Origin of the sequence: Photobacterium carnosum, assembly GCF_021236965.1 — a bacterium.
Classification (GTDB): Bacteria; Pseudomonadota; Gammaproteobacteria; order Enterobacterales; family Vibrionaceae; genus Photobacterium; species Photobacterium carnosum.
On record NZ_WMDN01000012.1, the window covers coordinates 1 to 57,671 of the forward strand.

Consider the following 57,671-nt stretch of genomic DNA (forward strand, 5'->3'; position numbering starts at 1 on the left):
AGTGCGCATTATGTATATTATGTTAAATAGGATATCAAGTAACGATATCCTTGTGTGGGATCCTATAAATCGCTCTTTCCATGCTCCTCTCTTAACTTTTGCGTTATCAGATTAGTTAAGAATGCCTATTTAACAGTATTCTCGATTTACCATAAAATAGGCAATTAACACTAAATTAAAATACGTCCTACACATTACACATATTCATTTTGCTTGAGACTTAAATTTATCATTAATTACTTATAGACAAAAAAATGGACAGCTTTAATGGCTATCCATTTTTATCAACCTAACGCGAATATTATAATTTATTCGTTGTTTCTTCCTTTAGGTTTTGATATTTACTTAGTATTAAATCTAGTTCTTCAGGCTGTATTGGTTTAGCTAAAAAGCCATTCATACCAACTTGATGATAAAGAAATTGATCATCAAGCATTACATTTGCTGTTAATGCCACTATTGGAGTGTTGATATTGAGCTTTCTTATCTGTTTAGTTGCTTCTAACCCATCTAAAATAGGCATTGATATGTCCATAAGCACTAAATCAAACAATTCGTGACACTGTAACAGTTTTAGTATGGCTTCTTTACCATGGTTAGTTATCGTTACCTTGTGCCCACGTCGTTCTAGCATTAATTTAGCAACGAGTTGATTTGTTGGGCTATCTTCTGCGAGTAATATATTAAGAGAAAAATTTGATGGTATTATTTTTTCCTTTGCTGGATTTGGTGTTTGATAAATTGCAGTAACTATTGGAAACGTTACTTTAAAACAACTACCAACATCCATCTTACTCTCGAGGCTAATATTACCATGCATTTTTTTGATCAATAATTCGCTAATAGTTAATCCTAACCCTGTGCCACCATACTTACGTGTAATGCTGCCATCAGCCTGATGGAATGGGTTGAAAAGATTATCTTGTGCATCCTTAGAAATACCAATGCCCGTATCAAAGACAGACACTTCAATATTATTATCTATTTTATTCGCGACGATTTTAACTGAACCAATATCTGTAAACTTAATCGCGTTACCAATAAGGTTAAACATGATTTGAACAATTCGATTTTTATCAGAAAAAATATATTCTGGAATTGAATTATCAATATAACACTCTAATAGTATGCTTTTTTTATCAGCTTCTGGTTGAAGCTGATTTTTTACTAGTGTAATGCTCTCTAAAAGGCTTATGTTACTATTAAATAATTCGAAACTACCTGATTCAATACGAGATAAATCAAGGATGTCATTAATGATGGTCAAGAGTAAATGTGCTGATTGCTCCATTTGTCCCAACCATTGTTGTTGCTCATTCTCTAGGCCTGAAGAAGACAACATATCCATAAAACCTAGTACGGCATTTAGTGGTGTGCGAATTTCATGGCTCATCATTGCGATAAATTGAGACTTTGCTTTGTTAGCTGCTTCGGCTTGTTGACGAGCTTGCTGTAAATCAAATAATCGTTTTTTTCTTACGCTTATATTTTTTACAGTACCGCGATAACCAAGCAATAAGCCATGTTTATTATAATAAGGTGTACCACTAAAACTGAGCCATTGTTCTTTTTTATCAATAACTAGATGCCACTCTAAATCTTCAAATGATTCGTTTTTTTGTAATTGTGAACAGAATTTTTGTTTAAAATCCTCATGACCATCAAAAAAATCTAAAATATTATTCTTATCTATTAAATGGTTAGCGATTTGAGATGCTGAAATATAACTAAACTTATAATCGGTATCAATTTCCCAGAACCAGTCACCCACAGTACGAGCAAAGTCTTTAAACCGTTGTTGGCTATATGTTAATTCCTGAGTACGTACAGTAACTAATGATTGTAATCGTTCTCGGTAGTCAATATCAATGATTGCACGTTCAAGTAATGGTCTGAATCTATTAAGAACACGACGGCAACTGGTTGTGAAATGTCCTTTTTCACAGCTCATTAAAATAATCATCGCATCGCCAGAACTGATTTTTACACCCGTAATTAAACTCGAATGACAAATATTCAACAAATCAGGACTTTTATTTTTAAATTCTTCAATATCTTTAGGTGAATATAAAGCGATACATTCACCATTTATACAGCGATTAAACGTACTACTGACTTGCCAATGATTAAAATCAAATGTAGAAACAGTACTCATTAATACTTGTAAATCAGATGCTTCATCATCCCGAGTTAAAACGATTGCGTTATCAAAGGCAATGAATTTTCTTAATACTTCTAATAAGCTATTAAAAACTTGACGCTTATTATTCGCGCCAGCCATTGCTGAAACACCTTCAAGGATCGCTGCATTTTCTATACGTAACTGACTTTCTCTTTCTTGTGTTCGCTGAAGATCTAACAATGTTTCTTGCAGTTTCTCTGCGTCAAAACCAATCATTCAATTAGTCCCTATGAAAAACAACAGCAGAAATCATCAAATTTCCATGAGCATTTTCACCCGTAATAAATTGCCCTTGTTCACCAAAAGTGAAGGGACAAACAAAGGGTTTATTATGCATTGCTATATTTACAAATGATGCGACTTCTTTCATTCGCTTTTGAACTTTAAGCATACAGCCCGCGCAATAGATTGTTATCCCTCCAATTGGATTTAATTTAGTTCCATTTGTTGCAGTAATAACACGTCCAGCCCTGGTTATTAAACGCTCATCGGTGCCCGACATAAAATATAAACGCTCCCCTTCAATAATTGAGGCAAACATTTTTAATCCATTAGTTTGAGTGACCATTAAAGGATGCGCTAATTTAAAATATGGTAAATCATGAATAGTCCCAACCAAACGGCCTAGAGGATTTAAGCTACTTTCATTAATAATACTGCTATTTGTTTCAAACTTTTGTTTTATCCATTTTTGATAGACATCAGCTGCAGGTTCATAATCTAGTTCAATAAGTTCACGACCACGGACTTTTGTCGCAATAGCTGAATGTGCCGTTGCTGCATAACCAGAATGGAAGGAAAAACTCACCTCACAGTTTGGATAAAAAACAGCAATACCTATACCCTTTTGTGTTTGTTGTTCTTGGTTAAATATTTGCCATTTACCCTGAACATTATCATCAGCAGCACTACCACCAATGATTGCAATATTTTTCCCAACAACATCTTCTATACCTCGAATGACTTCTTCTTCATTACCAGGGGTTGCATGAAGTAATATTAATGTTGGTGATTCACCAAGGCGTCCACTATTATTAATTGCTTTTAGAATAGCTTGTCGGGCAATATTAAAAATAGATCCATTAGAAGAAACAATAGATGTTCCATAAGCGCCAGATATATCATTGATAGCCCAAAGAGCAATTCCTTGTCCATTAATATACCCATCTTCTGTCATGAATCCCTGACAAGATGAACATGCAAGAAATCGTGTATCTGGATAGCGTTTGGTTAATACTGATTGTAAAATATCGTAATTATAATCTTCCGAAAAATACAACAATAATAATGAAGGCGGTGCTATCTTTTCATCCAATATATTGATTGCGTCAACTATTGCATCATAAGAATCATCTAATACTGAAAAGCTTGTTGCAATATCCATAGCCATATCTTTTTATATTTTTCCTTATCATAATCATTTTTTCGAATACAATCAGTAGGCAAATCATTTTTATTTGTTATTTTTCCCCTTATCATTAATAATTAACCTGTTATCTCCTATCATAGTACAGTTAATAGACTCATCGAGTGTTATATTACATTCAATTGTTCAAAATGTTATCTTGGTTACAACTAACACTAGCAGTATTGAAAATATTTACACTTGAAAATATTAAGTAATCGTCATTGATATTAATGCAATACATCAACTTATTGCTGACAAGTCTAAAGTACATTTTTGACCAGTAGATATTGCTAATAAAAATAACAATCATGTTTATTATAAATGATGTTATTGCACTCAAGTCGGATTTATTACAGGATGGATTTTAGAGATTGATGGCAGAATACCAAGAAAAACAAAATAACATCGTTTATTTTATTTAGTAACGGTGAATTCAGATGAATAGATATTCTGGTTAATTTTAATATCAATGTTCCATGTCATCTTATTATGAGTAGATTGAGGAACGGTAAACTTCCCAACCCAACCATTCTTTTGTTGCGTAAATATAATAGGTAAGATCCCCATATTCATAGTAACACCACTAACGCTTGCACTTGGATTAATATCAACTGGGTTAATATATAATTCTACTAATGTATTTGCTTGTAGTTTTGTTTGAGACAAACTTACTATTATCTTCTTATTATTAATATTAAAGAAACAATTACCTGTATTTAAATTACAGACACTTCTTTGTACTGTAGTCTTTGACTTATATGTCACTGTTCTCCAAACAAAAGCACTAATCAAAATAATCATTAAAATAATAATTTGAATTAATCGTCCTCGAGTTAATTTTTGTGCTGCCATCTTGTATTTATTCCTTTTTATTCTTTTGGAGAAATGCTTGAACTAAAAATATGCCACATCTGATATTAACAACTAATCTTATAAGACGCTGATATTTTTCTTATTTAATTACATAGGTATAATAATAAATAATATTAACTAGTATAACATTACCAATGATTAAAGGTTATTATCATTGTAGTGAACCCATACCTATAAACCTCACTTTAACATAAAGATTCAAGGTGAAATATTAAAGCTTTAACAATAGATATGGATATTCCTGCTTCTATTGTTTTGTTGTTTATTTATAGTACAAGCTTATATGCTACGTTTACTAAACAAGCCGAAGTATATTTTGAATCAATCTTTGAGTTTACTATCCCTCATCATTGGTCGATTTTTAGAAATGGATACTCATCGACATGTAGTAGTTATGAGCGCTAATTTATTAAAACTTGTCCCAACAATGGCACTCTTACGTTTGATAAACAGATTATAACTAGATCATCAAAAAGTGACATTGTCACTGTTTTACAAAAAAATATCTACCGGCTGATGGGCGTTCTTATTAAAGGATTAACCACTATAGACAAATCAATGTTAACCGGTGCATTCTAAATGTTAGGATATTAACATGTGTTAGAAATAATGCATAAAGTGAATTATGTCATTGTTGTTCCCTATATTATAGTTATAGGAGTGCCAGCAAAATCAATTATTTTGTATCAAATTATTTAAGATTATTTAAATAAATGGCAAATATTTACATGTTAATGCCTCTTTAACTCTTATTTTTATCTTACTATTACTGTTTGTTATGGGCTGTACTGAGTAATAAATTTAAGAATTTAGATTATCAAGGTCACAATATTTTGCTTGATGATGGTAGAAGAAAGCCTCAAAATCCACCTCAAAACATGATAAAAGATAAGGTTATATTGCTAACATCTGCTCATAATCGAACTGATTTTTTTAACAACATTGCTTAACCAGAGCTGGTTATTGTATTAGTCTACACAGTAGCATTGCTGCAGTTGTTACAATAGGAATGCTAAATAAGCGGTAATATTATTAGGTGTATTTATTATATTACAACATAGGTAGAATAATTTTTCACATGATGGCATGCTTATTATAAGTCCCATTTTTTAAGTTACCACATTAAGCTAGTCAAATAATTCATTGATTTTAATGCAAATTTTTACTTATCTGATGATAATTATCTTAGGATTATACATTGAAAAATGGTGGGTATGCCTTACTTAGATTGAACGTATTGGACATCTATTATGGTATTTTATTTTTTATAACCAAATATTCCTTACCCTTATCCTACCCGTTTAAAACAATCCCTTGGGGGTGATTAGGTCTATTTTATTTTCATATGGGTTGCCATTTATAGAGGTGCTATATATGAAGTGATAATCATGTTTGCTCTTTGTCGAGGAATATTACCCACTAAGTTAGCAATTAGATCTATAGTCGATAAACTAAAATTTTCATTAAATATACTGACATCAAGCGAATAAATGGATTTTTTATCATCATTTATAGAGCCCATACTGGTTATATTGCAATCAATCAAATATGGTAAGGTTTTTAATACTCGTAATATTGCTTCATAATATGTTAAAATATTGACCTACATCAAATTGGTTAGACAGGCATATGATCTCAGACAAATTTACTACAAAACGTATTCAATCAGGTGGATGTGCTATTCACTGTCAAGATTGCAGTATTAGCCAGCTATGTATTCCATTCACTTTGAATGAATCTGAGTTAGATCAACTGGATCAAATCATCGAACGTAAAAAGCCAATCCAGAAAGGTCAAGAATTATTCAAAGCAGGAGATGAACTGAAATCATTGTATGCTATTCGTTCAGGTACAATTAAAAGTTATACCATTACAGAGCAAGGTGATGAGCAGATCACTGCATTTCATTTAGCTGGTGATTTGGTTGGATTTGATGCTATTAATGAAATGCAACACCCTAGTTTTGCACAATCACTAGAAACATCAATGGTATGTGAAATACCTTTTGAAATTCTTGATGATTTAGCAGGTAAAATGCCGAAGCTTCGCCAACAAATCATGCGACTAATGAGCAGTGAAATTAAAGGCGATCAAGAAATGATTTTATTGTTGTCTAAGAAAAATGCTGAAGAACGTTTAGCTGCTTTTCTTTACAACTTATCATTACGTTTTTCTCAACGTGGCTTTTCACCTCGCGAATTTCGCTTAACAATGACACGTGGTGATATTGGTAACTACTTAGGCTTAACTGTCGAAACAATCAGTCGTTTATTAGGCCGTTTCCAAAAGTCTGAAATGTTAAGTGTTAAAGGTAAATATATTACAATATTAGATCATGATGAATTAGCAAAGCTTGCTGGTGTAAGTAAGAATAATAATTTATAAGTCTATAATATCCTACCTAACCTCTTTATAAGCAGGTACTTTTTAGTACCTGTTTTTGTATCCACATATAACCGTTTATTATCCCATTTTTACATTTTATTTCTCAAACTACTCCCCATATTGATTACTTTAGAGTACAGTAAATAACATGTTATTTTTTAATCACTTGATTTAAAAGTGTATCTGATAAATACAATGGTAAATGTGTTTTTTTATTCTTATTCATTAAGAAAAGAGATTATGCCGTAGGGAGACATTATTATGCAAAAATATAAAAACATACTTGTTGTCGCAGATCCTGAACGAGAACAACAACCTGCAATATCTCGTGCTATTCATTTAGCAAAAGCTTGTAATGATGTAAAGATTATTGTTTTCCTCGCTATTTATGATTTTTCTTATGAAATGACATCAATGCTTTCTTCTGATGAACGTGACGCAATGCGTCGTGGTGTCGTTATGCAACGAGAAGAATGGCTAAAAGAAATCATACAACCACACATAGACCAAGGCATTAATATCGAAATTAAAGTCGTATGGCACAACCGTCCTTACGAGTCCATTATTGCCGATGTTTTCAGTCAAGAGATTGATCTACTAATTAAAGCAACGCATGAACATCCAAAATTGGGATCTGTTATCTTTACACCAACAGATTGGCATTTATTACGAAAATGTCCAATTCCTGTATTATTGGTAAAAGGCGAAAACTGGCCAACCAATGGTAATGTTATCGCTTGTGTGAATTTATCAGCAGAAGATGAAACACATGAAGATCTTAATGACAAGATAGTAAAAGAAGCGATTGCCTTCTCATCGATTACTCATGCTAATGTTAATTTAGTTAATGCTTATCCTGCTACCCCCGTTAACATTACCATTGAATTACCAGAGTTTGATCCTGCTTCATATACAGATGCTGTTCGTGGTCATCATCTAATGACAATGAAAGCTTTACGCCAAAAGTATGCTATTGATGAAGAACAAACCTATGTTATAGAAGGTTTGGCTGAAGATGTAATTCCACAAGTTGCAGATAAAATCAATGCAGAGCTTGTGATCCTTGGTACGATAGGACGTACAGGATTATCAGCCGTATTTATTGGTAACACTGCAGAAAATACAATCGATAGTCTAAATTGTGACTTACTGGCTTTAAAACCTGATGGTTATATTAGTCCATTAGCGCCAACGTCTATTGATGAGTAAAGGCGACTATCAATAACAAAACGGCACCGACTCAATGAAGAGTAAGGTGCCATTTTTACTGACTTTTTTTGCCACTAACGGTAATTAAATGTTAGTAACATCAATGAACATACTTTCATCAATATTTGTTGATGATACTGTTGCTTCAGTGAAAGCATACTCCGCTCTCTCACCTTCACGATCCAATGGCAGATTAACAAAATCAAACAAGTTTTTATCTGCTAATTGGCTTGGGCTGATATTCTGAGTTGATTTAAAAATCGCATCAACACGACCAGGTGTCTTTTCATCCCAATCCATCAACATTGCTTTAATGCTTTGACGTTGTAGATTCTCTTGTGAACCACAAAGGTTACAAGGAATGATCGGGAACTGCTTATATTCAGCGTATTTGATTAGATCTTTTTCACGACAGTATGTCAATGGACGGATAACAACGTTACGACCATCATCAGAGCGTAATTTAGGTGGCATTGCTTTTAAGCGTGACCCGTGGAACATATTTAAGAATAATGTCTCAACGATATCATCTAAATGGTGCCCTAATGCAATTTTAGTTGCACCAATTGTTTCAGCAAAAGAATACAGCGTACCACGACGTAAACGAGAGCATAAGCCACACGTTGTTTTGCCTTCTTCTACTTTTGCCTTAACCACTGAATAAGTATCTTTATCGACAATGTAGTAAGGAATATTTAAGCTTTGAAAATACTCAGGCAAAATATGCTCAGGAAAGCCGGGTTGCTTTTGATCAAGGTTAACCGCGACAACGTCAAAATTAATTGGCGCTGCTTTCTTTAAATTAAGCAGAATATCCAGCATCGCAAATGAATCTTTGCCACCACTAATGCAGGCCATAACAACATCACCTTCTTCGATCATGTTGTAATCAATGATGGCGTTACCCATATTGCGGCGAAGACGTTTTTGCAGTTTGTTATATTCAAGTGTTTCTTTATGGTTATCTGTCTGATTCATTACTACTTCTCGAACTACCGACGACATCGATAGTAGAATTGCGGGATAAGAATTTATAGGGCATGAATTATACGTATTTTATTGTTGACTGGAAATAGCTATCCACAATAAAAAAGCCCAGCACACAATGGCTGGACTTTTTTACGATAAATAAATCAGTAGTTACTTAAAAAAACTCATTACAAATTTCTTAACTTGATCAATCAAACGACTAAAGAAGCTGCCTTGTTCAACTGGTTCTAATGCAACAAGTGGTTGTTTACCTACTTGTTTATCATCAACTGAATAAATGATTTCACCAACTTGTTGGCCTTTCGTTATTGGCGCTTCAAGTTCACTGTTCAATTCAACGCTAGCTGTTAGTTTTTTAGTGTCATTGCGTGACAGCGTCACATAACTTGTTTTATCTACACCTAATTTAATTTGGTCTTTATCACCAAACCATACTTGCTCAGTAATGATCTCATCACCCGCTTTATGAGGCGTTACTGTTTCAAAAAAACGGAAACCGTAATTTAATAATTGCTTACTTTCAATTTCACGTGTTTTGGTACTTTTTGTTCCCATAACTACGGCAATTAAACGCATGTCACCTTCAGTGGCTGAACTGGTTAAGCTATAACCGGCCCCACTGGTGTAACCGGTCTTCATACCATCAACATTCATGCTTGGATCGTAAAGCAAGCCATTACGGTTACGTTGCGTAATATTGTTATAGGTGAATGATTTTTCACTATACAATGGGTAAATGCTTGGCAAATCACGAATTAGCGCCTGACCCAATAAAGCAATATCATAAGGCGTGGTATATAAATCATCATTATCTAAGCCATGTGGGTTGGCAAAATTAGAATTGTTCATCCCTAATTTTTTCGCCCATGAATTCATTAAACTTACAAATGATTGTTCAGAACCTGCCACGTGTTCTGCAATAGCTACACTGGCATCGTTACCTGACTGAATAATCAAGCCTCGAAACAAATCCATTAGAGGAACTTCACTACCCACTTCAATAAACATTTTTGATGAATCAGGGAAGTTTTTTGCCCACGCATTACGGCTAATAACAACAAGATCTTTCGCATTAATATTACCTTGTTTCATTTCTTGGCCCGCAACATAACTTGTCATGAGTTTCGTTAAACTTGCAGGATTTAATTTTTCGTTTGCATCCTTCTCTACTAAGATTTTACCTGTATTGTAATCCATCAATACATAGCCTTTTGCACTTAATGTTGGTGCATCAGGTACAACGGTTGGCATTGCAGCAAACGCTGAAGATGATAAAGAGTAAAGCGCTGTAGCACCGACAAGCGACAAAAACCGAGTAGTCTTTTCCATGAGAGGCAAAATTCCTTTAAAAAACGATAAAATCAATCTACATAGCTATTAAGGACTTGCAGAAACCTAATAGGTATTGAGATTGGCAGCCAGTATATCGAAAAAATATAATAAAACAGGTCTTAGTAACATTGTCTTACCAATTCCTATCACTGATTACATTTATCACGTTAATTACTTTAAATATAAATCATTACGAGTAATTAACTACTTCTTATTTGATTTTTAATTAATAAATACTGCAGTGTTCGCATTTTTATTACTGAAGTAACAGAGTATCTCTATTAAATAGTTAAAGGTTGAGTTAAATTTATTGTATTGCTGTTTATCAATTAGGAACAAGTATGAATAATTACAATAAATTAGAACGTCATGCTAAGAAACTATCTCGACTTGGCCATCTTAATGCTATTTGTGGTTGGGATCAGGCTGCAATGATGCCTAATGGTGGTGCACAAGCACGTTCAGAAGCGATGGCTGAGCTTGCTGTTATTTCACATGAATTAGCCACTGCTCCTTACTTAGATAATTGGTTTGCAGACGCAGAAAAAGAACATCTTACCGCAGAACAACGCGTCAGCCTTGCAACCCTTAAACGTAATTGGATGATGCGGAATATTTTACCTGCCGATCTCGTTGAACAACAATCACTTACAGGTTCTCAATGTGAACATGCTTGGCGCTCACAACGTAAAGAAAACGATTGGGAAGGCTTTAAAGCCAACTTAAAGCCTGTGGTTGAGTTAGCTCGCCAAGAAGCGGCTATTCGCTCACAAGCCACAGGTTTAAGCCGTTATGATGCCCTACTGGACATTTATGAGCCAGGAATGACATCAGCGGTACTCGACGGTATTTTTGCTGACGTAAAATCATGGTTACCTCAACTCATTCAACAAGTCGAAGCTAAACAAGCGACAGAAGAAATATTACCGTTACCTACTCCGTTTGCTATTGATAAACAACAAGCACTAAGCCTTGATGCAATGACATTATTGGGATTTGATTTTGACCACGGACGACTAGATATTAGTACTCACCCATTTTGTGGTGGCGTACCAACGGATGTTCGTATTACGACTCGCTATGATGAAAATGATTTCACTTCTGCATTGATGGGCGTCATTCATGAAACAGGCCATGCACGTTATGAGCAAGGCTTACCACAACAATGGCGTGATCTTCCTATTGGCGAAGCTCGTTCAATGGGCATTCATGAATCACAAAGCTTATTTTGTGAAATGCAGTTAGCGCGTAGTCCTGCATTTAGCGGTTTATTAGCCCCAATGGTACAAAAATCGTTTAATTCCACAGAAGCGTCATTATCAGCAGAAAACCTTCGACTCATTAATACGCGTGTAAAACCGGGATTTATTCGTGTGGACGCAGACGAAGTCACCTATCCTGCACATGTTATTTTACGTTATGAAATTGAACGTGACTTAATTGAAGGTAAGATTGAGGTTGATGATATTCCAACAATTTGGGATCAGAAAATGACCCAATATCTTGGTGTTTCAACACAAGGAAACTTCACTGATGGCTGTATGCAAGATATTCACTGGACTGACGGTAGTTTTGGCTATTTCCCAAGTTATACCCTTGGTGCAATGTATGCTGCTCAATTTATGGCAACCATTAATAAAGAAATGAATGTTGAACAGCTTGTCGCTCAACGTAACCTAACGCCAATCTTTGAATGGTTACATGATAATATTTGGAGCAAAGGCTCAACGTTATCAACCGATGAACTAGTAGAAAAAGCAACTGGGGAAACATTAAATCCAGATCACTTTAAAAAGCACTTAATGGAACGTTATTTAAGTAAGTAACCATTATATTTTTCGAACCACACACAAAAATACATTATTTATTTTACTTAATTGTAATCTTTAGCAAAATAATATCGGTTAGATCACGGTTTCATCATCATTGTTTTTTATACTCTTTATCAACAAAGAGAAAGATAACCATTAAAGGATTTAAGAATGACGTATAAAGCAGCGGATCTAAATTACCATGGCGAAAATTGTGGTGTACATAACTGGATCACAGATGGCGGCCAATCATTCTATTGGCATCCGGATTGGCTACATATTGCTGAAGATGAAACTGGTCTTCATAGTAAGCATGAGATCGAAGTTGAGAAAGGCGGCGAAATTACTAAAGGTCACGCTGTTCATGCTATTTTAAAGCGTTTAAATGAAATGCTTAGTAACGATCACGACTAAATAATCAATCTGAAATAATAAACATTGCATTCTATTAGAGAAGCCACTATTAACGAGAAATAGATCGTTGATAGTGGCTTTTATTTTAATGGTTAGCGAGAAAAATTAGGCGTATCGATTTGCTGTGTTTTCTGCAACTTTTACAATCACTTTGACTGCAAGTTCCATTCCTTCAACAGTAATAAACTCATGAATACCATGGAAGTTATAACCACCAGTAAAGATGTTAGGGCAAGGTAAGCCCATAAATGATAGTCGAGCACCATCTGTACCGCCACGAATTGGCTTTATTTCAGGCTGAACATCACAATCAATCATCGCTTGCTGAGCAATCTCAATAATGTGAGAGAATGGTTCAACCATTTCACGCATATTATAATAAGAATCCGTTAGAATAAGCTCTACTCTACCTTGTGTCAGCTTGTTGTTCAGCTCGTCCACTTTTTGTTGCATGAATGCTTTACGCTTCTCTTGACCATCACGATCAAAATCACGAATGATGTAGCCCAATTCAGTGCGAGCAACCGATGGTTCCATTGATTTAAGGTGATAAAAACCTTGGTAGCCATCAGTACATTCTGGTGTTTCATCTGCAGGCATCATTAATTGAAATTGTGCAGCAATATTCATGGAATTAACCATTTTGTTTTTTGCTGTACCTGGATGAACGTTGACACCATGACAAATAACATCAGCAGAAGTTGCATTGAAATTTTCATATTCCAACTCACCAATCGGACCACCATCAATTGTATAAGCCCACTGCGCGCCAAACTTTTCAACATCGAATAAGTTTGCGCCACGACCAATTTCTTCATCTGGTGTAAAACCAATACAAATATTGCCATGTTTGATTTCAGGGTTAGCAATAAGATAAGCGATAGCCGTCATGATTTCAGCAACCCCCGCTTTATTATCAGCACCAAGCAGTGTAGTACCATCTGTCGTGATAATATTGTGACCGTGTAACTTATTAAGGTCTGGATACTGGAATGGAGACAGGATTTCATCACCTATTCCTAATGCGATATCACCACCACGATAGCTTTCAACAAGTTGTGGTCGAACATTTTTTCCTGATGCGTCAGGTGCTGTATCCATATGAGCGATAAAGCCAATTGTAGGAATATCACCATCTACGTTTGCTGGTAGTCGCGCTGTAAGGTAACCGTTACTATCGAGAGTAACGTTACTTAGTCCAAGAGCAAGCATCTCTGATTGAAGAACTTCCGCAAATACACGCTGCCCTACAGTACTAGGGCAAGAAGAAACTGCACCGTTAGATTGAGTGTCAAAACTTACATATTGTAAAAAACGTTCTATTAACTTATCCATAAAGTTACCTTTCTTGCTTGAGCTGACAGTTTATACCATCACTATTTATTATTAATCATATTATGATCCTATCGTAACGAAATGAAATTGAGATACATCATCATTAATGTTTATTTTTATTAGAGATATCCCTATTTTTGAATATAGATAGGAGGTTTATTTAGAAAGCGATTGAATGGGAATGTTAAAGATATTGATCTTATGATTTTAGATGTAATGTATAAAGTTATAGTGCATTAGAAGTAATACTTAAAAAAAACTCCTTATCTAAAGGAGCTTTTCTCATATTTTGATATGAAATTACGCATTAAACGTATCATTATCAATCGGCTCACTGACATTAGCATCAGCTTTTGATTCGGGTTTATTATCATCCGCATTAGGTACAGATGTAACCTGCAATGTAATGCCAAACATATTCCGATAAATAATTGCTTTCACATTAAAGAAAAAAGGTAATGTCCAAAGTAATCCAATTCCAGCCGTTATAATCGATATAAAAAAGAAAATCATGATGACTAAATAAATAGCGGTCATTGGCATCACTTTACGAATAGTTGCCATGAATGAATATTGAATTGCTCTAATTGGAGTTACTCGCTTCTCACACACAAGTAGAATGGCCATACTTAAAGCCATTGTTAAAAATAACCCCACTAGAGGAAAAATACTACTACCAATCCCCTGAATTGAAGAAATTAATAACATTGTAATGATAGAGACTAATGTGAATGAAAAACCTTTAATAATTTGACTTGGTTTAGTTGGTAGCCCGACAGAGTGATTAAGCGCCATTAAACTTACACCAACATACAAAGGCGCAATTAGTACATCAGACCAAAAGTTAGCCATAAAGCCGGCTTTTAAAATCTCAGCGGTAAACCCCTTCCCTGTAATAAAAGCATCAAAAAATACACTTGGATTTCCTAATTGTACTTTTAGGCTTAATAGCAACAATGCGATCTGTGCAATAAACAAACAAATAACAGCAGGTAAAAATTTAGTAAAATTCTTTGCTGTTATCTTAAACGCTTCTTGAAGAACAGCTATTGGTTGTAGATCAACATCGCCAACCATTGCTTTTTCAATTGAACCGCCAACGTGAAAACTTTTTTTAGTTGTCTCTTTCATACTCATATCATCATTATTCGGGTATATGTATTGTACGTTACTCATCATTGTACAAAAACACTATTCACGTAAAAATTTATTTCAATACCTCATTGCTGTATGAAAAACAAACAATAAATAACAAGTAAGGCGATATGTACTGCTTTCCCCTGTTTTATTATAAATAGTCATCCACGATTATTGAACGTAAGTAATAATTTTTTGAGCTTAAACATAAAACATTCTTATTATTACTTTAATCGTAATTTATTTTTTCAATATTATTTGTAATAGCGGCCATATTGCTATGAATCAACGTGCTATCATTAAAGAAAGTAGCTGTTAATCTGTAAATTTAGTAAGAAAATGCTTTAAATTGAAAGACTACAGGTCTATTATGCGCCCCTAAATTTAGCCAAAATATTGGGGCATAACCAATCAGTCCCAAGGTGGAGATAACGTAGAATTGAACGTTGTAAAAACATCTAAGAAACCTGTAATTCAGCTGAAGGGTCTTTGTAAAAGCTTTGACGGTAAGCAAATCATTACAGGTTTGGATCTAGACGTAAACGATGGTGAATTTTTAACCATTTTAGGTCCATCAGGCTGTGGTAAAACCACAGTGCTTCGTCTTATTGCTGGCTTTGAAACTGCCGATGACGGTCAGATCACCATTGCCAATAAAGATGTTACTGACATTCCAGCTGAACAACGTCTCGTTAATACGGTGTTTCAGAGTTATGCACTGTTCCCACATATGACAGTGTTTGAGAACGTCGCGTTTGGTTTACGCATGCAAAAAGTGCCATCGAGTGATATTGAACCTCGAGTTATGGAAGCATTGCGTATGGTGCAACTTGATAAGTTTGCCCCTCGTAAACCTCATCAATTGTCTGGTGGCCAGCAACAACGCGTTGCTATTGCCCGTGCAGTTGTTAATAAACCAAAAGTTCTTTTGCTTGATGAATCACTTTCTGCGCTTGATTACAAATTACGTAAACAAATGCAGCTTGAACTGAAACAACTTCAGCGAAAACTTGGTATTACTTTTATTTTCGTAACTCACGATCAAGAAGAAGCACTATCTATGTCCGATCGTATTATCGTTATGCGCGATGGTTATATTGAACAGGATGGCAGCCCTCGTGAAATTTATGAAGAACCGACCAACCTCTTTGTCGCTCACTTTATCGGCGAAATCAACGTGTTTGATGCTATCGTTAAAGAACGCTTAGACAGTAAGCGTATTATGGCTGATGTAGAAGGTCGTCACTCTTTAATCCACTGTGATCTTGATGTTGCCATTGGCGACAAAGTGAAAGTGCTATTACGCCCAGAAGATATTCGTATTGAAGAAATTTATAACGGTGATCAGACAACGGGTATTTTAGGCAAAGTTAAAGAGCGTACTTATAAAGGTATGACGCTTGATTCTGTGGTACAGCTAGATTCTGGGAAATCGGTAATGGTTAGTGAATTCTTCAACGAAGATGATCCTGACGTAGACCACTCTCTTGATCAAAAAGTTGCCATTACTTGGGTTGAAAGTTGGGAAGTGGTGCTAGCAGATGAGCAAGAAGTTTAATCTCCAAAACATCATCATAACGATTGTTGTAAGTTGGTTACTACTGTTTGTATTTGTACCCAACCTTATGATTATCGGCACGAGTTTTTTAACCCGTGATGATGCAAATCTAATCAAGATGGTGTTCACATTAGACAACTATGAACGCCTTTTTGATCCAATGTATGCAAGAGTACTCTTGCATTCATTCAATATGGCAATTACAGCAACTATTTTCTGTTTGTTGATTGGCTACCCTTTTGCGTATGCCATTGCTAAGATGCCAGAAAAATGGCGTCCCTTTATGCTATTTATGGTCATTGTACCCTTTTGGACTAACTCGTTAATCCGTACATATGGCTTAAAGCTGATGCTCGGTACTCGGGGAATTCTAAATAATGCGTTGATGTATTTCGATATTATTGAAAAGCCTATTCGTATTATGTACACCGAGTATGCCGTAATGATCGGCTTAGTTTATATACTATTGCCATTTATGGTGCTGCCTTTGTACTCCGCGATTGAAAAGCTTGATAATAACTATATTGAAGCTGCTCGCGATTTAGGGGCAAATAAGCTTCAAACATTTATTAAAGTTATTTTCCCATTAACAATGCCAGGTATTATTGCTGGTTGTTTATTGGTATTACTACCCGCTCTCGGTATGTTCTATGTATCTGATTTGCTTGGTGGTGCGAAAAACTTATTGATTGGTAACGTGATTAAGAGTCAAGTACTCAACGCTCGTGACTGGCCATTTGGCTCTGCAACCAGTATTGCACTGACGTTAGCAATGGCAATTATGTTGTATGCCTACTATCGAGCAGGAAAATTACTGAATAAAAAAGTGGAGCTTGAATAATGGGTCGTTTCTTTAAATTCAGCTTTATGTCAGTGGTATATACTTTTTTGTATGCCCCTATTGTTATTCTGATTATTAACTCATTTAATGCCAGTAAGTTCGGTATGAAATGGGGCGGATTTACGACCAAATGGTATGAAGATCTGTTTAATAATGATAGTTTGATGCAAGCTGCTGGCCACTCAATTACGATTGCTGTTATTTCAGCAACAGCTGCGTCATTGATTGGTAGTTTAACGGCTGTTGCCCTATTTCGTTATAACTTCAAGGGCAAGAAGTTTGTATCTGGCATGCTATTTTTAGTCATGATGTCACCTGATATTGTAATGGCAATTTCATTATTGGCGTTATTCCTATTAATTGGTGCTAATCTCGGATTCTTAACGTTATTACTATCACATATTACTTTCTGTCTGCCGTTTGTTGTCGTCACTGTATACAGTCGCTTAAAAGGCTTTGATGTAAAAATGCTTGAAGCAGCTCGTGACTTAGGTGCAAGTGAGTGGGTAATTTTAAAACAAATTATTCTACCACTGGCTAAACCTGCGGTTGCTGCAGGTTGGTTATTAAGCTTTACATTATCACTTGATGACGTAATTGTAAGTTCGTTCGTTACAGGACCTAGCTATGAAATTTTACCTTTAAAAATTTACTCGATGGTTAAAGTCGGTATTTCACCAGAGGTAAATGCATTAGCAACTATCATGCTGATAATTTCATTGTTCCTTGTGATTTGTTCGCAATTACTTGCAAGAGAAAAAAAGTAACATAAACAGTTTTAACGAACATTAAATGGCTAACTTACATAAAGTTAGCCATTTTTTTTACCTGCGGTTTTATCACACTATTTTCAGCTTTAATTAATCGTGATATTTATTTGTATAACAATATCATCCAAACGTTAACTACTTGTTATTAATCAATGCTCTATAAATAAATATTTTATCTATGTGTTCATATTTGTGATAGCAGTATGATTTTATCTGCTATAATAATCACGTTTACCAATTCATATTTGTTTAAAAGCACATTTTTAAAAGCGCTTTATAAACAACATAAAATTAGGAGAGGCGGTTCAAATCCGCTAGAGAACACTCTCGATATCCTGTTTAGTTAGGAGCTAACAATAATGAAAAAATGGTCTTTAATGATGGCCGGTACAGTTTGTGCAATGTCAATGTATTCAAATATTGCTACTGCTGCAGATTCAGATAGTAATGAATTATACTTTTACAACTGGTCTGAATATATTCCAAATGATGTATTAGAACAGTTCACAAAAGAAACCGGTATTAAAGTGATTTATTCGACTTACGAGTCGAATGAGACCATGTACGCTAAATTAAAAACTTATGATAAAGGCTACGATTTAATTGTTCCTTCAACTTACTACGTTTCTAAAATGAGTAAGGAAGGCATGCTTAAAAAGATCGACAAATCAAAAATTCCTAATTTTGCGGGTATCGATAAAAACTATTTAGATAAGCCTTTTGATCCTAACAATGACTATTCTGTTCCTTACATTTGGGGTGCAACAGGTATCGGCGTTAACACTGATGTAATCGATAAATCAAAAATCACAAGCTGGGCTGATTTATGGGATCCTAAGTGGCAGGGTCAGTTAATGATGATGGATGATGCACGTGAAGTGTTCCACATTGCATTACGTAAGCTAGGCTACTCTGCTAACACACAAGATCCAAAGCAAATTAAAGCAGCTTACGAAGAGCTTAAAAAACTAATGCCTAATGTTTTAGTCTTTAACTCTGACTTCCCTGCTAATCCTTACATGGCAGGTGAAACATCACTAGGTATGTTGTGGAATGGTTCTGCATATATGGCGCGTAAAGAAGGTGCTCCAATTGATATCGTATGGCCAAAAGAAGGTGCTATCTTCTGGATGGACAGTCTAGCGATTCCAATTAATGCGAAGCACGTTGATAACGCATACAAGATGATCAACTTCTTACTTCGTCCTGATATTGCAGCAAAAATTGCACTGCAAATTGGTTACCCAACACCCGTAGCCGCAGCGAAGAAATTACTACCTGCTGATTTCGTTAACGATCCAAGCATCTACCCACCACAATCAGTAATGGATGCGGGTGAATGGCAGAACAGCGTTGGCGCAGCAAGTGAACTATACGAGCAATATTACCAAAAGCTAAAAGCTGGCGAGTAATAGTTGTCATTAAACAAATAAAAAACCGAGCTAAAAAGCTCGGTTTTTTTATAACTCATATATATAAAGTACTACTCTATTGTTGTGCTTTTAGTAATTCAGCAACATACGCAGGTACAAGCACTGATGCTTTACCATAACGTTTTTCTTCAAACTCATTTCCAACATTACTTGGTTCTAAATTAAGCTCTACTGTATGTGCGCCTTGCAATGATGCTTCATGCACAAAACCCGCAGCAGGATACACATTGCCTGATGTACCAATCGCAATGAACAAATCAGCCTTCACAATCGCGTCATGGATTTTATCCATACCAATTGGCATTTCCCCAAACCATACAATATTAGGGCGTAATGGTGCTGGTATTTGGCAGCAATGGCAACGATCACCAGTATGTAAATCCCCTTTCCATTCGACCGTTTGACCTGATTCACAACAACGCGCTTTTAATAACTCACCATGCATGTGAATTACATTATGGCTACCGGCTCGTTCATGAAGATTATCGATATTTTGAGTCACAATCGTTACTGTGCCATCTAATTCAGCTTCTAGCTTTGCTAATGCATAATGAGCAGCGTTAGGGGCAACAGATCCATTTTCTATTTGTGCTCGACGTGCATTATAAAACGCTTGTACTAATTCAGGATCACGCTGATAGCCTTCAGGCGTAGCGACATCTTCAACTCGATGTTCTTCCCACAACCCGTCTGCCGCCCGAAAAGTACGTATCCCTGATTCAGCAGAAATACCCGCCCCTGTTAATACGACAATATTTTTGTAAGGAAATAACATAACAATATTCCTATGGTGATAATAATAGTTAACCTTATACTCTATTTATACCACTGATTTTATATGGTTTAACGGTGTTTTTTATTAGTGGTTAGTCTGAAAGGTTGTGTATTGCCATGAATCATAAATTATGCTCATAAAAAAAGCCGATACACTTTCAATAACAAAGTGTATCGGCCTTTATTTAATGTTTAATCGTTAACGATCCAGAGATGATGTCGGTTTTTCCACATTCTGCTTGTCAGGCTCATAACCTGGTTGATTTTCAGGTAAATCTTTTACCTCATCAAACCATAAGTTATGGTGTTCACGCGCCCATGTTTCATCAACTTCGCCAGTTACCATGCCATCAAGACCCGCTTCCATGCCAAATAAACCAATATAGATATGGAATATAAAGCCACAGATTAAAATCAATGCCGATAACATATGGAGTAAGTTTGATAGCTCCATATCACGACGGGTTTGATCGAAAATTGGGAAATCTAACACAAAGCCACTGGCTGCAATCGAGAAACCAAACACGATCAATAGCCAAAAGATAACTTTCTCACCACCATTAGAGAAACCGGCTGATGGATGTGATCCTTTATGTTTACCCACCATGCCGCCCATCTTTTTAAACCACTCAAGATCGACTTTATTAAAGGTACTTTTACGCCACCACTTGATCAATACAGCAAGTAATAGAATCGCAAAAATAGGTCCCATGTAGTTATGGTATTGCTTGGCAGCAAGAATGATCCATCCCCAAATCTCACTAGGAACAATGGGCTTAATAAAATGTTTACCATAAACTAACGTTAAGCCACTGAATCCTAATGTAAGGAAAGTGAATGCCATGCTCCAGTGCAATGCACGATCAATACGGCTCCAACGTTTGATTTTACGACCCGTTTTAGGCTGACTTAACTTTAGCGGTCCAATGACCACATAAGCTAACGTTACCATTACTAGGCTACCAAAAATCGCTAAAGCACCTAATGGTGACATCCACTTTTCTTTAAGGATATACCACGTTTGTCCTGGCACACTGATTAAAACATCATGCTCAGGCCAACCAGATGTGGTGTAACCTTTCTCGCCATCTTTTACCATACGCCAGTAATCAGCCCCAGCAAAACCGATCACTTCTTTTTTAACTACGGCTTCACCAGCGGTGGTTGTATCACTACCACTCGCCATTGTGGATACTGAAAACACCATCATTAAAGCAGTAACTATGATAGTTAACCAGCGTTGAATTCGCTTAGTCATTAAAGCTCCTATCCACTTTAAAAAGCAGATTAATTGGCACACCTATTACAACAGTGTGCCTAACTATTACACGAGTCGATAAATGGACTTAACATTCCTCGTTAAATCCATTTAAAGATGATTAAGCTTTACGTACTTTACTTGCGTCGTAAGCTAGATCATCAGTACTTGCCCAGCCCGCATCTTTAGCACCACGGGCCACAACACGCTTACTGAAAATTTCAGAGATTTTTTCAGCATCACCCGCAAGTAATGATTTAGTCGAACACATTGAAGCACACATTGGTAACTTACCTTCTGCGATACGGTTTGCACCATAAAGCAGGCGTTCTTTTTCAGAACCAGGCTCTGTATTTGGGCCGCCAGAACAATAAGTGCACTTATCCATTTTGCCACGTTCAGCAAAAGCATCTTGCTTAGGAAATTGTGGTGCACCAAATGGACAAGCAAATAAGCAATAACCACAGCCGATACATAAATCTTTATCGTGCTGCACTATGCCATCTTCTGTTTGGCTAAAACAATCAGCAGGACATACCGCCATACAAGGCGCATCACTACAGTGCATACAAGCCACTGAGATTGATGTCTCCCCTGGAAGACCATCGTTTAAGGTCACAACGCGACGACGTTGAATGCCCCAACCAACCGCTTCTGAATTGGCGTTTTTACAAGCTGTTACACAACCATTGCACTCAATACAACGCTTAGAGTCACAAAGAAATTTCATACGTGCCATCAGGTGACTCCTTACGCTTTAGTGATTTTACACAAAGTAACTTTGGTTTCTTGCATTTGGGTAACAGGATCATAGCCATACGTTGTTGCCGTATTGGCCGCTTCACCTGAAACATAAGGCGCACAACCTTCAGGGTAATGCTCACGTAGACTCACACCCTCAAATTCACCACCAAAGTGGAACGGTAAGAAAGCCAATCCTTCACGAACACGTGGGGTTACCATCGCCTTCACTTTAATTCGGCCTTTTTCTGCACCTTCAACCCACACCATCTCACCATCTTTAATGCCAATATCGTTGGCATCTTTGAGGTTGACTTCAACAAACATTTCTTTTTGAAGTTCAGCAAGCCATGGGTTTGAACGGGTTTCTTCGCCGCCACCTTCATATTCAACAAGACGACCTGACGTTAGAATAATTGGGTATTCTTTTGAAACGTCTTTTTCTTGAATTGAACGGAATAATGTTGGCAAACGGAACATCGCTTTGCTGTCGTCCCATGTTTGGTACTCAGGCAATAAATCACGACGCGGTGTGTACAACGGCTCACGGTGAATAGGCACAGCATCAGGGAATGTCCATACAACAGTACGGGCTTTCGCGTTACCAAATGGAATACAACCGTGTTTAATCGCAACACGCTGAATACCACCAGACAAGTCTGTCTTCCAGTTTTTACCTTCAGCTGCCACTTTTTCAGTTGCAGTTAGGTCATCCCACCATCCAAGTTGCTTTAGCATCTTCGCGGTAAATTCTGGGTAACCATCTTCAAGTTCACAGCCTAATGAATAACTATCATCAGCCAGCATACTGACACCATTACGCTCAACACCAAAACGGGCACGGAAATTACCTCCACCTTCTGCGACTGTTTTTGACGTATCGTAAAGAATATGTGTACCTGGGTGCTTCATTTCTGGCGTACCCCAACATGGCCATGGTAGACCATAGGTTTCACCGTTCACCGGCCCGCCAATAGCTTCAAGGGTAGTGAAATCAAACGTACCCCAGTTTTTCTGATGCTCTTTCAAACGCTCAGGGCTTTGACCTGTATAACCAATTGTCCACATACCCTTGTTGTATTCACGAGTAATGTCTTCAATGTTTGGTTTATTATTCTCCACTTTGATGTGTTTAAATAATTGATCAGAGAAACCCAAACGCTTAGTCAATAAGTACATGATTTCATGATCGGGTTTAGCATCAAACAACGGTTCAATTACCTGATCACGCCACTGAATCGAACGGTTAGTTGCAGTTACTGAACCATACGTTTCAAACTGTGTGGTTGCAGGGAAAAGATAGACGTTATCAGTACGACCATTCATCACCGCAGCGACGCCTGGGTATGGGTCGACAATCACCATCATATCCAGTTTACCCATCGCGGTTTTCATTTCAGGTCCACGCGTCTGTGAGTTAACGGCATGACCCCAATAGAACATCGCACGAATGTTATCGCGTTGTTCGATATTATCTTTATTTTCTAAAACACCATCAATCCAACGAGAAACAGGAATACCTGCGCTGTTCATTGGCTTTTTACCGTTATAGGTATTTTGATCAAAACGGCCTTGTAGCCATGAGTAATCAATATCCCATACTTCAGCCCAGTGCTTCCAAGCACCTTCTGATAAACCGTAATAGCCTGGTAAGTTATCAGATAACACGCCAAAGTCAGTTGCACCCTGAACGTTATCATGACCACGGAAAATGTTTGCACCGCCACCTGATTTACCCATGTTGCCAAGGGCTAATTCAAGAATACAGTAAGCACGGGTGTTGTTATTACCTGTTGTATGTTGAGTACCACCCATACACCAAACAACACAGCCAGGACGGTTTTCAGACAGCATTTTTGCCGTTTGATAAACTTGATCTTCAGGTACACCCGTTACGCGTTCAACTTCTTTCGGGTTCCACTTCGCCACTTGTTCACGCACTTCTTCCATGCCATAAACACGTTGACGAATAAATTCTTTGTCTTCCCAGCCATTATTGAAGATGTGATATAGCACACCCCAAACAAAGGCAACATCCGTACCCGGACGTAAAGAAACAAAGTGATCAGCTTTTGCCGCCGTACGTGTACGACGAGGATCAACCACTACAATCTTACAACCGTTGGTTTCTTTAGCGATCAGAATATGCTGCATTGCTACTGGGTGAGCTTCTGCGGGGTTAGAACCAATAAACAGAATCGACTTACAATTATGCATGTCGTTCAGTGAGTTGGTCATTGCACCATAGCCCCACGTATTTGCTACACCTGCAACTGTGGTTGAGTGACAAATACGCGCTTGGTGATCGACGTTATTTGAACCCCATAGCGACACCATTTTACGGAACAAATACGCTTGTTCGTTGTTGTGCTTTGCTGAACCTAAAAAGTAAACAGAATCTGGACCTGATTCTTGACGAATTTTAAGTACCTGCTGGCTAACTTCGTCTAATGCTTGTTCCCAACTTAATTTTTTCCACTTACCATTGACCAACTTCATTGGGTATTTTACGCGCTTAGCACCATGGCCATGCTCACGTAATGCCGCCCCTTTTGCACAATGTCCACCAGCGTTAAAAGGATGATCGAAAGCGGGTTCCTGATGGGTCCATACACCATCTTGCGTTTCAGCATAAATGCCGCAACCAACAGAACAGTGAGAACAAATGGTACGTTTAACCACTTTAGGTGCGTTGTAATCAGCTTCAGGGAAAGCTTCTGCCTTGCGCATAAAACCAGGTGCAAAAAGGCTTGCACCTGCAACACCACCAGCGGCAGCAAGAGAAGAATTACGAATAAAAGAACGACGAGAAATACCTAGTTGGTTTTCATCTTTGCTCACTTTATCGGAACGTTTAGTCAGTTTCATTTCAGGCTCCGCTTATAGGGTATTGTAGTAATCACGAATATGTTGGGTTTCGTGATACCCTTTTTTTGTTTTAGGATCTTTCTTTTCGGTGTCTGTTGTTGAAGCTTGAACGGCAGTTGTCGTTCCCGCTACTACAGCACCAGCCGCTACCGTTAAACCAATGTTTTTTAACAATTGGCGACGGCTATCATTTGTTTTTTGCTCACTCATTGCGTTTGCTCCTCTATCGACATTCTTATGAACAGATGTCGATTTTTTATTATCGCGAGTATCTTTTTACTGGGACTCTAAAAAACGGGTCTTTTCTATTGTCAAAAATTGCCAAGCTAATTCACCAACAGCGGTATAAAACACAGCACTTTTAGCCGCTTTTAAATCGGTACAAAATTTTTCACACCATTGGGAAAGATGACGATTAAAAAATGTCTGTTGAAGGTGTTCATCACCACCTTCCACCAGCATAGCCATAACCTCTAACAATGCGGATATATGATCTTCTGGTTCAATAACAGATTGAGCACGTTCAAAACCCATTTGTTTTAAGTCTTGACGTAAATAAGCCAGAGGCATTTCCATTAAAGACCCGGTTAAATACCATGATCCAAATGGAATAACTTCCCCACGACCAATACCAATAAATACATCTTGATATTCTTCTTCAACACTCAATAATGTCGTTTTCTGAGCCGCTAATTTTAATAAAGGCCAAGCTGAAGCCATGGTTTTACGTTGAAATGTTTGCGCCGTATCAACATCTAGATCAGCAAGAAATTCAAGCGCAGATTGTTCAGGGGCTTGACGACATAAATGTGCCAACATGTTATAAATTTCAATACGTAGCAAATCATCTTGATCAGCAGGATTAGTGTGAGCATTCATAGCTGCGTTTTCCATATAATGACCTTATACCCTTGTCTGACTTTGTGGATCTTGTTCCATCTTTTCGAAAATATCGCGAACACGACAATCTTCACACATAGATAAACGACGAATAGCTTCTCCTTGAAAATGTGAATGACTTTGAAGTTTTTCTGTCAACATTTTCACCATAGATGCTGGGGCAAAAGGTTTTCCACAACTAATACAACATGCAGCAGGTTCTTCATGAACAAGTTTATCGGCTTTACGTGTTTGCCAATCCCAATTAAAACCGGCTTCTAGGGTAATCACTTTCTCAGGACATGCGGTTTCACACATACCACATTGAATACAATCTTGTTCTACAAATAGTAAGCCTGGGCGATCACCAATGGCATGTAAGGCACGGGTTGGACAAACCGCTACACAACTCATACATAATGTACAATCATCTGTCTTACATGTTACAGAGCCATAAGGGGCATTAGCCGCTACAGCTGAATGGGTTGGTTGAGCTGGACTTGTCTGATTAAGCGCTTCTAAAACAGTAAATAGTTTTTCACGCTTAGTGCCTGTTAGTGCCGTTTCAATCGGATCAACAAGGGCTGCTTCATAACATTTAAAATTCGCACTATCAGCAAAATCAAATAAACAAATACGATCAGCGTCATAACCCAATTCAGTTAAGAAGTTTTGAGCAATCGTTAGTTCATTAGTTAATACAGCATCAATCGTTGCGGGAATGTATGTAGTATTGGTTGCTAATAGAACTTGATGTGCACCATAAGCTAAGGCACTAAACCAAGTATCAATCCCTACAGTTGCCAATTCTTCTAATGCAATCGTAATAACAGACGTTGGAAATACAGCAAGAGCCTTTTTAACCGCAGCTGTATCACGATCACCATAAAGTAACAGTGTCGGAGATTGACCACCTTCTTGCTTATAACGCGCTAAAACACTATGAACAAAATTTTGCGTAATTTGAGGATCAGGTAAGGCATAACTGATCGCTTCCGTTGGACATGCCGTCGCACATGTTCCTACTCCCTGACAAAGGTAAGGATCAATTGCAATTGCAATACCGTCTGAACTTAATGCTCCCGCAGGACACGCATCAATACAACGATCACAACCTTTTACACTTCGTGATGAATGCGCACATAAATCAGGATTTAGACGAAAATATTTAGGCTTATCAAATGTCCCTATCATAGAAGGGAGATCTTCCACCAGCGTCGCTAGTTTTTCAGCAACACGTTTTTTTGATGCTTGAGATGCAGAACCTTGACCAACGGCATAATAACCCGCTGCTGGAATTTCAACATTCATAACCCCAGTTGCTGTCATATCAAGCACAATATCAAAGCATTGACGTCCAATAGCTATTTTCGCTAAGTTCGTTTCAAGTGCATTAATATCAAGGGCTGTCGCGTCATGCCCTATACGGCAATGAACATCAAATGCACCCAGATATCCTTTTACGGTAATTGATTGACTGTAATACAAGGTATGCGCTGTTTTGGTTTCGCATGTCTTTGAATCTGTCGCCAGTAACGTCACACTGTTTAGTGCTTCAAATTGATCGGCAACGTGAAGTAGTTGTTCAGCTTCACCAATGATCAATAAATTACCACGACTTTCATACGTCACTGTTGGCGGAATAAGATTGGCAAGTTCTACTGTTCCTGTAATGGCAGCAGCTCGTGCGACACCATTAATATCAGTAAATGCATTTAATGTACTTTTTAACATTGTTATTCCTGTTTGCTCACTACCGCTAATCAGTGTCGTTAGAAAATAATGACTTTTCTTCTACTCTATATAGAGCAATAACCGATCCAACTTTTCACGGAATAAAATGACCTAAAAGGAACTAAAATCATAACAAGGATATTGCGTTATAAACAAATGAGACATTTTGTCTTACCTGTAGCGAACTAACGCGCCAAATTGTCTCTCTTTACGATTTTATTGATCTTCCCTTTTTGTCCCAGTCTGTTTTTATGATTAGTATTAATAATTCTCAAACGCTTTTATTTTTTCGCGTTAGGATTTCTGTTCATCACTTTTAATGTCACGATCAATAATAGGCGTTAACGATAAATCAGCCGTAGGGATAACCTCTTCATCGATATGTGTTGTATCTACATGATTAACGAGCCCATCATTCGCTGTATCCTCACTGGCTATGGCTATATGGTTAGCTGGCAAATCAACGGTTGTAGAATCAGCCGTATTAATCTCAGCCGTTGATGTTAATGCTGTTATTCCATCATCTTTGAGTGCTTCAGTTGCTGTCTCCGTGACGGTATTAATCCAACCCCGCATTTGTGATGCAATTTCTGGTGCTAAACCTTGCATATTACTGAAGTCTTCAGTGCTATCATCCATGTCACTGATATAATTAAACTCTTCAGAATGAAACAATTTACGTAATGCCGCCTTTTTCACGGACTTAGTCACTTGTTGTTGCATAAATGACGCAACTCCCGAGTCATAAGTCACGTTATCAGCATCATTAATCGTCAATTCAATAACAGACTCTTCTGCTATAGCATCTGGTGATGTTGCTGGGGAAACTGATGTCGCAGAAGAAACAATTGATGTTTGTTCACTATCACGGGTATTAGTGACGTCCTCTACAGCAGTATCTAAAACATTAAGAGCCAGTGGATCATCAACTGCTTCAGTCTCAGTCATCGTTTCTGTATTAGTGCTTTCTGTATTATCAACAGGGGTTAACTTACGGCTTGACCAACGTTGAAAGAAATTAGTTGCCACTTGAACGTCCTTTTTTCTTATCGCCGCCACGTTTACGTTTAAATTCAAACAATTCACCATGCCGACCTAAGAATGCTTCCATCCATGCTTGAATCGCTAATGGAATATCTATATGTAGAACCACATAATCACCATCCATATAACGTGCCGCGACACCTTGCGCAGCAGTGACTAAAACAGGTTTTAATTGCTCGTCCTCTTCAGCACAAATAAAGAATAAATGTGGGCTTTGCGAATTTAAGTTAAACCGATATTCCATCCGTTCATCACGAAAAAGTTCTAGAGGCATCATGTAGTTACCAGCCCCTATATCAGCAATTGTCATATCAACAGCAAGATCTTCTTCATACAAACAAATATCTTCAATTGTCCATGCATGAGTTGTCCAACGACCTACTTGGCGTTCTTCAGCTTGCAAGCGAAAATTAATTGGCCAAACATGTTCATTTTTCTTTAATTCAAGTTCTGCTTGTTTTGGCACATTCACTCCTACTGGCGGGTTCTATTCCGCCTTTATCTTGTTATTGAAAACTGTTGATGTGAAACGGCATTTCACTTATTAAGATTTCACGTATTAAGGAGCTATAAGCAAATATTAGACCAATAAAAAGAAACCACATTAAAAGTACGTATTTTTATCAATATCTACTGATTAATAATGAATGCGTTAATTTACGTAATATTGGAACAATCTTTGCTTAACTTATGGTTTCAACATCCATAATTAAACACACCACACTTACGCAGGGATCTCAAATGGCGACATTGCCTAAAATCATAAAAACCAAAGCGACAGTGCAGCAAACGATGTCAGTAGACATTATTGATGAGTATGGAGATCGACACACAAAAGAGATTGCCTGTGAGCATCCGTTAACGGTGTACCTTAATTGGGTTGAAGTAGTAACCCTTATGACCTTAGGTGAACGTCCATCAGCATTAGTATTAGGCTATTTAAAAAACCAAGGCTTTATTAATGATCTTAGCGCGATCGAATCTGTAATGATCGATTGGGAAACCAATGCCGCAGTTGTCATCACACATGAAAATACTGAAAACTTAGCGCAACAATTAGAAAAGAAAACCGTTACCTCTGGCTGTGGTCAAGGCACCATGTATGGCAATGTAATGAAAAAGCTTGAAGGTATAACCCTGCCGCAGCCACAAATTAAACAATCGATGTTATATGGTTTACTTGAAGCATTGACCCATCATAATGAAACCTATAAAGCCGCCGGCGCTGTTCATGGTTGTGCCGTGTGTAAAGGCACAGAGATTTTATCGTTTGTGGAAGATGTAGGTCGTCATAACGCAGTAGATACCCTTGCCGGTGAAATGTGGCTACAACAACAAACGGGTGAAGATAAGGTTTTCTACACCACGGGGCGCTTAACCTCTGAAATGGTCATTAAAGTCGCGCAAATGGGTATTCCTGTATTGTTGTCTCGATCGGGTGCAACTCAAATGGGCTACGATCTTGCTAAGAAACTCGGTATTACCATGATTGCTCGCGCTAAAGGACTGCGTTTTCAAATCTATAATGGTAGCGACAACATCGAACTGGATGTTAAAGGTCACGAAAGTAAAGGTAATCAAGACTAATGGCTGATTTCCCTGAATTTATGAATGCCAAATTGGTAGCTGAATATCTCGACCTTAATGAAAAGAAAGTGTATGCCTTAGCTAATGATGGGCTACTGCCTGCAACGAAAGTAACAGGTAAATGGCTATTTCCTAAAGCCATGCTTGATAAGTGGTTGTTAGAATCTTGCCATAATGGCGTTTTAAACGATCGGTTACTGATTGCAGGCTCTGATGATCCATTACTACAATGCATTGTCGGTAAAATGGCAAATCAACTCGGCAGTACTGCCCTTGTTGGTTATACCTCAACAGGAACACGTCAAGGACTGGCGATGTTAAGCAAAGGTCATGTTGATATCTGTGCTATCCATTGGGGAAATGTAGAAGAAGCCAGTTTGCGACATCCGGCCTTATTGCAACAATATCCTGGGCATAAAAACTGGGTCTTAGTCCATGCCTTTGAGCGAAAACAAGGCTTAGTCGTAAGTCCTACATTGGCAGATGCCGTTAATAGCCGCTCTATTCAATTGCATGAATTACTGTCACCACGTTGGCGTTGGGCATTACGTCAACAAGGCGCAGGAAGTATGCGAGCATTAGAAGAATGGATCCATGGTCATGGCTATAATATGGCGATGCTTAATCAAGTTGATTGTTGTAACAGTGAACGTGAATTAGCTTCTGCTATTGCCAGAGAACAAGCAGATATTGGTTGCGCGAGTCAAAGTACCGCAGGAGAATTTGGATTAGGTTTTATACCGCTATGTACAGAAGCATTTGAACTGGTGATCCCTAAAAATATTTACTTCCGTACCTTACAACAACAGCTATTACAATCATTAACCAATAGTGAAATTCAAGCACATGGTGACCAATTAGGCGGCTATAATTTTATCCGTACAGGCCAACAAGTATGGAGTGCTAATTAATTTACAAGTAAAAATCAAAGGTCATAGAACTATGACCTTAATGATTGCATTCTAATCGAGTTAGTTAGATCTCCCGCCCACAAAAAGAAATCAAATAATCAACACGACAATAAATAACAAGAAAAATGCATCCATAACAACCATTTTCATTCATCATGCTTGTCTTTAAAATAACGCCCCTCATTTCACGTCATCACTAGAGGTAATTAAATGCGTTAGAATTAATTTTATCGTGAATATATTAAACAATTATTTTATTGAATCGTGTTTCATTAGCAACTTCGGTTTAACTGCTGGTTTTATGAACGATTACAAATAGGATTTACACAAACATGACTTGCTTAACCACAATCGAAAAGATGACAATATCAGGATAATTATTTCCCTCTTAAATGGGATCCAAGGAGCCATTGTGCGCAACGCTTTAATTTTATTTTTTACACTTGCAAGTGTCAGCTTTTCTTCTTTCGCAAGTATCAACACCAGCAAACTCAAACCAAGTAATCTTCAGACTGCTTCTGTGAGTAGTTATGTAATTGATCTAAGCTCAGGGAAAACGCTTTATCATAAAAATTCTAATGTCGTGATGCCAATTGCGTCACTAACAAAACTAATGACCGCGATGGTAACATTAGACGCGAAGTTACCACTGAACCAAAAAATCACGTTCACTAAAACGGATAAAGAGCATATGTACAATACATATTCTCGCGTTCGTATTGGTTCACAATTAAGCCGTGGCGAGACAATGCACATTGCATTAATGTCATCTGAAAACTTAGCCGCTGCTGCCCTTGCTGCTAACTACCCAGGTGGTTACAACGCGTTTATTCGCGCAATGAATGCTAAAGCTAAAGCACTCGGTATGACCCACACTCACTTTGTTGATAGTTCAGGTCTTAACCCTAAAAACCGCTCAACAGCATCAGACGTTGCTAAGATGGTACGCGCTGCTTACAAGTATTCTGCCATTCGTAACTACAGCACTAATGGTGCAGTTCACACCGCTTACTTTACTAACCCTCGTTATAAATTAGGTTACACCAATACCAATGCGCTAGTACGTGGTAAAAAGTGGACCGTTAATCTAAGCAAAACGGGCTTTCTTGATGAAGCGGGTCGTTGTTTAGCGATGGTGACAACGATTGATGGTAAGAAGATCCTAATGGTGATGCTTGATTCACAAGGCAAAATGACACCAATTGGTGATGCTGGCCGTATTAAGCAATGGTTACAAACAGGTAAGAGCACATCAATTACTGCTGATGCTAAATACTACCAACATAAAAAACTGAAAGAATTAACCAAATAATTAATTATTGTTGTTAGTTCATATCGTAAAAAGCCAGCATTCGTGATGCTGGCTTTTTTTAACCTTATGACTATTCTATTTTTTTTAACTTATTTATATTATTACTATCCAATTTCATTTCCCACTCTCCATGCTTTGCTGAGTTGTAGCGCTCAAATAATGATGAATCCTCCGTCTCAATATGAAAGAAAAAATCTTTCTCGTTTTTTTCGGATGATTTACGTGGGTATTCTGCTTCCTTATTATTTTCCAAGTGTGGATTTCGAATTTTTTTCCCAGAACTCGGACATCCAAAGATATATAAATAACTGAGGCGTGAATTAGAATTTACTGTCAGCATTCTTGTATCTAGTGAAACATTTACCGGATTTCTCTCTGGATGTTTTGCTATAAACAGTTTCTCAAGATCTTCCAGTGAGATTGCCTTATTTTTATTTTTCGACATCCATTCAATAGCGATTTGTTTAATTAACTTCCAGTTAGCTATGTGTTTTGTCATGTAAATGATCTCCAATAATATAGAACGCTAATTAACCGCCAGTTGAATATAAAAACGTATTACCAGACTATCTCACCCAATATACGCCACATTAAAAACAACAAAGATTCAATAAGTTAATTTATGCTTAAGGTTTCACAAAAAATTAAAAAATCAGCTATGCTTTAAAAGGTCTTAAAGAAAAAGGAGCATATATGCCGCATACCGAAATGATTATCCCTTCCTCACTAGGACTTATTAGCCGAATATCTCTTACCGCATCACTGTTTCTTATCCTTGGTTTATCCATTATGTAACTTATGTAACGCGACAAAAAAGCCCCTTGGTAACTGCTTGTTCATTGCAGTTACCAAGGGGCTTTTTGTTATTCATTAACCTTCTTCTTTGTTACACTGTCACATGAAGATCCAGCTCACTCGGCGATTCTTTCTTATGTTTAAGATACACAGTAAATGTTGAACCCTGACCTTCAACAGATTCAACCGTTATTTCTCCACCGACATTAGCCACAATACTCTGACTGACCGATAAACCTAATCCCGTTCCTGAACGACGGGTCGTGAAAAAAGGATCAAAAATACGTTTCATATTTTGTGCTGAAATACCACAACCATGATCGGTAATAACAACCATCGCCCCTAATACCTCACCTTGTTCATCAATCCAATCATCGGTAGCTATCTTCAATAATCCTTTATCATCCATCGCATGGATACCGTTCATCTGTAAATTAACTAACACTTGCAAGAGTTGATGACGATTCGCTTCAACACTGCATTTAGCTTTAAGGTTAACCTCAAATTGAACATCCATCTTTTTAGTACCAGAGCGCACAAGTGTTAAGCTTTCTTCTACAATCAAGTTTAAGTGATGCCATGTCACTTCATCTTGCACACCACCTTGACGGCTATATTGCAATAAACTACGAGTAATATTACGAATACGATCAATTTGAAGATGAATGGCGGCCAGCTCTTCTTGAACATCAGCCGTGCTATCACCAAGCTCTAGCTGAATTAATTCAATGTTTCCTAAAATAACAGCAACCGGATTATTAATCTCATGCGCAATACCCGCAGTTAACTCACCCAGTGCGGCTAGTTTTTCTGTGGCCACCAGCTTAGAACGTGCTTGATGTAATAACTGAATATGACGTTCTAGTTCTTCTGTTTTTTGATGCAGACTCTGGGTGCGCTGTTCAACTTTGTCTTCCAACTCTTTCGCGGTCAACTTAATAAGTCCGTTACGTTGCTCTAGTTGATCCAACATAGAATCAAATTGCGCGCCTAATATTTGTAATTCATGCCCTTCGCACAAATCTAATTTACCAACACGTCGCTTTAACCCCATTTGTACCGCTTTTGCAACTTGGTAAATTTTCTCTATTGGTAAAAATAAATCACGCGAACCTCTATAAACAATAATGCTGGTAAATAACAATACCAACATAATGCTAATCCCCATTTCAATAATGTTGGTTAGATGCCGATAAATTAATGGCCATTGCAAATAGCCCGTATAAAGCATTCCGACCACGTTACCGTTATTCGCATGTAACGGCTCATAAGCAGAAACATACCAACTATCATACACAAAGGCGCGATCAACAAACGTTTTCCCTTGTTGCAAGACATATTGTTTAACCTCTTTCGAGACACGGGTTCCTACCGCTCGACCAATAAGATTAGTACTGTCTAATGGCACATTAGTACTAATGCGTACATCACCCATAAACAAAGTGACAGTACCAAGACTTCCCTTTGGTAACGTACCATCGGCGTAAACTAAATTACGAATACGATCCACCAGCGAAGTACTATTGTTTAATAAAATACCGCCGTCTAAAATCCATTTAAGAGAACCTTGCTGATTAAAAATAGGGACTAAACTACGACTAACCAGTCCTTTTTGTTCAATCGTGCCTTCTTTAAGTAACGGTAATTGCGCTTTTGCAGGTAAATTAGGATTTAAATCATAAAGCGCTGTACTGTTTAGTACTTGAAAAAAAGTCTGCTCTTTTCCTGCACGTAATAGCTGTTGCTCTTGTGCTGAAAACATTCCAATATCATTTACTGAATGTAATACCACAAAATCTAATTGATGATTTTTATCTTGCTGACGTACCCACTCATCTAATGCCGTTTCATTAAAACGTAACCGTCGCTGAAAACCGTAAGAATTAGCCAATGCTTGTAACTCCATCCGCTGTTCTTTTTTTAAAAGCACCATACTGTGATGAGCCACCGCTAAATCAGCTCTTACATTCATTAATGCATTTTGCCAAGTGTAGGTTATCGTCCAATAAAAGGTAATTGCAATTAGCGCTAATAATGTAAGAAATATAGGCACAGATGTAAGCACTAAAAGTCGATAACGCACCATGGTTTTAAAGCGCCAGAGCCACATTAAGATAAATGCTTTTACTTTCATAAGATTATTTTTATCATAATTCATCAGTCCATTCTTTGTATTTACGCTCTAATGTTTTCCTTGCCACACCGAGCTGACGAGCTGCTGCTGATTTATTACCATCGCTAGCATCAACAACTTGCATAATATGTGCTTTTTCAACTTCTTTTAATGTCCACGTAACAGGATAACAATACTGATCTTCACCGTCTTCATGGCATTGACATGGTCGTTGCGGATGTGTGGCATTTATATCTAATTCTTCGCCTGTCACTCCCTGCGTATTGGTTACAGAAACAGGTAATGCATCACCTTGTAATTCACGCCAATAATCTGCTGGTGGCTTACCCAGCAAAATACAGCGTTCCATCATGTTACGTAATTCACGAATATTACCGGGCCATGAATAGGCTTGCATTGCCAAAATATCTTCATGGGTCCAATTAACCGTTTTCATACCTAAATCTTTTGAGAGTTGCTGTGTAAAATGATGGGTTAATGACGGAATATCTTCTACACGTTCACGTAATGATGGCAAATCAATGGTTAATACATTAAGTCGATAATACAAATCTCGACGAAAACGCCCTTCTTCAACTTCCAATTTTAAGTTACGGTTAGTCGCCGCAACAATACGAACATCAATTTGAATTTCTCGCTCAGAGCCCACAGGACGAATCGCTTTTTGTTCTAGGGCGCGTAACAATGATGACTGCATAGCTAATGGCATTTCACCAATTTCATCGAGAAACAACGTGCCATTATTGGCAACCCGAAACAGACCTTCACGGCTTTTCTTCGCGCCAGTAAATGCACCAGAGACATGTCCAAACAATTCACTTTCTAAAAGTTCAGGGGCAATGGCGGCACAGTTAATAGGAACAAAAGGCCCAGTACGCTTACTTAATTGATGTAAAGCGCGTGCAACCAATTCTTTTCCTGTACCCGATTCACCTTCCACTAATACCGCAGCAATAGACGGTGCAACTTGAGCGATCAGCTTTTTCATCTTTTGTGTCGCTGGCGCATCACCAATGATATTCACGGGGTAACTACGCTCAACATCACGTTGCAATGCGAAATTTTGACGTTCCACTAACCGACGTTCAATACAGCGATTCACTGATTGCATCATCTGATCAAGATTAAACGGTTTTAGAATAAAGTCAGACGCACCAGCACGTAAGGCTTGGATTGCCATTTCTAAATCCGCATAACCAGTCATAAAAATTACATCACTACGGCGTGTTGTCGGATCAAACGCTTCATGCCATTCAATACCAGAACGACCCGGCAAGTTAATATCAACAATTAACAGGTCAAAATGACAGCGCTTACGAATCTCTTCAGCTTCTTCAATACTTCCTGCGGTATCAACTTGAGCAAATTTTTTACTTAACGCTTTCTTTAAAATCGTGCGCATTCCTGGCTCATCATCAACCACTAATACAGAAACCGCAGTCCAAGATGAAGACAAACTAAAATCAGACATAGATACCGAGACATTTTAACCAAACTAAAATTTGCGACATTTTGTCTCACTATGAATCATTAAGTCAAAATTGTTTTATCATTAAGTACAACTTCGGTTATCTTTAACCTATTTTACGTAATATTTGATACCAAAATCACATAATAAGTCCTTTTTATCAACATTTAAAAGGTGGCACTTTATTTGCTTATAGCTGGGCAGTGCTCTTTATTGCGGGAGGATGGGTCATTTTGCCGCATATATTCAGCGCCAAAGACTTGTGACTTATCATCTCAGCATTTTTTAATGCAAACCAATCGATCAGGAACGTTGATGAACTTATTAAAAACAACTTTAGTTATTCTTGGCTGCGCATCGGCAACGATGGCTTATGCGACCACAGAAACAGCAATGAATAAGACGGTACGTCTAGCGACGACCACCAGCACCTATCATTCAGGATTACTGGATTACTTATTGCCTGTATTTACTAAAGACACCGGTTATACCGTCGAAGTGCTAGCCGCAGGGACAGGTAAAGCATTGCGCATGGGTGAACACGGTGATGTTGATCTCGTTATGACGCATGCTCCACAATCAGAAGCACAGTTTGTTGAAAAAGGCTTTGGCGTATTACCACGTAAATTAATGTACAACGATTTCGTTTTAGTTGGCCCGAAAAATGATCCTACGAAAATCAAAGGTGATAAAGATGTCGCACACGCATTAAAAGAAATAGCGACGGATAATGCGGTGTTTATTTCTCGCGGTGATGATTCAGGTACGAATAAAAAAGAACTTAATATCTGGGCTCAAACAAAAATGGAGCCTAATTTCGGTGGCTATAAAGCAGTGGGTCAAGGTATGGGTCCAACGCTAAACATGGCATCAGAACTACAAGCTTATACATTAACTGATCGTGGCACATGGTTAGCCTATGAAACCAAGCTTGATCTTGAAATCATGGTTGAAGGTGATAAGCGTTTATTTAACCCTTACCAAGTTATTTTGATTAACCCAAGCCGCTACCCTGATCTTAACTACCAAGGTGCTAAAACATTCAGTGATTGGTTAGTTAACCCTAAAGCACAGAAACTGATTAATAACTACCAACGTCACGGTAAGCAATTATTCGTTGCTGATGCACAAACGCAATAAAAATAACATCTTAATTTAATGTAACACTTCGCCGATAAATGCTTATTTACTCATTAACTATAATGAGATCACAGTTATAACATAACGCTTTAGACTTAATGTTAATAATGTGAATGATGGTATTCATCGGCGTATTTTTTAGGTTAGAACATACACCACAATGAATATTTGGCAGACAACGCAACAAGCGACTCAACTTCTCTTTAGTGGCGATGGCTCACTCTGGGGCATTGTTGGCGTATCATTTTCCGTGTCTATTTTAGCCATTGCATTAGTTATGATCCCCTCGTTATTGATCGCTTTTGCTTTAGCTTACGGTAAATTTCCTGGGCGTTGGCTAACATTGTCGTTAATTAATACCTTACAATCAGTGCCTACCGTCGTCATTGGTTTACTGCTTTATATGTTGCTCTCACGTGCAGGCCCCCTCGGCGATTGGCAAATGTTGTTTACTCAAAAAGCAATGATATTAGGCCAAGTGCTGATTTGTTTTCCGTTACTAATATCAATGATGCATGCCGCATTTCAAAACAGTGATCGTCGTGCATGGGAAACCGCATTAACATTAGGTTCTAGCTATCCACGAGCTTTACTCAGTTTAATGTGGGAGAGCCGATTTCCATTACTTGCCGCTGTTGTGGCGTCTTTTAGTCGCGTGATCACTGAGGTTGGTTGTTCAATGATGGTGGGTGGCAATATTTTAAATTCAACGCGAAATATTCCAACAGCTATTGCACTTGAAAGCTCAAAAGGTGCATTTGCTCAAGGGGTCGCATTAGGAATGGTGTTACTTATTTTAGCTTTAGGTCTAAACTTTATTTTATCTATCGCGCGTGGCAAAGCCCATTTGCGAACTAACTAAGCGAAGCCTCTTATGACTCCAGCTTCTATTCAGGCACTCGACCTCTCTGTTCGTTTTAAAAGCCGATTGCTGTTTCACATTCCTCAATTGAATTTAGCCCCTCGAGATGCCATTTATTTAACGGGTGATAACGGCGTAGGTAAAACGACCTTATTAAAAGTGTTAGCTGGGCTACAAAAACCAACAACTGGCAGTATTAATATTCATCAGCATACTTTTTTAAAACGTCTCTTTAGCGGATGCTATGAAGGGAGTATCATCTACCTCCATCAAACACCATACATGTTTGATGCAACAGTATTTAATAATGTATGCTATGGATTAAGATTTGCGATAAAAGATCGCCAAAAACGTCGAAACGAAGCGATTAATGCGCTGCGCATGGTCGGCCTTGAAACGTTAGCAAATGAACATGTCTCGGTTTTATCTGGTGGTGAGCGTCAACGCGTCGCAATGGCACGCGCATGGGTACTTAAACCTAGCGTATTATTAATGGATGAATCCAGTGCCAGCATGGATCAAGAATCCATCAATCGCCAAGTCATTTTAGCGGAAGATTTATTATCACGTGGCACCAGTTTAGTGATCACCAGCCACCAGCAAAATGCACTCACTGCACTTTGTCGCCGTCAATGGACAATCAATGACACCCAATTAATTGAACGAGCCGATCTTCAACTCGTTACAGATATCAAAAACAATAAGGATAATTATGCCTACGCCTGAACAAACCCATTGGGTCATTTTAGCGGGTGGCCAAGCCAGCCGTATGGGAGGCAACGATAAAGGCCTGATAGAACTTGCAGGTCAACCCTTTATTCAACATGTTATTGATACACTGACACCCCAAACATCTCATATCAGCATTAATGCTAACCGTAATCAGAATATCTACAGCCAATATGGTGATGTGTTTGGTGATAGCATTGAAAACTATCCCGGCCCGCTCGGTGGCATGCATGCAGCTTTGCACCACATTAATAACGATTGGATTGGATTTGTACCTTGTGATTGCCCACAACTCCCCCAGGATTTAGTTTCTCGAATGACAGCGGCATGTCAACCTGACACTGATATAGCGGTTGCTCATAATGGTGATTACATTCAACCTGTTGTAACACTACTTCATCGCCGTATCTTACCTAAGTTAGAAGCTTTCTTAGCTAATGGTGATCGTAAAATCATTTTACTTTATCGCCAATGCAATATGATCACTGTGGATTTTAGTGACCAAACTGATGCTTTTATTAACCTTAATACCCCTGATGAATTATCACAATTTGGAGCACGCCATGACTCAAATTAACGCATCAGTACCATTATTAGGCTTTGCTGCATTCAGTGGCACCGGAAAAACCACCCTACTTGAAGCCATGTTACCTAAATTGGTCAAGCGTGGGTTACGCGTTGCCGTTATTAAACACGCACACCATAATTTTGATCTTGATGAACCGGGCAAAGATAGCTACCGATTACGCAAAGCAGGTGCAAGCCAAATGCTTATCTCCTCGCGTTATCGCCGAGCATTAATCAGTGAAACACCAACAACTGAAGCAACTTTGCCCTATCTAATTAACCAATTAGATCAAACTCAGCTTGATCTGATTTTAGTAGAAGGTTTTAAATCACTCGATTTCCCTAAAATTGAATTACACCGTCAAGTGATTAATAAACCGTGGTTATTTCAAGACGATAACAATATTATTGCAATTGCGAGTGACATTAAAGCCGATACGACCTTACCGCAAATAAGCATTGATGATCTCGAACAATTAACCGATTTCGTGGTGCAATACAGTTCTCAATCACGACAACATCCAATAAAAACAGCAAGTTGTGATGATGTTCAGCTACAAGGTCTGTTATCGGTTGAGCAAGGTCGCCAGCGTATTCTTGCGCAAATAAAGACCATTGATAACCCACTAACAGTTGAGCTTAAACACGCACTGGGTCATATCGTACATACTGATATTCTCTCACCCGTAAATGTGCCACAACATACTAATTCAGCAATGGATGGTTACGCTATTCGTGGTGCAGATATTGATCTCAGTAGCTATACCGTTGTCGGTCAAGTGCTTGCTGGGCATCATTATCCACACCCATTACAAGCAGGTGAAGCGGTTCGCATCATGACAGGCGCACCCGTTCCTCAAGCTGCTGATACCGTGATTATGCGAGAACAAGCACATCAAGATAGTGACACTGTCACGTTTAATCTGGCTATGGGTGCGATTAAAGTAGGTCAAAATGTCCGTTTAGCGGGTGAAGATCTTGCGATTGATCAAGTTGCCGTCGCAAAAGGACAAACCATCACAGCACCAGAGCTTGGCATGGTCGCATCACTTGGGCTCAATGAAATAACCATCAATACTCCTCTTCGAGTGGCTATTTTCTCAACCGGTGATGAAGTACAAGCTCCCGGTGAAGCACAACGACAAAATTGTATTTATGATTCTAACCGCTATAGCTTATTTGCTTTACTGACTCGTCTAGGTTGTGAGGTAGTTGATTTAGGTATTATTGAAGACAGTAAAACCGCGCTTGAAGCGACATTGAACCAAGCTAGCCAACAAGCTGACATGATTCTCTCTTCAGGGGGTGTCTCTGTTGGTGATGCTGACTACATTAAAACTATTCTTGATAAGCTAGGAGAAATTAATTTCTGGCGAATCAATATGCGCCCAGGTCGTCCACTCGCCTTTGGTCATATTAATGATATTCCGTTCTTTGGTTTACCGGGAAATCCTGTCGCTGTTATGGTGACATTTTTACAATTTGTAGAGCCCGCGATTCGTAAACAACAAGGTTATCAAGATTGGCAACCACAAACATATACTGCCATTGCAGCAGAACCTCTGCGTTCTCGTCTTGGACGCACTGAATATTTACGTGGTTATTTTAAGTGGGATGCTAACGGTCGTCTTACCGTAAAAACAATTGGTTCACAAGGTTCAGGTATTTTACGTTCAATGAGTGAAGCTAATTGCCTAATTGAAATTCCTCCACAGCAAGAATATGCACAAATCGGTGATAATGTTAGCGTGATTCCACTTGAAGTACGCTTATAACCAATAATGCATTCATTTATATGACTAAGCCCAACAATATTCGCTGGGCTTTTTTATGCCAACTATTATTAGTATGAATTTTATCAATATATATATTTACATTAATATCATCTGGCTAGACCATTAAAGTGATGTTTATGTTGTAGAATAGCGGCAGTCTTATTTTTAGGTATTATAAGTAAACATGTTTTTAGATTCATATTATTCAGATAACAGCGGTGAATTATCTTTTACTCGTGCACAAGCAAGTCATTTTGCAAAACGCGTAGCCGGTGACTTTAACCCTATTCACGATGAAGATAACAAGCGTTTTTGTGTACCTGGCGATCTGCTATTTTCGGTTCTTTTAGCGAATGTTGGCCTTAGCCAAAAAATGCGCTTCGAATTTGCAGGCATGATCAATGAATCAAGCTGCCTACTTATAGATATTAAATCCCCTACAGAGCTAGCAGTGATCGACTGTAAGGGTAAAGTTTACATGGATGTTAAACGTAGTGGCGAAACAACAAAAGATGAAGTGCTAATTTCACAAGTCACTAAAAACTATGTGCACTTTTCGGGAATGAACTTTCCTCACATCATGGTTCCATTGATGAAATCTAAAGACATCATGATCAACCCAACACGCCCATTGGTGATCTATGAATGCATGGAACTTGATTTCACTCGTTTAGACCTTACTGCGCCCACTGTTGAGCTAACCGATTCTATTATTGAAGTAGAAGGAAAGCGCGGGAATGTAACCCTTCATTTCTGTTTTAAAGAAAATGGGGAAATTGTAGGTACAGGCAGTAAGCGCATGGTAATGAGTGGCTTAAAGCCTTATTGCCAAGATAGTATTGATGACTTAGTGTCACGTTTTAATGAGCGCAAAGACAAATTTAACGCCATTAACAATTAATAGTTAATTAAGTCATCGTTAATCAGTCTCATTCATTATTACTCAAGAATGTATTACTAAGAAAAAGCCCAACCGACTATCGATTGGGCTTTTTTGATGGTAATGATATTTAGTGATGTTTTATTGATCTTTACTGCTAACTTCAGACGCGAGAGGTAAATACAATCGTGATCGTAATCCTGGATGATTATCACTGAAAACTAACTCACCATTATGGCGAATAACCACCGCTTCAACTAGCGATAATCCTAATCCAAAACCTTGATGGGTACGGCTACGATCAGCGCGAAACATAGGTTCACGAATACGTTTTTTATCTTCATTTGATACCCCCATGCCATTATCAATCACAACCACACCAAAATGATCAACAATAACATCAATAACACCCATCTCAGGCGTGTACTTAATTGAATTTTCAACCAAATTATAGACAGCCCTAAATAATAAACTAGGCTCACCTTGTAATCGGTATGGTTGATCTTCTCTAAAGCTCAGTTGCTGCTGTTTCTCATCTGAAATAGGTAATAAGAACTCAACCACATCACGACATACTTGAGACAAATCGACCCATTCTTTGTCAATATGCTGCTTGCCACTGTTTAAATTAGCAATTTCCAACATACCGTTAAACATACTAAGCAATACTTCTAAGTCATCATGGCATGCTTCTAATTCTGTTGTATATGGGGCTGTATTTTGGGTTAATAACCGTTCTAAGCGTAGTTTCATGCGGGCAATAGGCGTACGTAAATCATGAGCCATACCAACCGACAATGCCTTTAACGACGTCTCTTTTTTCTCTACCTGTTCTATCATGAAATTAAGATGCATGGCTAACACATCAAACTCATCATCATTGGTACTAACGGGTAACTTAACCCCTTTTTCACCTAATATAACCCGATTCATTCCCTGATTAACCCGCGCTAATTTTTTCAATATTACAACGGCAAATAATGAAGCTCCTGCCAGCATGATAATAACGGGGATAGCAATTCCAGAAAGTAACATTGGAATAACCGTCTCTCGGTACGATTGCATAAATTGGGGATTAATCTTTATGACTAACTCCATTCCTAAAGGCAATGTTACCACCTGAGATAATTGGGCAGTTTTACTTGGACCAAACATCAATGACGCCGTTGGATAAAGTAACAGTTCCTTATTAATGCGTTTTCCCGGCTGTACAATATAACTAAATGTCGTATTACTTTGCTTGCGTTGCGCTATCGTTCGGTATAATTCAGCGCTATCACCTTTGTTAACTATCATCGAAAACAAATTAGCTTCATTAACCAAATCACGTTTTAATTGCTGGTGGTAAAACGTTTCAGAACTAACCACTACCTGATTGATAAATAAAATAAAAATAAAAGCGACACAGGTAATAAAATACATCAACACTTTAAAAATAGTTGATCGCGACAGGTTTTCAGACCCGGCGTAAGACATAACCAGCCCCTCGAACGGTATGAATTAAACTTGGCTCACCATCTGATTCCAATTTCTTACGTAAATTAGCGATATGAACATCAATCACATTGGTTTTAGGATCAAAATGGTAGCTCCACACCGATTCAAACAGACTCATGCGAGAGACAACACTTTCAACATGTTCCATTAAGTATTGCAGTAACAAAAACTCTTTTTGCTGTAAATTAATCAGTCGAGAACCTCGCCAGACTCGATGTGATTTAATATCTAATCGTAAATCATCATAGCTATATTCAGACGAAACCGTTGCGACTAATTGATTACGTTTAACAAGAATATTGGCGCGAGCAACAAGCTCAGCTAACGCAAAAGGCTTCGTCAGATAATCATCGCTTCCCGACGTTAAGCCAACAACACGATCTTCAACGCTATCCATTGCACTTAATATCAGCACTGGCGTGTGGTTTTCCGCTGCCCTTAATGCTCCTAGCACTTTCAAACCATCTAATTGCGGTAACATGCGATCTAAGATAATAAGTTGATATTCATAACGGGTTGCCATCATTAAACCTTGCTGACCATCTTCCGCTTCATCGACTACAAAACCCTGCTCTTGTAATCCCCTCGCAATAAATTCGCGGGTTGTGAGGTCATCTTCAATTACTAATATTCTCATTTCATGCCTAAACCTAGATCTAATCACTCATTAATGCTTTACCCGTAACTCTTTAATATTATACACCGTACACATTTATTCTTAGGTATAAAAAAACGGCCTACCAGAAGGTAGACCGTTTAACGCGACCATAGGGGGAAGTTATGAAATCGCGAATACTTTCTCTTACTTAACGAATGAAGACTTAAAGTGCTTTCATTTGGTTAGCAATAATCTCAGCTTGTGGACCAATAATAACTTGAAGGTTATTTGAGCCTACGTTTACAACACCCTTCGCACCTAACTGTTTTAGTTTAGCGTCATTGATGATTGTACGGTCAACAATACCTAGGCGAAGACGAGTAATACAAGCAGAAATATCAGTTAAGTTATCTTTGCCACCTAGTGCTGCTAGGTATTGTACTGCTAAATCAGCTTTGCTGTCTGTATCAGGGTTTGAATCTTCTTCAGGTGCATCTTCACGACCCGGTGTTTTAAGATTGAACATCTTAATCGCACCAACAAAGATCACGAAGTAAATAGCGCCAACCACGAAACCCATTGGAATGATTTCCCATGAATTATGCGCTGCTGGAGCATTATAGTTCAAGATGTAATCAATCAAGCCAGATGAGAAGCTAAATGCCATGTGAATATTAAGCATTGATGCAACAACAATACTCACACCCATCAAAATAGCGTGTACTAAGTACAAACCAGGTGCTAGGAACATGAACATAAATTCAATTGGTTCTGTAATACCGGTTAAGAATGCAGTTAATGCAACACTTAACAACATACCACCAATTACTTTCTTATTCTCTTTCTTAGCTGTTACATAGAAAGCCAATGCTGCACTTGGAAGACCAAACATTACAACAGGGAAGAAACCACTTAAAATACGTCCTGCAGATGGGTCACCCGCAAAGAAACGTGAGATTTCACCTGTAACAATTTGACCTGTAGCTGGATCGGTATAGTTACCAAACACAAACCAAACCATACTGTTAAGAATGTGGTGTAGACCAAGTGGAATCAATAGACGGTTAGCAATACCGTATACAAATTCGCCTGGCATACCACTAGTAAGAATCCACTTACCTAAATGGTTGATCCCATCTTGCACTGGAGGCCAAACAAGGCTAAAGGCAAAAGCAAGAATCAATGCAACTAAACCTGTGATGATAGGTACAAAACGTTTACCACCAAAGAAGCCTAGGAATTCTGGCAATTTAATTGCATGGAAACGGTTATACAATAGACCGGCACATACACCAATAATAATACCACCAGCAACACCTGGGTCGACATCAGCATTTAGCGTTTTCATTGCAGCCATCATGATGAAATAACCAACCGCTGCCGCAATTGCCGCTGCTGCTGAGTTATCTTTTGAGAAGCCACCAGCAACACCCATAGCAAATAAAAGCGCTAAGTTTGTGAAAACCGCCTGACCACCTGCTGCAATAAAAGGTATGTTTAATAGATCGGGTTGTCCAATACGTAATAAAATACCAGCAATAGGTAATACTGCGATTGGAAACATTATCGCGTTTCCTAACTTTTGGAAATGTCCAAGAATACTCATTCCCTTCTCCATATCATCACATTAAAATTAATAAACAACATATGTCGTTTAAGCATGTGCTAACCATACAGTAGTTCGCAAAACTTAGTTCAAGATAAACATTAAGTTTTCTTAATGTTTGCGTTATTTCACGTGACAACCTTCACAATTTAAGAAATATCATGAAAATTAATTATAATAAATTACAAATTTAACATCTAAATAACCGCCAAATTTGTAAACTTTATGAGTATAAATTATTATCTTATTGTTTAAGAAATAAAAAACATAAACATTACCTGACAAATAAGCATAGAAGTTGTTATCCAACGATTTTATTAATGACATTTGATACAATTTATGCGAAAAGAAACAGCCGATATTAAACCATGAAAAATATCACGTTATAACAGTCTTATTTTTTATGGCTTACTTAATTATTACATAATGATAAGATTGAACTCTCTCGATGATGACTTTTATATCTAAAAAATTACCTAATTTTATTGCATTAGGCTTATTTGCAATATTGCTATTTATTGCAATTCATATATTCCCAGTGCCTGTGTTAACTACGCCAGTAAGTAGTGCGGCGGGTATTACATTTGCTTTATTAACCGATAGTGCTGGCAGTCCGTTTTTCCTTATCACCTCCGCATTATTGTGTCTTACCCCTGTTTTTATGCGGTTACCAAAGAAAACCATCACTAAAGTATGGATTCAATTTGGTATCTTATTAGTGTTAAGTTTTGTCACTAAAACAGTATTAAAACATGAAACAGCCATTCCTCGCCCTTATACCTATGAGTTACAACACTTACATTTGGTCGATTCACCTACTGCTTTCTATGCATTAGATTCAGCAGCTAAAGATAATGTCGTAAAAGAAGCGTCTGCCTATGTCAGCCCTTGGCGTTTACGCAGCTGGGAAGGTGAAACAAACTACTCATTCCCTTCTGGTCACACTATTTTTGCAGCTATCTGTGTTTTATTTTGGGGTGGTTTTTTTATTCGCCAAGGTAAATATCTTATCGCAAGTGGCTTAATCATTTGGGCAACAGGTGTCGGTATTAGCCGCTTATGGCTAGGTATGCACTTCCCTTCTGATGTCATGGGGTCAATACTCTCAGCCGCAGTGCTTTATTTCTTTGTTCCTGAATGGAATGAAAATACTAAGAAAAACAGAAAATAACATATAATCACTAATAAAAAAAAGGCTCATCGAATAATACGATGAGCCTTTTTTATAAAATAAATAATCTTATGGCAAACCTAACTAACACTCGGAATATGTTCGTACTCAACAATAAGTTGATTACCAACGTATGTTACTTTCTTAATTTCGCCATCAAAGATAAACGTATTCTTAACAATAGAGTTTACTAGCGATCCTTTTTGTACCGCTTCACGCAACGAAGGAAGTATTAAAACTGGATCAATATTTAAAATGCCACAAAAATCATTAACAAACTGATGTCGAATAACAGAATCCCCTCGCAGAATGTCTGAAAATTCAAGTTGCGTTAACTCTAGCTTTTTAGCCATCTCTATTTGAGTTATACGCATTTTTGCTTTGTAGCTCATCCATGTATCGTGCAAAACTCGACGATCTTTTTCAGTATATTGCATTTCTTTTCCTAAAGGCGCTTTCAATACATTAAATAAACCCAACGTTATTCATCACAGTGCGCAAGGGTAAATTTAAACGAATTGATTTTTTTATCCATAAATTAGCTGTAAGAATATGTGTCAGTCATTCATACGAGCAATATAATATAGGTATATTTCATACTTTATTACAAGTTATTCATTGTTGAATTGCAGATTAAACCTATAATGCATAAAAATCATAAAGGCTAAGTTAATCATCAAAATGATACGTCATTGGTTCTATTTTATTGTGCATAGCGTGCTAATCCTCACTGTATTAACCAATACAGCGTATGCACACACCACAAAAATAATGCCAATGCCATATTGTAGCTGCATGGAAAAGAGTCCCTGTTGCAAGAATAACGCTAGCGTTGAACAATATATAGCAACATCTGCTAACAATTCAATTTGTAGCGATGATTGTAATAGCGATGATTGCTCGTCACAGTCTCAACACCAACCAGCACTATTAACTAGCTTTAGTTTTCAATCTATCCATAGTACCGAAATACTCATAAGTGTATTGTGGCTGCTGTAAAGAATGGGTCGCACATATGAAAGATAATGGCTTTGAGTTAGAAAACGTTTACCAAGAAAATCTCACACCCACAAAAATCAAACTAGGCGTATTACCTGAGTATGCATCTTGTCATACCGCTCAAATTGAAGGTTATACTTTTGAAGGTCATGTTCCTGCGACTGATATCAAACGATTTTTAGCGAGCAAGCCAACAAGAATGAAAGGCTTGGCTGTTGGAGGAATGCCAATGGGATCACCTGGTATGGAATATGGTGATAAGAAAGACAGCTATAACGTGGTTGCTTTTGATGACAAAGGTCGCACGATGGTGTGGGCAAGTCATAACTAATCACTAAATAAAGCAAAGGTTGGCCTAAATATTTAGATCCAACCTTATTATCATTAAACTCTTCTACACTTAAATGAGAATAACACTCAACTACGAGGTTATCTCATGAATAAATTACTCAATAATGAAAAACATGAATTGATAGATTTATTAGATCAAGCACAATATACAGGACTGATCACTTATAAACACATCGATTCATTAACCACTGAATCCAGTTACTTTACAATAAATAAAGGTAACTACTTTGTTAAAATTCGCTTATCCGATCATGGCGAACACCATTCTCACCCACGAATTAATATTTACATTTTTGAAGATCAAGATTCCGTGAATAAATACTTAAATTTTTTCACGGAAAATGACGATGTCGATAGCTTTAATTCAGCAATTAAGCGTATCCATCGTTATATCTATGGTACGTAATCTTTTTTTAAGATATAAAAAGTTATAGTGCGCTATCTAAACACGTTACTTTGTAAATAGATCTCGATTGGGATCCGATTTCTCAGCCCACTCGGGATCTAATTCGCGCTTTTCGAAATAAATTTGCAAGCCATTAAAATAAGTAAATGCCGTTAACTCTGAATCTTTACCGAAATATTCAAAAAATACGTCTTCGTGATCAGCTAACTCGACTAGCGTTTGAATACCGCGTTCTAATGCCCATTGAATCGCAGGCGGTGCAATAATGGTACGGTACAGCATCAATTGTTTAATATCAGCCAACGCGACTTTACGTAGTTCTTTCGTCGAACGATGTGATACTTGTGCATTAGCCTGCTCTTCTGCCAATAACGCCCGTAAACTACCAATACTTGACTCACGCTCTGCTGGTGAATAACCATAAGTCGTTTTACAAAAGCGTAAGGCATAAGTCATTTTTTCACGCCCGACCAGCTCTATCACTTGTTCTAAATAAGGCTGAGGAATAGCATACAACGCAGCCAACTGAGTCACTGCGTGATTTAAACTCGTATAAATGATGCCATCATATTCAAATTGAAATGTCGTCGTCACATCATAGCAAGGCAAGCCATCAATATTGATTGGCCATCCCGCGTAATTGACTCGATCTTTAGCGATTTCAAACATCTTCCAACCACTAAAACGAAAACCTTCAAGAGCTTTACCCTCCATTTCAGACGATTCAAGTTCTTCTTTGGTCCAGTTAACCCCAATTTGTAGATGTTTATGGTATTTCTTATGCAGTTGCTGTTTCACTTTATCGCGCAGTACATCTAAGCTACTGACCTTTACCGCATTAGCAAAAGTAAAACACTCTTGGCAACACGGCAGCATAATCGGTAAGGTTTGATTATCATAATTTGGGACAGCCATAAAAGCATGGCTATCAAAATACGGCTCACCGCAAAACCAGCAGGTATGGCGGTAATTAAAAGGCACATCAATATTATGGTATGAAGAAGTCATTTATCTGCTATTTATAAGTTAAAGTACGTTGAGTATTATGCAAAGACTGCCACCGAACAACAAGGTTATTTGTAACGAAGGTTATCCGTCATTTTATCGGCTAACTGTTGAAACAACGCTATCTCATCTAGACTAATGTTTTTTGTTATTTTTTCCTGCATCGTATTATCAATAACCACCAGTTTTGCGACAATCTCTATGCCACGATCAGTAACACATAAATACGAACTTCGCTTGTCTGTTGGATGGGCTACCTTAGTAATAAATTCTTTATCTATTAAGGTGTTAACTAACCGTGTGATTTGTGCCTTATCTCGTTCTAACACTGTTGCTATATCAATAGCGGTACACGGTGTCATTTTATTAATGATCTTAATTACTCGAACATGCATCGGTGTAACATCCAGATTAAGTTGTTCAATCTGCTCATGTAATTGACGTTTTAACGCATGTACCAATTGAAATAAATTATCTAGCGTTTTGTTATTAACCATTATATTTCCGCTATATCCAAGGATCATATAGTTGACAACATCAACTATACTCATGTTTATTTCAAATAAGAGTACAATTATGTCTAATAAAAAAACCTATCGTATTACCATTGAAGAAGTAGAGTCTCCGTCATCTACCGCCCAAACCATGCAATTTGAATTTCAAGATAGAGAAGATCTGTTTAAGATAGTTAAAAACTTGAAGAAAGGCTGTGAGTTAGATGCAACGCAAGCAACAAGAGTCGGTGTTGCTCTGCGATTATTAGGCCCGGTTATGATGATAAACCGCAAACATCCACTTTTTGCTGACTTTATGCCCCACTTTAAAACATTTATGCAGTCACTTAAAAATACCGTTAAACAATCATTAATCGATAAATGATTTCATCAGCTTAAATATCTTTCTTGGGGAGGTAAAAATATCAATACCGAGACTACATTGCGCATAATATTAAACTACTCATTAATTAATGTTGCAGTAGTCTGAATATTGATTTTATTCTCTTGCTAATGATCTTTTTTTAAATACACTCACGCGATATTTATTTTATCCGTGATCTTTACATGAAAAAACTAATGGTTAGCTCAATGTTAGCCTCAACACTGTTATTAAGTGGTTGTGTTACTTTCCCTACTACAGAATCAGCCAACGTTGATGTTATTTGGGATGATGTGAAAGCTGTTGAAAATTGTCAACGCCTAGGGATTGTATATGGTTCAGAAGGTCATTTTTATGACTATTGGTTCCATGCGGATAAAGACATGCTCTGGGGAACAATAAACCAAATGCGTATTAAAGCCGCGGCATTAGGTGCAAATACCGTGTATCTCTATCAACCACTTGGTTTTTCTACTTCAGTAACCATGTTTGCTAATGCTTATTTATGTCAGCAACCAGCCGTTACTTCAATCGTTAAACCTGAAACAATACCAGCGGTTAAATAACAACATAACAGACATTGGTTTCGCATTCTTGTGCCAAATTCTGAATTTATGACCACTGAATTTAGGACAGCCATTGTTTGTAATGACTGCCCTAACATTAACTAAGGTTTCTGTAATAACACGATTGTAATGTCTTGAGCATCATGACGCTCAGGCAATTGTTCCCATACTTCGCCCCAAGTACGATTAACAATGCGTCCTCTTTGTACCGCAGGACGATTAAGTATCATTGTTGCCCAGCGTTGAACATGAGTATAACTTGCTACATCAAGAAACTCGCTCGCATTATAAAGATGGCCTAATACTAAATTGCCATACCACGGCCACATTGCGATATCCGCAATACTGTATTCATCACCTGCAATATATTGATGAGACGCAAGCTGTTTATCTAACACATCTAATTGGCGTTTTACTTCCATCGTAAAACGATTAATTGGGTATTCTAGTTTTTCATCTGCATAAGCATAAAAATGACCAAAACCACCACCAAGATAAGGTGCTGAACCTTGTAACCAAAATAACCAGTTCATTACTTGTGTACGATCGTTAATTGACTGAGGTAAGAACAGGTCAAATTTTTCAGCTAAATAAAATAAGATTGAACCAGACTCAAAAATATTAACCGCTTGACCTTGTGAATGATCCACTAATGCTGGAATTTTTGAGTTAGGATTAATATCAACAAAGCCAGAAGAGAATTGATCACCTTCAGAAATATTAATCAAATGCGCGTCATAATCAGCGTCAGATTTACCCGCCGCTAACAACTCTTCAAGCATGATCGTTATTTTTTGTCCGTTGGGTGTCCCCATAGAATAAAGCTGCAATGGATGCTTACCTATCGGTAGTGCCTTATCATGTGTCGCACCTGACACGGGACGATTGATCTGTGCCCATTGACCACCATTGTTATTATCAAATTGCCATTGTTTAGGTGGAATGTATTGATTTGTCATGTTAACTCCTAACAATTGTTATTTGTTTACTAATAGTCGAGTTGGTCGCATTATTGTTTATCTGCAATGATCATATCAATAAGATCCATCATTGAATTTGAATACATTTTTGGTTTTAAATACAACGGATTATACGGCACACCTGTTCTATCAATATAAGCGGCATTCAAGCCTGCCGATAAAGCGCCATGTGTATCCCAGTCATGAGTTGCGACTAAACATAATTGGTCTATCGGTTGTTGTAATTTTTGAGCCGCAAATTTATAAACGGTAGGATCAGGTTTGAAACTTCCTGTCTCTTCTACAGAAATAATGTCATCGAAATAGTCAGTTAATTGTGCATATTCCATTTGTGTTGCAATGAGGGTTAATGATGAATTAGATAAAGCGACAACTTTAAACCCGTGTTGGCGCAACTTACTAAGTGCTGGCTTTATATCAGAATAAGGCGATAAATTTGAAAAAGCGCCAAGTAACTCGGCTCGCTGGCCTTCTGTTAATTGAATCTTATAATTAGCGGCAACCGTATCAAGAGTAATACGGGCTAGCTCTGCAAAATTGCTTTTAACTGTTGTCGTAATACAGACCGTAGAAAGATGCAGTAACTTTGAAAACCAGAGAGACAGCGCATCTTCGCTACCAAAAGCTGACTTAAATATTGGCTTTAGAGCCCCTAAATTTAAAACCGTTTCATTTATATCAAAAAGTATCACTTTCTTGTTCATATAATTACTCTTTACAATAAGTTAAAACGCATAAACGATATCCTTATCGTAGAGTAACTATACTTAACATTGATAATTCAACTTGTCCAATATTCTATATACCGATTAATTAGATGATATATTCTATTTATAATAGATCACCGTATTGACGAGTTAGATACCAGCCTTATATTTTTTAACTGCTCGACACTTAGAAAATGACATTTCTAACATATTCACAATCAATCCCTATTAAATACATAGCTATAACTACACCAATATCCTTAAATATCAGGTTATAAACCAAAAAACACTCGACATAATAATGCCGAGTGTCATAACTAATATTAATATGATTTACCCCTTGGGTGGATATGGATCATTTCCGTGACTATCTTTTCCTGCAATTTTACCGTCTTTATTATGAATCACTAATTCTGATTCTTGATTCAAACTAATCGTTCTTGCACGATCGACAGCTTCTTGCTTCGTCTCAAAATGACCTGAAGATCTTTATCCTCCACTTTGTTTAATATCCCAACCACCGTCAGAGTTTGAAACCACATGGGTACTTTTTGTCATCATCACCCCTTTTTGTATTTGGTATGAGCACATTTAGGGCAAGGTGGGAGTGTGTCAGTATGATCATCTAAATCAACTCGTTGACCACATTTTTCACAATAATAAGCACCTTTACCCGGTTTTTCTCCCGTTGTTGCCATTATATCTTCTCCATATTGAATCAAGAATATACCCATCAAAACCACTGGATATAATTTCATTATACTCTTAAAAATAACGGCGTTTTGAGAAGTCACTCCAAATTATCTTCATAAGAGCACTCTGGACAGCCACATCTTTTACTATTGAATAGTGCCCCTAAAAAAATAAACCATTTCACCAACGACAAGTGCTTTAGCTATTAAAATGACCGCTTAATATCTTATATTCTCCACTAAACCTGTCTTATTTCCATATTTCAAGATCGACAACGTCTACAATCCTGACGGTTATTGCAGTGTTTTCATCTAATTATAAGAAGCTATCTCTAATTAGGGTGTAACTGGTGACTCGCCGACTTTCCTTTGCACCAATGCCCACCAATACGTTGTTTGAAGGCGCACATTCGGGACCATCTACCGCTTACATTGGCATAATGTTCCATAAATTGTTCACTGTGCTCAAGCCAAGCATCCGGTGTTATTCCCATTTGCTGTAAAATCTTGGGCTGATTAGGTGCAATAAAACCTTTTTTATCATTTCGAATACACCGACCAGTCCAGTCAATCAGTTCGAGATAATCGGCAAAAGCAAAGTTTATACCTGCTTTTTTAGCTTGATGTTCTGCGCCAACAAAGGGTAATAATTGAAAATGACTGTGATTTGATGAGGATGGTTTAGAGGGAGTTTTCGTTTGATGATGTTCACGAATACGTTGCTGAATAGAGGTAAAATCAGACTGTTCGAGTGACGGTGTAACACCCGCCCTTATCGGGTTTAAATCAACATACATCATGCACGATAATAATGCTTGTTCATCCAGTAGTGCTTGAGACTTAAACCGCCCTTCCCAAAACGCCCCTTTGCATTGATCTTCTTTATTCGATTTTCGCGCTATTTCTTCATTAAGGCAGCGCATGAACCAGCTAATACTGCCTAATCGTTGCTGCCATTCAGCCACTAAATTTGATAATGCTTGTTGTTTATCTGCGGCTATTTGACCCTCTTTTAAAAAATTGACAGCGATAGGATGTCCACTAAATAACTGCAACCAACGTGATATCACATCTTCAGGGATTAGCTTTTGTTGTTGTTCCGTATCTATTTTTAACACTAAATGATAATGATTACTCATCACGGCATAAGCGCACACATCAATACAAAACACAGCGGCTAATTGTTTGATTTTATTTACTATCCAACCACGACGATGTTGATAGTTTTTACCGTTATACGGATCATCGCCACACAGGTACGCACGGCGTACACAACGATTAATTACATGATAAAAAGGCGTAATTTGAGGTTCTATCAATTTCCGTCTTGAGATTGTCATTAGCTTTACCATAAGTAACTTGAAACTTAAGTGTAGTTACTTATGATTGATGTGCAATGTTATGGCTGTCCATTGTTTTTTATACTTTAAAGTTTTTCTTAATAACTGTCTGCTTTGATGCATCTTTATATATAACTGTACGAATACACATTAAAAATCGAGGATCTCGTATAGAATAATTGTTATCACTCTTATTTAATAAAGGTGTTGTTCCCTCTGATAACTTACTTAAAATACTACCAATTCCCATATTTGTTTTAGGTATTGTTGATGGGAATTCTACCCTTATCATGGCATCAATTTTTTTAGAGTCAAATTGATGTGTTGATATATTCCCAATACAATATATTACTTGATTTTTTCTAGCTACGGCTGTGGACCTATTTCCCCAGTGGCAATCAATTACATTGTAACTTTGTCTTAAACCTTGCTTTAACCACTGAAGATTTGCCTTTGTCCAAAGAGAACGTTCATACTTCCAATCATTGTCTTCAATTTCATATGCTAGACTCTCACAATATTCATGAACTCTTTGTGGTATACCTAATGTAATAAAATAAACCTGCCTAGCCAACTGGATCAGTTTTTCACCTGTGATCTTAATAGCTAATTGATCAAAGCCTTTTTTTACTATTTCCATTACTTGCCCTGAATCTAATCCAACTACTTTATCTATTTCATTTATTCTATTTGAGACTGATTCAACATTTTTAGTCTCACTAAAATATTGAAGTACACCACTTGGAACACCAACAATTAAAAAGTTAATATTACATGTAGAATAGCGTTCATCATCGAGTAATATGATGATATCAGCAAGCTCATTCATTAATTCTACTGAGTCAAATATTGATTCCAAATTATCTAAAACAATTATTTTTTTAGAATCATTACTTTCATGGAAAACTCTAAACGCTTTAAGAAGAGGTTCTTCCTGAGCAATATCGTAATTACTATTATGTTTAAGTCCTCCTTTTGCAAAATAAGCATTTATCTCAGCAACCTTTTCTTCATTAAAACCAAGCTTATTCACTGTTCCAGGTTCAATTATACAATTACATATTTCTTGAGTAATAGATTTAAGTCTTGAGGCATTAGCACAGTTGGCAATTACATGCGGTATTGAGTTTTCACTTAAAACTTTCTTGTAAAGCCAAGATTTACCATTACCACTTTCACCAAAAACCAAAGAATGGGAATTCCTATTTAATGCACGCTTGAGAGCTTTTTCATGACGAGGACGTTCCACATACATGTCATCGTTAACTTCGCTTTGTCTAGGGGTGAAAACTTCTGTAATATTTTTTCTATTTATCATTTAATTAATTCTTTTTATTTAAAAAATACGTAAAACATAAATAATGCAACTAAAAAATCACCTAAGTATATCTTTAAGTCTTCGCAGCATTCTACTCTCACCAATAAAAAACACATTACCAATCAAATATCTTGTTACACTTCATATCCAATAAAGTGCACAAACTAAGGTGCATCTCTTTCTCGTTACTGCTCTTACTCATAACCGCTGTATCATCTACCAACTAACCAGGTTTAAGATAACCGCTTTGTCGTAATAACTACCTCTAAAGTCATTTACTTTTACACTTTAGGCGGGATATTTCTGACTAAATATCAATCTCCTATCGCAATTAACTGCAATTCACACCATTATCACAATTACAGGCTTGTAGTCTGAGGGCATAAAGCGGTAAAATATGTGCCCTATTTTAGTCATGAGAAT

General features: G+C 37.5%; 51 protein-coding genes and 2 pseudogenes. 22 read left to right on the forward strand and 31 right to left on the reverse strand.

What is annotated here, in order from left to right; translation table 11 throughout:
- Positions 1-301: 301 nt before the first annotated feature.
- From GLP24_RS12200 to GLP24_RS12210, 3 genes are all read right to left on the reverse strand, one after another.
- Positions 302-2,398 carry an ATP-binding protein gene (locus GLP24_RS12200; protein WP_232577406.1) on the reverse strand — a complete coding sequence of 699 codons (2,097 nt, stop codon included), beginning with the start codon at positions 2,396-2,398 and terminating at the stop codon, positions 302-304.
- 4 nt (positions 2,399-2,402) lie between these two features.
- Positions 2,403-3,566, reverse strand: coding sequence for an FIST signal transduction protein (locus GLP24_RS12205; protein ID WP_232578938.1), 1,164 nt, complete (start codon positions 3,564-3,566; stop codon positions 2,403-2,405).
- 438 nt (positions 3,567-4,004) lie between these two features.
- Positions 4,005-4,442 (reverse strand): hypothetical protein, encoded by a 438-nt coding sequence (locus GLP24_RS12210; protein WP_232616082.1) that lies wholly within the window; start codon positions 4,440-4,442, stop codon positions 4,005-4,007.
- A gap of 1,650 nt (positions 4,443-6,092) precedes the next feature.
- Between GLP24_RS12210 and GLP24_RS12215 the strand changes: the two genes are divergently transcribed.
- Both GLP24_RS12215 and uspE read left to right on the forward strand, forming a co-directional pair.
- The gene (locus GLP24_RS12215; protein WP_080157434.1) at positions 6,093-6,848 is read left to right on the forward strand and encodes an FNR family transcription factor; all 756 of its coding nucleotides are present in this window, start codon (positions 6,093-6,095) and stop codon (positions 6,846-6,848) included.
- Positions 6,849-7,109: 261 nt separating this feature from the next.
- Positions 7,110-8,057 carry a universal stress protein UspE gene (gene uspE, locus GLP24_RS12220; RefSeq protein ID WP_232616083.1) on the forward strand — a complete coding sequence of 316 codons (948 nt, stop codon included), beginning with the start codon at positions 7,110-7,112 and terminating at the stop codon, positions 8,055-8,057.
- Between the two features lie 84 nt (positions 8,058-8,141).
- Here uspE and ttcA read toward each other — a convergent pair whose 3' ends face one another.
- Positions 8,142-9,035 carry a tRNA 2-thiocytidine(32) synthetase TtcA gene (ttcA, locus tag GLP24_RS12225; RefSeq protein WP_101768697.1) on the reverse strand — a complete coding sequence of 298 codons (894 nt, stop codon included), beginning with the start codon at positions 9,033-9,035 and terminating at the stop codon, positions 8,142-8,144.
- A 162-nt stretch (positions 9,036-9,197) separates the two neighbouring features.
- Entirely contained in the window at positions 9,198-10,376 is a 1,179-nt protein-coding gene (locus GLP24_RS12230; protein ID WP_152652672.1) for a D-alanyl-D-alanine carboxypeptidase family protein, read from the reverse strand.
- Positions 10,377-10,720: 344 nt separating this feature from the next.
- Between GLP24_RS12230 and GLP24_RS12235 the strand changes: the two genes are divergently transcribed.
- A complete protein-coding gene (locus GLP24_RS12235; protein ID WP_232616084.1) occupies positions 10,721-12,205 on the forward strand; it encodes a carboxypeptidase M32 in 1,485 nt (494 codons plus the stop codon).
- Positions 12,206-12,361: 156 nt separating this feature from the next.
- A complete protein-coding gene (locus GLP24_RS12240) occupies positions 12,362-12,604 on the forward strand; it encodes a hypothetical protein (RefSeq protein ID WP_152652674.1) in 243 nt (80 codons plus the stop codon).
- 105 nt (positions 12,605-12,709) lie between these two features.
- Here the strand turns inward: GLP24_RS12240 and pepT are convergent, their stop codons facing one another.
- Positions 12,710-13,939: a peptidase T gene (gene pepT / locus GLP24_RS12245; RefSeq protein WP_101768701.1), complete on the reverse strand. Its 1,230-nt coding sequence runs from the start codon at positions 13,937-13,939 to the stop codon at positions 12,710-12,712.
- Between the two features lie 300 nt (positions 13,940-14,239).
- Positions 14,240-15,070 carry a hypothetical protein gene (locus GLP24_RS12250; RefSeq protein ID WP_101768702.1) on the reverse strand — a complete coding sequence of 277 codons (831 nt, stop codon included), beginning with the start codon at positions 15,068-15,070 and terminating at the stop codon, positions 14,240-14,242.
- Positions 15,071-15,515: 445 nt separating this feature from the next.
- On the opposite strand from GLP24_RS12250, the gene potA reads away from it, so the two are divergent.
- From potA to potD, 4 genes are all read left to right on the forward strand, one after another.
- Positions 15,516-16,634: a spermidine/putrescine ABC transporter ATP-binding protein PotA gene (gene potA / locus GLP24_RS12255; protein WP_152652676.1), complete on the forward strand. Its 1,119-nt coding sequence runs from the start codon at positions 15,516-15,518 to the stop codon at positions 16,632-16,634.
- Positions 16,618-17,475 (forward strand): spermidine/putrescine ABC transporter permease PotB, encoded by an 858-nt coding sequence (gene potB / locus GLP24_RS12260; RefSeq protein ID WP_101768704.1) that lies wholly within the window; start codon positions 16,618-16,620, stop codon positions 17,473-17,475. The genes potA and potB overlap by 17 nt, the downstream gene beginning before the upstream one ends.
- A complete protein-coding gene (potC, locus tag GLP24_RS12265) occupies positions 17,475-18,242 on the forward strand; it encodes a spermidine/putrescine ABC transporter permease PotC (RefSeq protein WP_152652677.1) in 768 nt (255 codons plus the stop codon). The genes potB and potC overlap by 1 nt, the downstream gene beginning before the upstream one ends.
- A 362-nt stretch (positions 18,243-18,604) precedes the next feature.
- The gene (potD, locus tag GLP24_RS12270; protein WP_101768706.1) at positions 18,605-19,657 is read left to right on the forward strand and encodes a spermidine/putrescine ABC transporter substrate-binding protein PotD; all 1,053 of its coding nucleotides are present in this window, start codon (positions 18,605-18,607) and stop codon (positions 19,655-19,657) included.
- Positions 19,658-19,733: 76 nt separating this feature from the next.
- Here the strand turns inward: potD and cobB are convergent, their stop codons facing one another.
- From cobB to GLP24_RS12315, 9 genes are all read right to left on the reverse strand, one after another.
- A complete protein-coding gene (gene cobB / locus GLP24_RS12275) occupies positions 19,734-20,498 on the reverse strand; it encodes a Sir2 family NAD+-dependent deacetylase (RefSeq protein ID WP_331254166.1) in 765 nt (254 codons plus the stop codon).
- Between the two features lie 153 nt (positions 20,499-20,651).
- The gene (locus GLP24_RS12280; protein WP_407951507.1) at positions 20,652-21,662 is read right to left on the reverse strand and encodes a formate dehydrogenase subunit gamma; all 1,011 of its coding nucleotides are present in this window, start codon (positions 21,660-21,662) and stop codon (positions 20,652-20,654) included.
- 169 nt (positions 21,663-21,831) lie between these two features.
- A complete protein-coding gene (gene fdh3B, locus GLP24_RS12285; RefSeq protein WP_045030423.1) occupies positions 21,832-22,449 on the reverse strand; it encodes a formate dehydrogenase FDH3 subunit beta in 618 nt (205 codons plus the stop codon).
- An 11-nt stretch (positions 22,450-22,460) separates the two neighbouring features.
- Positions 22,461-25,319 (reverse strand): formate dehydrogenase subunit alpha, encoded by a 2,859-nt coding sequence (locus GLP24_RS12290; RefSeq protein WP_232616086.1) that lies wholly within the window; start codon positions 25,317-25,319, stop codon positions 22,461-22,463.
- A gap of 12 nt (positions 25,320-25,331) precedes the next feature.
- Positions 25,332-25,529 carry a twin-arginine translocation signal domain-containing protein gene (locus GLP24_RS12295; protein ID WP_045039554.1) on the reverse strand — a complete coding sequence of 66 codons (198 nt, stop codon included), beginning with the start codon at positions 25,527-25,529 and terminating at the stop codon, positions 25,332-25,334.
- 66 nt (positions 25,530-25,595) lie between these two features.
- On the reverse strand, positions 25,596-26,213 hold the full coding sequence (locus GLP24_RS12300) for a TorD/DmsD family molecular chaperone (RefSeq protein ID WP_232598399.1): 618 nt from the start codon (positions 26,211-26,213) through the stop codon (positions 25,596-25,598).
- A 9-nt stretch (positions 26,214-26,222) separates the two neighbouring features.
- Entirely contained in the window at positions 26,223-27,932 is a 1,710-nt protein-coding gene (locus GLP24_RS12305; protein WP_232616087.1) for a 4Fe-4S dicluster domain-containing protein, read from the reverse strand.
- 294 nt (positions 27,933-28,226) lie between these two features.
- Complete coding sequence (locus GLP24_RS12310) at positions 28,227-28,961, reverse strand: DUF3306 domain-containing protein (protein WP_232616088.1); 735 nt, start codon at positions 28,959-28,961, stop codon at positions 28,227-28,229.
- Complete coding sequence (locus GLP24_RS12315) at positions 28,951-29,442, reverse strand: DUF3305 domain-containing protein (RefSeq protein WP_045038016.1); 492 nt, start codon at positions 29,440-29,442, stop codon at positions 28,951-28,953. Before GLP24_RS12315 ends, GLP24_RS12310 begins: the two co-directional genes overlap by 11 nt.
- A gap of 275 nt (positions 29,443-29,717) precedes the next feature.
- Between GLP24_RS12315 and fdhD the strand changes: the two genes are divergently transcribed.
- The 3 genes from fdhD to pbpG all read left to right on the forward strand — a co-directional run bounded on the left by fdhD (position 29,718) and on the right by pbpG (position 32,786).
- Entirely contained in the window at positions 29,718-30,563 is an 846-nt protein-coding gene (fdhD, locus tag GLP24_RS12320; protein ID WP_045038017.1) for a formate dehydrogenase accessory sulfurtransferase FdhD, read from the forward strand.
- The gene (locus GLP24_RS12325) at positions 30,563-31,474 is read left to right on the forward strand and encodes a helix-turn-helix transcriptional regulator (protein ID WP_045038018.1); all 912 of its coding nucleotides are present in this window, start codon (positions 30,563-30,565) and stop codon (positions 31,472-31,474) included. Before fdhD ends, GLP24_RS12325 begins: the two co-directional genes overlap by 1 nt.
- A 412-nt stretch (positions 31,475-31,886) precedes the next feature.
- On the forward strand, positions 31,887-32,786 hold the full coding sequence (gene pbpG, locus GLP24_RS12330) for a D-alanyl-D-alanine endopeptidase (protein ID WP_045038019.1): 900 nt from the start codon (positions 31,887-31,889) through the stop codon (positions 32,784-32,786).
- Positions 32,787-32,856: 70 nt separating this feature from the next.
- On the opposite strand, the gene GLP24_RS12335 is transcribed toward pbpG, so the two are convergent.
- The 3 genes from GLP24_RS12335 to GLP24_RS12345 all read right to left on the reverse strand — a co-directional run bounded on the left by GLP24_RS12335 (position 32,857) and on the right by GLP24_RS12345 (position 37,186).
- Entirely contained in the window at positions 32,857-33,285 is a 429-nt protein-coding gene (locus tag GLP24_RS12335; RefSeq protein WP_232616089.1) for a hypothetical protein, read from the reverse strand.
- Positions 33,286-33,672: 387 nt separating this feature from the next.
- Positions 33,673-35,667, reverse strand: coding sequence for a sensor histidine kinase (locus GLP24_RS12340; protein ID WP_232616113.1), 1,995 nt, complete (start codon positions 35,665-35,667; stop codon positions 33,673-33,675).
- 61 nt (positions 35,668-35,728) lie between these two features.
- Positions 35,729-37,186 carry a sigma-54-dependent transcriptional regulator gene (locus GLP24_RS12345; protein WP_101768714.1) on the reverse strand — a complete coding sequence of 486 codons (1,458 nt, stop codon included), beginning with the start codon at positions 37,184-37,186 and terminating at the stop codon, positions 35,729-35,731.
- 363 nt (positions 37,187-37,549) lie between these two features.
- On the opposite strand from GLP24_RS12345, the gene GLP24_RS12350 reads away from it, so the two are divergent.
- The 6 genes from GLP24_RS12350 (at position 37,550) to GLP24_RS12375 (ending at position 43,157) form a co-directional block, all read left to right on the forward strand.
- Positions 37,550-38,323: a substrate-binding domain-containing protein gene (locus GLP24_RS12350; RefSeq protein ID WP_232616114.1), complete on the forward strand. Its 774-nt coding sequence runs from the start codon at positions 37,550-37,552 to the stop codon at positions 38,321-38,323.
- Between the two features lie 160 nt (positions 38,324-38,483).
- The gene (locus GLP24_RS12355) at positions 38,484-39,185 is read left to right on the forward strand and encodes an ABC transporter permease (protein ID WP_101768716.1); all 702 of its coding nucleotides are present in this window, start codon (positions 38,484-38,486) and stop codon (positions 39,183-39,185) included.
- A gap of 12 nt (positions 39,186-39,197) precedes the next feature.
- Positions 39,198-39,911, forward strand: a complete 714-nt coding sequence (locus GLP24_RS12360) for an ATP-binding cassette domain-containing protein (RefSeq protein ID WP_221944030.1) — start codon at positions 39,198-39,200, stop codon at positions 39,909-39,911.
- A complete protein-coding gene (gene mobA, locus GLP24_RS12365) occupies positions 39,898-40,491 on the forward strand; it encodes a molybdenum cofactor guanylyltransferase MobA (protein WP_045038026.1) in 594 nt (197 codons plus the stop codon). The genes GLP24_RS12360 and mobA overlap by 14 nt, the downstream gene beginning before the upstream one ends.
- Positions 40,478-42,256, forward strand: a complete 1,779-nt coding sequence (locus GLP24_RS12370; protein ID WP_232616090.1) for a bifunctional molybdopterin-guanine dinucleotide biosynthesis adaptor protein MobB/molybdopterin molybdotransferase MoeA — start codon at positions 40,478-40,480, stop codon at positions 42,254-42,256. Before mobA ends, GLP24_RS12370 begins: the two co-directional genes overlap by 14 nt.
- Before the next feature lie 184 nt (positions 42,257-42,440).
- Entirely contained in the window at positions 42,441-43,157 is a 717-nt protein-coding gene (locus tag GLP24_RS12375) for a DUF3581 domain-containing protein (protein ID WP_101768720.1), read from the forward strand.
- A gap of 120 nt (positions 43,158-43,277) precedes the next feature.
- Here the strand turns inward: GLP24_RS12375 and GLP24_RS12380 are convergent, their stop codons facing one another.
- The 3 genes from GLP24_RS12380 to nagE all read right to left on the reverse strand — a co-directional run bounded on the left by GLP24_RS12380 (position 43,278) and on the right by nagE (position 46,837).
- Positions 43,278-44,612, reverse strand: a complete 1,335-nt coding sequence (locus GLP24_RS12380) for a sensor histidine kinase (RefSeq protein WP_232598408.1) — start codon at positions 44,610-44,612, stop codon at positions 43,278-43,280.
- Entirely contained in the window at positions 44,593-45,270 is a 678-nt protein-coding gene (locus tag GLP24_RS12385; protein ID WP_101768722.1) for a response regulator transcription factor, read from the reverse strand. Before GLP24_RS12385 ends, GLP24_RS12380 begins: the two co-directional genes overlap by 20 nt.
- A gap of 184 nt (positions 45,271-45,454) precedes the next feature.
- Positions 45,455-46,837: an N-acetylglucosamine-specific PTS transporter subunit IIBC gene (gene nagE / locus GLP24_RS12390; protein ID WP_101768723.1), complete on the reverse strand. Its 1,383-nt coding sequence runs from the start codon at positions 46,835-46,837 to the stop codon at positions 45,455-45,457.
- 448 nt (positions 46,838-47,285) lie between these two features.
- On the opposite strand from nagE, the gene GLP24_RS12395 reads away from it, so the two are divergent.
- Positions 47,286-48,008, forward strand: a complete 723-nt coding sequence (locus GLP24_RS12395; RefSeq protein ID WP_232616091.1) for a phosphatase PAP2 family protein — start codon at positions 47,286-47,288, stop codon at positions 48,006-48,008.
- 80 nt (positions 48,009-48,088) lie between these two features.
- On the opposite strand, the gene GLP24_RS12400 is transcribed toward GLP24_RS12395, so the two are convergent.
- Positions 48,089-48,445 carry a transcriptional regulator gene (locus tag GLP24_RS12400; protein ID WP_101768725.1) on the reverse strand — a complete coding sequence of 119 codons (357 nt, stop codon included), beginning with the start codon at positions 48,443-48,445 and terminating at the stop codon, positions 48,089-48,091.
- A gap of 545 nt (positions 48,446-48,990) precedes the next feature.
- Here GLP24_RS12400 and GLP24_RS12405 point away from each other — a divergent pair.
- Both GLP24_RS12405 and GLP24_RS12410 read left to right on the forward strand, forming a co-directional pair.
- Positions 48,991-49,338 (forward strand): annotated as a pseudogene (locus tag GLP24_RS12405) (DUF411 domain-containing protein); the annotation flags it as partial.
- 105 nt (positions 49,339-49,443) lie between these two features.
- Complete coding sequence (locus GLP24_RS12410; protein WP_101768727.1) at positions 49,444-49,764, forward strand: hypothetical protein; 321 nt, start codon at positions 49,444-49,446, stop codon at positions 49,762-49,764.
- 45 nt (positions 49,765-49,809) lie between these two features.
- Here GLP24_RS12410 and GLP24_RS12415 read toward each other — a convergent pair whose 3' ends face one another.
- Together GLP24_RS12415 and GLP24_RS12420 are read right to left on the reverse strand one after the other, a co-directional pair.
- Positions 49,810-50,772, reverse strand: a complete 963-nt coding sequence (locus GLP24_RS12415; RefSeq protein ID WP_232575632.1) for a hypothetical protein — start codon at positions 50,770-50,772, stop codon at positions 49,810-49,812.
- A 65-nt stretch (positions 50,773-50,837) separates the two neighbouring features.
- A complete protein-coding gene (locus tag GLP24_RS12420) occupies positions 50,838-51,266 on the reverse strand; it encodes a MarR family winged helix-turn-helix transcriptional regulator (RefSeq protein WP_101768729.1) in 429 nt (142 codons plus the stop codon).
- Positions 51,267-51,345: 79 nt separating this feature from the next.
- On the opposite strand from GLP24_RS12420, the gene GLP24_RS12425 reads away from it, so the two are divergent.
- Both GLP24_RS12425 and GLP24_RS12430 read left to right on the forward strand, forming a co-directional pair.
- Positions 51,346-51,648: a DUF3861 domain-containing protein gene (locus tag GLP24_RS12425; protein ID WP_101768730.1), complete on the forward strand. Its 303-nt coding sequence runs from the start codon at positions 51,346-51,348 to the stop codon at positions 51,646-51,648.
- Positions 51,649-51,830: 182 nt separating this feature from the next.
- Positions 51,831-52,211: a DUF4156 domain-containing protein gene (locus GLP24_RS12430; protein WP_101768731.1), complete on the forward strand. Its 381-nt coding sequence runs from the start codon at positions 51,831-51,833 to the stop codon at positions 52,209-52,211.
- Between the two features lie 101 nt (positions 52,212-52,312).
- On the opposite strand, the gene yghU is transcribed toward GLP24_RS12430, so the two are convergent.
- From yghU to GLP24_RS12460, 6 genes and pseudogenes are all read right to left on the reverse strand, one after another.
- Positions 52,313-53,170 carry a glutathione-dependent disulfide-bond oxidoreductase gene (gene yghU / locus GLP24_RS12435; protein WP_232616092.1) on the reverse strand — a complete coding sequence of 286 codons (858 nt, stop codon included), beginning with the start codon at positions 53,168-53,170 and terminating at the stop codon, positions 52,313-52,315.
- A 50-nt stretch (positions 53,171-53,220) separates the two neighbouring features.
- Positions 53,221-53,895: a haloacid dehalogenase type II gene (locus GLP24_RS12440; protein ID WP_232598413.1), complete on the reverse strand. Its 675-nt coding sequence runs from the start codon at positions 53,893-53,895 to the stop codon at positions 53,221-53,223.
- 336 nt (positions 53,896-54,231) lie between these two features.
- A pseudogene (locus tag GLP24_RS19955) lies at positions 54,232-54,375 on the reverse strand (DUF2188 domain-containing protein); the annotation flags it as partial.
- Positions 54,376-54,458: 83 nt separating this feature from the next.
- Positions 54,459-54,596 carry a zinc ribbon-containing protein gene (locus GLP24_RS12450; protein ID WP_045038041.1) on the reverse strand — a complete coding sequence of 46 codons (138 nt, stop codon included), beginning with the start codon at positions 54,594-54,596 and terminating at the stop codon, positions 54,459-54,461.
- Positions 54,597-54,922: 326 nt separating this feature from the next.
- Positions 54,923-55,930 carry a transposase gene (locus GLP24_RS12455; protein WP_232616094.1) on the reverse strand — a complete coding sequence of 336 codons (1,008 nt, stop codon included), beginning with the start codon at positions 55,928-55,930 and terminating at the stop codon, positions 54,923-54,925.
- A gap of 79 nt (positions 55,931-56,009) precedes the next feature.
- Positions 56,010-57,248, reverse strand: a complete 1,239-nt coding sequence (locus GLP24_RS12460) for an AAA family ATPase (protein WP_152652697.1) — start codon at positions 57,246-57,248, stop codon at positions 56,010-56,012.
- Positions 57,249-57,671 lie beyond the last annotated feature (423 nt).

Bases quoted from the DNA above. Each gene is read 5' to 3' on its own strand.
- GLP24_RS12200 (WP_232577406.1), bottom strand. From the start codon at position 2,398: ATGATTGGTTTTGACGCAGAGAAACTGCAAGAAACATTGTTAGATCTT.
- GLP24_RS12205 (WP_232578938.1), bottom strand. From the start codon at position 3,566: ATGGATATTGCAACAAGCTTTTCAGTATTAGATGATTCTTATGATGCA.
- GLP24_RS12210 (WP_232616082.1), bottom strand. From the start codon at position 4,442: ATGGCAGCACAAAAATTAACTCGAGGACGATTAATTCAAATTATTATT.
- GLP24_RS12215 (WP_080157434.1), top strand. From the start codon at position 6,093: ATGATCTCAGACAAATTTACTACAAAACGTATTCAATCAGGTGGATGT.
- uspE (WP_232616083.1), top strand. From the start codon at position 7,110: ATGCAAAAATATAAAAACATACTTGTTGTCGCAGATCCTGAACGAGAA.
- ttcA (WP_101768697.1), bottom strand. From the start codon at position 9,035: ATGAATCAGACAGATAACCATAAAGAAACACTTGAATATAACAAACTG.
- GLP24_RS12230 (WP_152652672.1), bottom strand. From the start codon at position 10,376: ATGGAAAAGACTACTCGGTTTTTGTCGCTTGTCGGTGCTACAGCGCTT.
- GLP24_RS12235 (WP_232616084.1), top strand. From the start codon at position 10,721: ATGAATAATTACAATAAATTAGAACGTCATGCTAAGAAACTATCTCGA.
- GLP24_RS12240 (WP_152652674.1), top strand. From the start codon at position 12,362: ATGACGTATAAAGCAGCGGATCTAAATTACCATGGCGAAAATTGTGGT.
- pepT (WP_101768701.1), bottom strand. From the start codon at position 13,939: ATGGATAAGTTAATAGAACGTTTTTTACAATATGTAAGTTTTGACACT.
- GLP24_RS12250 (WP_101768702.1), bottom strand. From the start codon at position 15,070: ATGAAAGAGACAACTAAAAAAAGTTTTCACGTTGGCGGTTCAATTGAA.
- potB (WP_101768704.1), top strand. From the start codon at position 16,618: ATGAGCAAGAAGTTTAATCTCCAAAACATCATCATAACGATTGTTGTA.
- potC (WP_152652677.1), top strand. From the start codon at position 17,475: ATGGGTCGTTTCTTTAAATTCAGCTTTATGTCAGTGGTATATACTTTT.
- potD (WP_101768706.1), top strand. From the start codon at position 18,605: ATGAAAAAATGGTCTTTAATGATGGCCGGTACAGTTTGTGCAATGTCA.
- GLP24_RS12280 (WP_407951507.1), bottom strand. From the start codon at position 21,662: ATGATGGTGTTTTCAGTATCCACAATGGCGAGTGGTAGTGATACAACC.
- fdh3B (WP_045030423.1), bottom strand. From the start codon at position 22,449: ATGGCACGTATGAAATTTCTTTGTGACTCTAAGCGTTGTATTGAGTGC.
- GLP24_RS12290 (WP_232616086.1), bottom strand. From the start codon at position 25,319: ATGAAACTGACTAAACGTTCCGATAAAGTGAGCAAAGATGAAAACCAA.
- GLP24_RS12295 (WP_045039554.1), bottom strand. From the start codon at position 25,529: ATGAGTGAGCAAAAAACAAATGATAGCCGTCGCCAATTGTTAAAAAAC.
- GLP24_RS12300 (WP_232598399.1), bottom strand. From the start codon at position 26,213: ATGGAAAACGCAGCTATGAATGCTCACACTAATCCTGCTGATCAAGAT.
- GLP24_RS12305 (WP_232616087.1), bottom strand. From the start codon at position 27,932: ATGTTAAAAAGTACATTAAATGCATTTACTGATATTAATGGTGTCGCA.
- fdhD (WP_045038017.1), top strand. From the start codon at position 29,718: ATGGCGACATTGCCTAAAATCATAAAAACCAAAGCGACAGTGCAGCAA.
- GLP24_RS12325 (WP_045038018.1), top strand. From the start codon at position 30,563: ATGGCTGATTTCCCTGAATTTATGAATGCCAAATTGGTAGCTGAATAT.
- GLP24_RS12335 (WP_232616089.1), bottom strand. From the start codon at position 33,285: ATGACAAAACACATAGCTAACTGGAAGTTAATTAAACAAATCGCTATT.
- GLP24_RS12340 (WP_232616113.1), bottom strand. From the start codon at position 35,667: ATGGTGCGTTATCGACTTTTAGTGCTTACATCTGTGCCTATATTTCTT.
- GLP24_RS12345 (WP_101768714.1), bottom strand. From the start codon at position 37,186: ATGTCTGATTTTAGTTTGTCTTCATCTTGGACTGCGGTTTCTGTATTA.
- GLP24_RS12350 (WP_232616114.1), top strand. From the start codon at position 37,550: ATGGCTTATGCGACCACAGAAACAGCAATGAATAAGACGGTACGTCTA.
- GLP24_RS12355 (WP_101768716.1), top strand. From the start codon at position 38,484: ATGAATATTTGGCAGACAACGCAACAAGCGACTCAACTTCTCTTTAGT.
- GLP24_RS12360 (WP_221944030.1), top strand. From the start codon at position 39,198: ATGACTCCAGCTTCTATTCAGGCACTCGACCTCTCTGTTCGTTTTAAA.
- mobA (WP_045038026.1), top strand. From the start codon at position 39,898: ATGCCTACGCCTGAACAAACCCATTGGGTCATTTTAGCGGGTGGCCAA.
- GLP24_RS12370 (WP_232616090.1), top strand. From the start codon at position 40,478: ATGACTCAAATTAACGCATCAGTACCATTATTAGGCTTTGCTGCATTC.
- GLP24_RS12375 (WP_101768720.1), top strand. From the start codon at position 42,441: ATGTTTTTAGATTCATATTATTCAGATAACAGCGGTGAATTATCTTTT.
- GLP24_RS12380 (WP_232598408.1), bottom strand. From the start codon at position 44,612: ATGTCTTACGCCGGGTCTGAAAACCTGTCGCGATCAACTATTTTTAAA.
- GLP24_RS12385 (WP_101768722.1), bottom strand. From the start codon at position 45,270: ATGAGAATATTAGTAATTGAAGATGACCTCACAACCCGCGAATTTATT.
- nagE (WP_101768723.1), bottom strand. From the start codon at position 46,837: ATGAGTATTCTTGGACATTTCCAAAAGTTAGGAAACGCGATAATGTTT.
- GLP24_RS12395 (WP_232616091.1), top strand. From the start codon at position 47,286: ATGATGACTTTTATATCTAAAAAATTACCTAATTTTATTGCATTAGGC.
- GLP24_RS12400 (WP_101768725.1), bottom strand. From the start codon at position 48,445: ATGCAATATACTGAAAAAGATCGTCGAGTTTTGCACGATACATGGATG.
- GLP24_RS12410 (WP_101768727.1), top strand. From the start codon at position 49,444: ATGAATAAATTACTCAATAATGAAAAACATGAATTGATAGATTTATTA.
- GLP24_RS12415 (WP_232575632.1), bottom strand. From the start codon at position 50,772: ATGACTTCTTCATACCATAATATTGATGTGCCTTTTAATTACCGCCAT.
- GLP24_RS12420 (WP_101768729.1), bottom strand. From the start codon at position 51,266: ATGGTTAATAACAAAACGCTAGATAATTTATTTCAATTGGTACATGCG.
- GLP24_RS12425 (WP_101768730.1), top strand. From the start codon at position 51,346: ATGTCTAATAAAAAAACCTATCGTATTACCATTGAAGAAGTAGAGTCT.
- GLP24_RS12430 (WP_101768731.1), top strand. From the start codon at position 51,831: ATGAAAAAACTAATGGTTAGCTCAATGTTAGCCTCAACACTGTTATTA.
- yghU (WP_232616092.1), bottom strand. From the start codon at position 53,170: ATGACAAATCAATACATTCCACCTAAACAATGGCAATTTGATAATAAC.
- GLP24_RS12440 (WP_232598413.1), bottom strand. From the start codon at position 53,895: ATGAACAAGAAAGTGATACTTTTTGATATAAATGAAACGGTTTTAAAT.
- GLP24_RS12450 (WP_045038041.1), bottom strand. From the start codon at position 54,596: ATGGCAACAACGGGAGAAAAACCGGGTAAAGGTGCTTATTATTGTGAA.
- GLP24_RS12455 (WP_232616094.1), bottom strand. From the start codon at position 55,930: ATGACAATCTCAAGACGGAAATTGATAGAACCTCAAATTACGCCTTTT.
- GLP24_RS12460 (WP_152652697.1), bottom strand. From the start codon at position 57,248: ATGATAAATAGAAAAAATATTACAGAAGTTTTCACCCCTAGACAAAGC.